Raw genomic sequence first — 57,671 nt, 5'->3', positions numbered from 1 at the left:
GAGTTGAGCTGCACCTCTAATGCCACCAAGGGGATTTTTTATCTCATGAGCTAAACCACGAACTAAAAGCTTTGAGCTTTCTTGCTTGGCGAGAATGGATTCCTCTTTGGAGATACGCAGTAAGCGGTCTTTAGGAAATAGCTCAACAAGCAGTGTACTGGTATCCGTCAAGGCACTAGGGTCAGTGATGGGGGTAATGGTGTAGTCCAGAATCAGCTGTTGTCCATTAAAGAGTGTGAGTTTGGCCTCTCGTTTGGTGAGTGGGTGAGCGCTGCTTAAGGTTTGTAGAAGATTCGCTTGAAACTCATCAGCATTTCGGAACAGATCTTCTAAAGCTTTATGCTGAATACGTTGCCCACTGACCGCTAACAGCACTTCTGCGGCATGGTTGATGTAACTGAGTTGTAATTGGTGGTCAATTACTACCACTGCAGTCGTTAAATTATTAAGAATTGTTAGGTTATCCAAGGTGATTTGTTGTATTGCTAATAGGTTAATGGGCACTTCATATTTAAAGGTTCAAAGCCAACCAAAATTTGCCCGTTAGTAACGCAAAATTGGGGCCAAAAAGGTTATTAAGAGATAAATACTTATAACAAATTTTATTTTCTGGTTGCAGTAGTTGGTGAACTTCATGCGTTTCTAAGTACTAAGTGGTTTAGCAGCAATGATACGCAGTTGTAATGATAAGCTGATTGGACAAAGGCAGGCTGTCAGTGCTGAAATCATCCTTGCACTATTTTAGTGCAAGGATGCATTTTTGCGAATGGTTTCGATAGATTATCTTGCTTGATATTAGCTACCACTATTATTGCTGGGGGCTGGGGCCGGAGTTGGGGTGGGCTTAGGTTTATTTTGGGGGTGGTTAGGGTTTTGAATGCTTGTGCGCTTAACATGTACTGTGGTGCTGGCAGATTGAATCTCATTACCTTTGCTATCAAAAAGCTTTACTTCAATAGTATGCGTTCCTCTTTCAACATTACTTATTGAAAAGCTGAGTAGTTTTTGTTTTGCGCCCTTGGATGCGCCATCCAGAAAAACCTGTGCCTTATGACCCCGCTTGAGGCGAGGAGAGGTTTTTGCTGTTACTTTGAAATTGCCCGGGTCACGGATGGTTTCATTATTTTTAGGTGAAGTAATGGTAAATGAGTCATAGGTAAAGCTTTCGCTGTCATCTTGTGATGTATCTTTTGAGCTTGCAGCTGGTTTGGGGAGAGAGATAGTTGTTACAGGCTTGACGTCAATTTTTTCAGGGTTTTTGGTTTTAGGCTCATCCGTAAAAATAATATTGCCTTGTTCATCAGTTTCTTTATAAATCTTGTCTGCACCTGTCAGTAACAAGAGGCAACAGCTTAGAAAAGCGATTGTTTGTAGCCCTTTGCTCACCACTTTATTTATGTTGTACATAAGCGTTCTGTCCTAGATGGGGATTTACCAGTAATTATAACGATGAACCATATCAAGGACGTGTCAAGGAAGAAGAGGAGAGCTGAACAGAAGATAAGCTGTATCGTATAAAAAGGGCTACATGATAGTAGCCCTTTTGCAGCATTGTTTCTAAAAGCTGAATTACACGCTGTAGTACATATCAAACTCAAGAGGGTGAGTGGTTTGAGCTAAACGCTCACACTCAGACCGTTTAAGGTCAATGTAGCCATCAATCAGGTCATCACTGAACACACCACCTTCTTTTAGGAACTCACGGTCTCTGTCTAAAGCAATCAATGCTTCTTCAAGACTTGTTGCAACGGTTGGGTATTCTGCCGCCTCTTCTGGAGGTAAATCATACAAGTCTTTATCTGCAGCATCCCCAGGGTGAATTTTGTTACGGATACCATCAAGACCAGCCATTAGCATTGCAGAGAATGCTAAATATGGGTTTGCAGCAGGATCAGGAAAACGAATTTCAACACGGCGTGCTTTTGGACTATTCACGTAAGGAATACGGATAGAAGCAGAGCGGTTACGTGCAGAGTAGGCAAGCATAACAGGCGCTTCAAATCCTGGTACTAAGCGCTTATAGGAGTTAGTAGCAGGGTTAGTGAAAGCATTGAGTGCTTTCGCATGCTTGATAATGCCGCCAATGTAGTAAAGGGCTGTTTCAGAAAGGCCAGCATAGCCATCTCCTGCAAAAATATTTTCGCCTTGCTTGGAGATTGATTGGTGACAGTGCATGCCACTACCATTATCGCCTACTAATGGTTTCGGCATAAAAGTAGCGGTTTTACCATAGGCATGCGCAACATTATGTACGCAATATTTGAGGATTTGCACTTCGTCAGCTTTGCGTACCAGTGTATTAAATTTAACGCCTATTTCATTTTGGCCTGCAGTACCTACTTCGTGGTGATGAACTTCAACGGCAAGTCCCATTGCTTCCATTGCAGAACACATGGCTGTCCGTAGGTCATGACAAGAGTCAACCGGTGGTACAGGGAAATAACCACCTTTTACTTTGGGACGGTGACCAATATTACCGCCTTCAAAGACTTCAGATGACGCCCAGTGTGCTTCTTCTGAGTTGATGTGGTAGTTACAGCCAGAGATATCGACTTTCCATTTCACATCATCAAACACAAAAAACTCAGGCTCTGGGCCAAAGAATGCTGTGTCACCAATGCCGGTAGACTTCAGATACTCTTCGGCACGCTTGGCAACAGAGCGCGGGTCACGATTGTAACCTTGCATGGTGGCTGGCTCGATGATGTCGCAGCGAACGATTAAGGTTGTTTCATCAGTGAAAGGGTCAAGTACAGAACTGCTGTCATCAGGCAACAGAATCATGTCTGATTCATTGATTCCCTTCCAGCCAGCAATGGATGATCCATCAAACATCTTACCTGATTCAAAGAACTCATCATCAATTTCACTCACAGGCATTGAGACGTGTTGCTCTTTACCATGTGTATCGGTAAAGCGAAGATCTATCCACTTAACTTCGTGTTCCTTGATAAGGTTCAGCGTATGCTCTGACATTGCAATTCCTCCAGAGGGGTATACCCAGCGGGACACTGCTATTGTTATTTTGCAGAGTTGCCCGTAATGATTTTGGCTACTCAGTTTAAGTAAAACGCGAACAGCCCCCATAAAAAGATGTTTACCTTGACAGCAATTAGTGTGCCATTCAGATAAACACCCTTATTTGGTGAGTAAATGCACCAGAATTGGGGGTGAGTCGATTCACTATATGCACAAACTTAGTGCAATATATTGATTTATGCACTTAAAAAGTGCTTTTTTAAACCAATTGGCTATTTAATGATTCACGGATGATCCATTCCTTGGCCGAGAGTGAGCGTTATCAGAGCACTCAATGCTCGAACATACAATGAGTAGCATGTGTCTTCGGTGTTAATGAAAAAATACAAGATAGATTAACGGTGCTGATAATAGCCAGATTTTGTATAATGTTTTGCTACATTTTTATTGACCATCCATGAATTTTGCCCATGAATTTTGTTGTAAAGATCTTTCCAGAGATAACCATTAAAAGTAAGCCGGTTCGGCAGCGCTTTGTTAAGCAGCTAAGACGTAATATCCGAACCTTATTACGGCCTATTGATCCTGGTATCGATGTGACGGGTACATGGGACAAAATCATTATATCTACTGAACAGCAAGACAAGCAGGTATGTCGACAAATTAGAGAGCAGCTCCAACATACCCCCGGCATTTGTCATATTTTGGAAGTCGTTGATTTTCCTTTGGTTGATCTAGATGACATTACTGAAAAAGCTTTTCAAGTAATGGGTGAAGCCATACGAGGCAAAACATTCTGCGTTCGTTGCCAGCGTAATGGACATCATGAATTTTCATCAATTGAGGTCGAGCGTTATGTCGGTGGTGGGCTATTGCAGCGTGTGCAAGATTGCTCTGTTAAACTCAAAAACCCTGACGTTACTGTACGTATCGAAATTCATCATAAACAGCTGTATATCGTTCGTGAAAGGCACCTTGGCATTGGTGGCTACCCATTAGGTACGCAGGATGCTGTCTTGTCTCTGATTTCAGGTGGGTTTGATTCAACCGTTTCTAGCTTTTTGACAATGAAGCGAGGTGTCCTCACCCACTTTTGCTTCTTTAATTTAGGCGGTCATGCTCACGAAATAGGCGTTAAGGAAGTTGCTTATTATCTTTGGAGCAAATATGGTGCATCCCACCGTGTGAAATTTATTACCGTGCCTTTTGAGGGGGTGGTGGAAGAAATACTCACCAAAGTAGATAACTCCTACATGGGCGTTTTGCTCAAGCGAATGATGTTGCGTGCTGCTGATAAAGTCGCTGAGAATCTGGATGTTCATGCACTGGTAACAGGGGAGGCTATTTCTCAAGTCTCCAGTCAAACCTTACCTAATCTGGGGGTTATTAATCAGGCTACGGATCGGCTGGTGCTGAGACCTTTGATTACAATGGATAAGCAGGACATCATTGATACTGCCGCCAGAATAGGTACAGAAGAGTTTGCGAAGCATATGCCTGAGTACTGTGGAGTGATTTCGGTTAACCCTACAACTCGGGCTAAACCCGAAAAAGTTTCAAGAGAAGAGCAGGTATTTGATTTTGCTGTGCTTGAGCAGGCAATTAATAGTGCAAGTGCGGTGAATATTCATGAAGTCATGCAGGATGACCGGCAGATTCATGAAGTGCAAATTGATGAAGTGCTACCTGAGCAGGCTATCGTGATAGATATTCGCCACCCTGATGAAGAGGAAAATAAACCGCTTGAACTGGATCATGAAGTGAAAACGGTACCTTTTTATCAGCTGAGTCGTGTATTTGCAGAGCTGGATCGTAATCAGCACTATTATCTCTACTGTGAAAAAGGGGTTATGAGCCAATTACATGCACTGCATTTGCTCGATGAGGGCTATAAAAATGTTAAAGTGTATCGTCCTGCTAAATAACTCACGCTGTTTGTCAAATATGCCCACTACGATGGGCATTATTATAAATTTTTAATGCTTTTTAGTTGAAGGTGACATATCTGCGGTTAAGATATGGCACATTTTATTTGCCGGTTGAAATGTCACATATTCTTTCATCAGAAGGGAGTGTGAAGGGTAAAAACGTATCGCTACTTAGTCGTTATGTTAGTAATGAGCTTATACTTTACGCAGAACTCTTGGGTATAAAGCTAAGCGTTTGTCTGTTGGTTTGTTCATTGCAGTCCAGTAAGACCGGGTAATCCTTATTGAGGCACTGTCTTGTGATTGAGAAGTTACGGAATATAGCCATTATTGCGCATGTTGACCATGGTAAAACTACGCTGGTGGATAGATTGTTGCAGCAGTCTGGTACGCTGCAGCGCAAAGATATGGGTACAGAGCGGATCATGGATTCCAATGATCAGGAAAAAGAGCGTGGAATCACTATCTTAGCCAAAAATACCGCGATAGAGTGGCAAGATCACCATATCAATATTGTAGATACACCAGGACACGCTGACTTTGGTGGTGAGGTAGAGCGTGTACTATCCATGGTGGACTCTGTACTCTTACTGGTTGACGCGGTTGATGGCCCGATGCCTCAAACACGCTTTGTTACACAAAAAGCATTTGAGCAAGGATTACATCCTATTGTGGTGGTAAATAAAGTCGATCGTCCAGGTGCTCGTCCTGAGTGGGTAGTGGGTGAAGTACTGGACTTGTTTGACCGCCTGGGGGCTACTGAAGAGCAGCTGGACTTTCCTGTAATGTATGCCTCTGCCATTCAAGGAAAAGCAGGCTTAGAGCCTGACCAGCTGGCTGATGATATGACACCACTGTTTGAGATGATCGTAAACAATGTGCCTACACCGGATGTTAATGTGGAGGGTCCCTTCCAAATGCAGATTTCTGCGTTGGACTATAACAGCTATGTAGGTGTTATTGGGATTGGTCGAATTACCCGCGGTAAATTAACGCCTAATATGCCTGTCAAACTGGTTTCCAGTGAAGGTCAGCAGCGTAATGCCAAGGTATTGAATGTAATGGGATATCTTGGTTTGGAACGTGTTGATACAGCTGAAGCATCTGCAGGTGATATTGTCTGTATTACCGGTATTGATGGCTTGAATATCTCTGATACGCTCTGTCATCCTGACCACCCTGAAGCGTTACCAGCGTTAACAGTAGATGAGCCTACTGTGAGCATGACCTTTCAAGTCAATGACTCGCCTTTTGCGGGGCGTGATGGTAAATACGTCACCAGCCGTAATATCAAAGAGCGTTTAGAGCGAGAGTTAATCCATAACGTTGCACTGCGTGTTGAGCAAGGCGATAGCGCTGATAAGTTTATCGTTTCTGGACGGGGGGAGTTGCACCTATCTGTGTTGATTGAAACGATGCGCCGTGAAGGTTATGAAATTGGTGTCTCTCGTCCAGAGGTTATCACCCGAGAGGTGGATGGTGAGCATCAGGAGCCTTATGAACATGTCATGATTGACATCGAAGAGAATCATCAAGGCGGCATCATGGAAGAGCTGGGTAATCGCAAAGCCGAGCTTAAAAATATGGTTCCTGATGGCCGTGGACGTATTCGGTTAGAGTACATTATGCCTGCGCGAGGCTTAATTGGTTTCCGCTCTCAATTTTTAACCATGACTTCAGGTAGCGGTATTCTGACGCACGTCTTTGATCACTATGGCCCTGTTAAAATCGGAGAAGTGGCGAGCCGGACAAATGGTGCCTTGGTGTCAATGGTATCTGGTAAGGCATTAGGTTATGCCCTTTATAATCTTCAGGATCGTGGTCGTTTATTTATTGGTCCAAATGTTGAAGTGTATGAAGGAATGGTAGTTGGTATCCATAGTCGTGAAAATGATTTGGTGGTTAACCCAACAAAAGCGAAACAACTAACTAATATTCGTGCATCAGGTTCTGATGAGAATATTATTTTAACACCGCCAATTAAACACTCTTTAGAACAAGCACTTGAGTTTATTGAAGATGATGAGCTGGTTGAAGTCACACCAACATCAATTCGAATTCGCAAAAAGTTCTTAAAAGAGAATGATCGGCGGAAGGCGGCGCGTGCTAAAAAATAAAGTACTCACAAAAAATTGAGTATTATATTGAGTTAAAAAAAGCCTGTTGTTATGCAGGCTTTTTTTATGTGAGCCTAAATATGGTGAGTATATTTAAAATGGTATTACTATGGAAGCAATGAGCAAGTATAAGTATTTTTTAATTATTGATTTAGAAGCGACCTGCTGTGATCAAAAAACGATAGCACGAAATCAAATGGAAATTATTGAAGTCGGTGCGGTCCTGACTGAGGCAAAGACACTCGCCATCGTAGACGAATTTCAAACATTTATTCGTCCAGTCAGAAATCCAGCATTAACTCCTTTTTGTACTGAGCTGACAAGTATTACACAAAAGAATGTAGATAATGCTCCAGGTTTTGCTGAAGCAATAGAACATTTAAAACAGTGGTTACAGTCTTATAGTAGCTATATTTTCTGTTCATGGGGTGATTATGATAAAAAACAGTTTGAACAAGACTGTCAATTTCATCAAGTAGCTTATCCTTTAACTAATGGACATATCAATATTAAAAAAGCCTTTTCAGAGGCTCAAGGTCTTAAGCGCAAGTACGGTATGAGTACAGCTTTAAATTTGATTGGTGCTCAGCTTGAAGGTACACACCATCGTGGTATTGATGATGCGAGGAATATGGTTAAACTGATGCCGTTTGTTTTAGGGCGCAAGAAATTAAGTCGTTTATAAACTTGACGAGTTATGGTTGATCATAAAAGCTTGTAGTGAGTGTTATTGGTTATGTGGGTGAACCTTAGGCAAGTGGTTAGTTTATGGAAATTTTTGCTATAGGTGTAATTATAATCGCTGTTATTTTTTTTGTTATTAATCATAAGGTGAAGAAAGTTCAACAGCTAAATTATATTGAGCGCTACCGATTTCAAAATGCGCTTAAAATGAAAGTAAGTAAAAAGTACCCTCAACTGGATAGAGAGCAATTAAAACTCGTTTTTGAAGGGTTGAGGGATTATTTTTGGATGTGCCATAAAGCTAATAGTCAAATGGTTGCCATGCCTTCACAAGTGGTTGATGATGCTTGGCATGAGTTTATTTTATTTACGCGAGCGTACAGTCAATTTTGCAAAATGGCCATTGGTCAGTTTCTTCATCATACCCCAACAGAAGCAATGAAATCTTCAACAGATGCCACTGAAGGTATCAAACGTGCTTGGCGCTTAGCATGCGCAAGAGAGGAAATAAACCCTAAATATCCAGCTCAGTTACCCTTGATCTTTGCTATAGATACCATGCTCGATATTCCTAATGGGTTTAGGTATGTACTGGACTGCAAAGAAAACAAATTTGGTGATGGCTATTGTGCCAGTCACATTGGATGCTCTTCGGGATGTGCTGGAAGTTCTGGTGCATCAAGTTGTAGTTCTGATAGTGGTGGTTCAAATTGTGGAAGTAGTTGTGGTGGTGGCTGTGGAGGAGGTGATTGAGTGTATAGGCGCTTATAAGGTTGACCTACTAAGTTAAGGTAGTAGGTCCTGGAATGAATAAAACACGTTAAGCTTTGATTGGTTAAGGTCCAGGAAATATTGTTGTTACCTGGTTAACTACAGAGTTATATAACATACTTCCTTTTTTTGTTGCTGAACAATTATTGCTGGCAAGGTTACCTAAATCATTTGTGAGTGTAGCTGAGCCTAATATTCTTCCTCCACGAAGAGGTGTTTCTGAGCAACTGGTGTCAGCAATGAGTGCATTACAAAGATCTATCATGGTTTGTTTTGATGCGCAGTGTGCACTATCAAACGCACTGTTGGTATTAGCAACGCAGGGATTATTACAATAAGTATTTTGTATATAAGTCCATGTGGCATCGCTGAAGTTTGTGCAGTTAATATTTGGACAGGCTGCCTGGACATTAAAAGGTAATAAAGATGATAACAAAATTGCTGAAAAAAATTTAAAGTACTGAGTAAAGGGGCGTTTAAGCGTATCCATTATATTAGCCTCCCTGTTAGAGTAATCCTTCTTGGTGCTTATTAGTAATTTATAGTAGTTTAGTAGTTGATATTTTTCTCTTATTGAATATAAACCATGAATGATGATTTAGGGCTAACTTGTGCTATAAAAGTTCATTACAGCGGGAGTCATAAAAAAGCCTACCAATAATTAGGTAGGCTTAAAATATTATATGCTTAAAACGAAGTTTATACTTTTCTTTGTATTATGCGTAAAGCTTCCAGTAGTATTCAATATAATAGTGGCCACCATGACCATAAAAATGACTACGACGGATGCCCGAGGTGGTTGAGCCCCAAACGCCATTAATTGTCCAGCGAGCACCAAAAGAGGGAACAGTACAACTGACTGTTTTGGGGGGGAAGATATCATCATTCCAAGCATCGATAAACCAGTCAACAATTTTGGCAACCGCATAACCTACAGCTGCACCAATGAGGGTGCCTAGTGGACCGAAGCTGGAGCCAATTAAACCACCAACATAGGCAGCAACAGCATCCTTAACTTGAGACTCTACTTTTTCCCATAGTTTTTGTAAGAAAGCGGCTAAACCACCATTATCTTTTTCTGCAAGAATCATCGTAATGTAATAGGATTTTGGCCAGCTGTCACCTTCACGCATACTAAACCAGTGGAAACGCCAATGAGGGTTATACCAACGGCTATCACCGTCATCAAAACCTCCACCAACAAAGTGCTCATTTATTTTTTTGGTATCACCTGTTTCATCTACAGATGTTCCAGCAACAGATACTTCATCGGAACCCCACCACTCTGGATTTGTTTCATCAACACACTTCACACGACGTACATAAAGTGCGAGTTTGTCTGTAACAGCTTGAGGTTCAAAATCATCATGATCAAATTCAGCTTGTAAATCAGTAAATACACGACCACCACCTAACAAGGCATCTGAGGTTAAAATATTATGACTATTTAGGATTTGAGGTTGTGTTGAGCGCATACGTTCTATTTCTGGCTGACTGATATCAGATACAGGGGAAGGCGTCCAAATACCCAGTAGACGAGGATCAATTTTTAGCTTAGGCAGTTTTGTCACTTCATGTTCAACACTTTCCATTGCTTTAACATCTATTGCACCTAGATCACCGTATAATCTAGTTCTAATGGCTTTATCTGCAGTGTAAATGGGCTTTAGATTTCGCCTAATGGTTTCTTTCTTTTCCTTAGAGTACTCGTCAAAGCGTGATTTGAAAATGTCCTCAAAGCTACGTTCTAATGGATGAAAGCTTTCCTCAACGGCAACTTTTTCAGCAGCAATTTTTGCACTATTTATTACACGCTCAACGATTTTTTTTATTTCACTGTTGGCGAGTGTAATGTTGTCGTTAATAATAGGTTCCTGTTTCATGTAGTCCTCACTTTCCTTATGTTAGTAAATTCCCTACAAATCAATTTATAGGGTTATTCTTTCTGATTGATAAAATCAGTTCTGCAAGAGTGCTTGTTAGTGTTTAGGAATGACTTTAGGGTAGGTTAAGTCACAAGATTTATTAGATTTACTGAAACGGTTTGCCTTAGTTTTAGCACTAAAGATGAAAAGTGCAAAAAAAATTATTTTTTTAAATAATTATGAACTGTCAACCCTGCGGCAATGACACAGGCTTGGGAACTTCCTGAGTGGGTATGCCAACGTGTTAAACCCGTTGACTCAATGTTTTCTCCTGGTGCTAAGTAATAATGACTTTCTGCCTGGTAACATTCTGGCAGCGCTTTTCCTTGATTATTACAAGCAGAGATAGCAAAAACCTCTGGAAGTATTGCAGGAAATAAAAGCGTATCACGACCATAGTTGCCCGCTGCTGCAAATATGGGAATATGTTGTTGACTTAATTGTTTAACAATATGTGCTATTGTTGGGTGGTTTCCCATTGAGCCTAACGGCATAATGATAAGTCCAGCATGTTTGGCACACCATGTTAATGCCCTCGATATAGCATTAACTTTTTTTTGTTTGGATAAGTGCTTACCTATGACTTTGGCTATGACTAGAGGGGAGTTGGGTATTAAACCACAAAAACCGGAAACATCACGACCTACTAAAATACCCGCACTATGAGTACCATGTCCTATTTCATCATGACAGTTACCCTGTGGATAAGTGAAGTCTTTTAAGGTGAGCCGACTGTTATTAAAGGCAGGATGGCTTACATTAATACCTGTATCCAGTAAAACAATATGGTGCTTGCTATGCAATCTCTCTTGCTGGTTTGTAGATAGTTTGGGTAATAAACAGTAGTTTTTATTTATTTGCTCATTGATGGGTGGTATGAACATTGGGTATATAGAGTTCATTTAGTACTTACTAAATTAAAATAGATACCCATAACGAAGCTTTTTTAGGAGAGATTACCATAAACCCTAAAAATGATTTGTGAAGGGTATAGATCTTGAGGATTGATATTTAGTCCTTTATTTCCATATAAGATAATAACCATTGGTCGTCAACTTTTTTCCAGCGGCCTTTGACTTGATATATTTTGCCAGACTCAGGTATCCATCCAGCTTGTCCAGTCACTAGAACAGTAGCCTCTGTATCAGCTTCATTAGGGTGTTGCTTATTTATTTCAGTGTCTGATTTTGTAATTAGAATCGTGATATTTTTATGACGAAAAAAATAAAGCGCCATGATGCGTTTTGCCCAGGTTTTATCCTGGTTCTTATTCGTCACAAAGTCATCACTAAGCGTATTAAGGACTAATTTGCTATTCTTGGTTTCCAGTCCCTCTTGTATGCTGTTGATAGCTTCTGCAATAAGTTCTTCATCAGGAGAGGAGTTGCATGCACTTAAAAGAATACTGATGGTTAATGCGAGTAATGCTTTTATTAGTTGCGAAAAAAAGGTACTTTTTCTATTCATAGCGATTTAGTTATACTCAAAGCGAATTTTAGTAGGAGTGTCAGCAAACAACCTGAGGTAAGCGTATATTGAGTGCGTGTGTACCCAAAATGTGGGTATAAATTAGGTTAAACGAGTTTGTGCGTAAGTCCATGTAAATACATGCTTAGCCATTGATTACATTGGCCACATCTTTTCATAAAGACGTTTCGTGAAGGGTATATCATATAGGGGTCAGGCCTGGGTAAAGGAAAAACTATGTATACGCTCTATCCTGCAATTAAGCCTTATGCTCGTCATACATTGCAAGTAGATGAACCACATCAACTCTATCTTGAAGAAAGTGGCAATGCTGATGGTATCCCGGTTTTGTACTTACATGGTGGCCCAGGGGCTGCATGTGATAAACATAGTCGACGTTTTTTTGATCCTCAAACCTACCGCATTATTTTATTTGATCAGCGGGGATGTGGACGATCTACGCCTCATGCTGAGTTGAGAGCAAATAATACACAAGCGTTGATTGAAGATATTGAAGCAATACGAAAGTTTTTAAATATTGACCGGTGGGTGCTTTTTGGAGGTTCCTGGGGTTCTACACTTGGACTACTTTATGCGCAACAGTATCCGTCTAATGTGATGGCAATGGTGTTGCGAGGTGTTTTCTTGTGTCGAGAGACAGATATTCGCTGGCTTTATCAAGAGGGTGCAAACCGTATTTTTCCTGATTACTGGCAGCACTTTGTTGCACCTATTCCTCCTGATGAGCGAGAGAATTTATTAGGTGCTTACTATCGTAAATTAACAGGAAATGATGAGCTAGCCCGTATGTTTGCAGCAAAAGCCTGGTCTGTCTGGGAAGGTCACTGTGCTACGCTACGGCCTAATCAAGAAGTACTTGATTCCTTTTCAGAGCCACATCGAGCAACATCCCTAGCAACCATTGAATGCCATTATTTTACTAATAATGGTTTTCTAGAGCCTGACCAAATCATGCGAGATATTGATAAAATTGCCAATATTCCCGGCATTATTGTACATGGTCGCTATGATATGATTTGTCCGCTGGATAATGCATTGCTTCTACAGGAAGCATGGCCTGCTGCCGAATTACACATTGTGCGTGATGCTGGACACTCTGCGGCTGAGCCGAGTATTGCAGATGCATTAATTCGTGCAACAGATGAAATTGGTAAACGCCTGAAGCATGAGTGGGGTGAAGACTGATTCGTCAGACTCCGTCAGTGGTGACTGTTGAGTATTAGTTTGGGTATATCAATCAACGAAGTAAATTAGTTATGAAAGCATTGTTGCAGCGTGTTTCTCAGGCTCAGGTAGAAGTAAAAAAACAAATTGTTGGTGCTATTGATCATGGGCTTTTAGTGTTATTAGGCGTTGAACCGCAGGACACTTCAGCCGTTGCAGAAAAGCTGGCAGAAAAAGTACTTCATTATCGCTTGTTCAGTGATGATGCAGGGAAAATGAATTTAAATGTTCAGCAAGTCAATGGGGGAATACTCGTTGTTTCGCAATTTACCTTAGTTGCAGATACCAAGAAAGGTTTACGTCCTAGCTTTAGTGCTGGGGCTTCTCCAGAGCATGGTGAAGCAATGTATGATTACTTCGTAAATTATTTGCGCCAGCGTTACCCCCAAATTGCCACTGGTACATATGCTGCTGATATGCAGGTATCACTGACCAATGATGGACCAGTGACATTTATGTTGGAGTTTTAATGTACTAGTGCCTGTTAACAGGCACTAGAAAAAGGCCTGATAATAAGCCCTAAAAAAAGTATTATGTTAGATTAAACATGCGGCCGACCAGTGTTGGAATGGCCGTTTCAACTCTTAAAATACGCTCACCTAACCTAATAGGTTCGAACCCCCTTTCAGCTAACATCTCTACTTCGTACTCAATAAATCCACCTTCAGGGCCAACAGCAACAATGCTGGGCGTGGTCAGGTTGGTTGGTGGTGTAGAGATAGCTGCAGGATGGGCGATATAGCATTGGTTACCTGCACAAAGTGAAGGGAGCTGATCTTCGACAAAAGGCTTAAAGCGCCTTGCGAGAATAACTTCAGGTAAAAGGGTATCTCGTGCTTGCTCTAGGCCTGCATGGAAAAAGGGCGCCATTTTTTCAGGTTTTAGCCATGGGCTTTGCCAGTAGCTTTTTTCAACGCGATAGCTGTTAATGAGTATTATCTTTTTTACTCCCAGTGTGGTTGCTGAAAATAAAATTCGCTTGAGCATTTTGGGACGCGGTAGCCCTAATAATAAGGTTAGAGGCAATGGCGGCGGTGGAGGAGACGTTAATTCAATGGCTAATTCAATTCCCTGATCATTAATTGCTGTGACAGTTCCTTGGCCGACATCTCCTCCCAATAGGCCAACAGTGACCTTATCACCAACCTGTTTGGTCAATATATTTTGAATATGCCATCGTCTTCGATCAGTGATGCGAACATGGCTTACACTGATAAAGTCTTCTTTGAACAGCAATATTAAATTCATTTTTTTATAATTATCATTCGGTGGTTATGTTGTGGCAGATGAACGCTGTGTAATCATTTTCCCAAACAATAGCCCGCTTTCAAATAACAACCACATGGGTATGGCAAGTAAACTTTGTGAAATAATATCTGGTGGTGTCAGTAGCATACCGACCACAAAGCAAATAACAATAATATAAGGGCGTTTTGCTTTTAAACTATCAACAGATGCAATTCCAGACCAAATAAGTAAGACAGTAGCAATAGGTATTTCAAACGCAGTACCAAATGCCAAAAATAGTTTTAGCACAAAATCAAGATACTTGTTGATATCGGTCATAATTGCTACATCGGTAGGGCCTATTTTAGTAAAAAAATCGAATAATAAAGGGAATACAACAAAATACGCAAAGGCCACACCGAGATAAAATAACAGCACACTAGAGGCAAGTAATGGAACGGCTAACCGGCGTTCATGCCGGTATAAGCCTGGAGCAATGAAACTCCATGCTTGATGAAGTATATAAGGGATAGTTAAAAAAATGGATGCAATAATGGTGAGTTTAAAAGGTGCTAATAAAGGAGAGGCTACTTCGGTAGCAATCATTGTGCTGCCTTCTGGAAGAAGCTCCCTTAAAGGCAAAGAAATAAACTCATAAATAACATTAGCAAAGGGTATTAGGATCACAAATGCTACCCCAATTGCCATAAAAACTCTTAATAAGCGATTTCGTAGTTCCGTTAAGTGCTCAATAAAAGGTTGTTCTTTATCTTTGTTATGGATCTCTTCAGTACTTGAGTTTTGCGAGCTCATGGGTTTTCACAACTTATATCGTACGGTTAGGAATCAGATTGATGAGCTGACTTTTCTGCCGGCACTTCGCTTTTGCCTGTTTCAGGTGCAGACTGAGAAACAGTATAAGGTTTAATTGTCGGTGGTGCTTTTGAGTCAGTTGCAGCTGGTTGCACTGATGATGAAGAGGGCTCGGAAAGTGTGGGATGAATAGAGTTATCCAAGCCGTGTTTTACATCCTCAACATTTTCTTGCAAGCTTCGCTGTGCTTGTTTTAACTCATCCATGATCCGCTCATTATGAAGTTGGCGCTTAATTTCATCCGCGCCAATTTCACGCTCGATTTCGGATTTCATTGCTGTAAAACCACGACGAATTCTGCCAACCCAGAGAGTTACAGTACGAATAGCATGGGGGAGTCGCTCAGGACCTAATATGATCAGGCCAATAATGGCAATAAGCAGAAGCTCTGCAAAGCCTATATCAAACACGTTGTATCCTCAAAGTAAAACCCCAAAACTACTGCTTATTTACAGTGTTGTGTTCTTTGGTTGTTTCTTGTTTGGTTTCTGAAGAGGTATTGTCCTGCTGCTGATTTTGTTGCTCTAGCTTTTGAGGTGGAGCATCTTTGTTCGCATCTGAATCAGAATCCATGGCTTTTTTAAAACCCTTGATCGCAGAACCTAGGTCACCCCCTAAGTTGCGTAATCGCTTACCACCAAATAACAGTAAGACAATCACCAGTACAATTAACAGCTGAACCCAACCAATATTACCCATGTGTTACTCCTTTTAACGAATTTCCACAGCAAAAGCGATGCTGTATTATAGGGGATTTAATGGCCCACCACCTAGTATATGAAAGTGCAGATGGAAAACCTCCTGGCCACCGCCTTCACCTGTATTGGTTACCGTTCTAAAGCCATTATCTAGATTTTGCGCTTTGGCAATCATTGGAATGGTTTTGATGAGGTGGGTTAGCAAGTGATCATGTTCAGGTTTTATATCATAAAGGTTACAAATATGTTGGCGAGGGATCACTAATAAATGAGTGGCAGCCTTTGGGTTAATATCCTTAAAGGCAATACAGTGCTCATCTTCATGAACAATGTCTGCTTTAATATCTCCAGCCACAATTTTACAGAATAAACAGTCTGTCATTATTTGTTACCTGTTCGTGAAGCTTTTTCGTCTAAGCCAGAAATTGAAAAACGTCTGGCTAACTCTTGTAATATTTCTTCCGGCTTTATATTCAAGTGAGCCAACATGACAAGCGTGTGAAACCAAAGATCGGCTGTTTCGTAGACAACATCCGCTTTTGACTGGGCTTGTTCTGCATCTTTAGCTGCAATGATAACTTCTGTTGCCTCTTCGCCGACTTTTTCCAATATTTTATTGAGCCCTTTGCCATAAAGACTCGCAACGTAGGAACTATCAGCGCTTGCGTTTTTTCTTTCTTCTAATATGTTGCCTAATGCAATTAGCACATCACTCATAGATTGGACCTTGGTAAACAGGTTTTAGCTGAAAGATATTTCATCATAGGCTCTGATAATTTTTTTTAGCGCCGATAAAGTTTTGTTGGCAAACTATCTACTTTTTCGAGTAGATGACTTCTGGATCTTGTAAAACAGGAGCAACGGTCTGCCACTGAGGTGCTTTTTGGCTGGTGTCTAGCTGACGATAGAAACAGCTTAGCCGGCCAGTATGGCAAGCAATACCTCCTTGTTGAGTCACTTTTAGAATGATAACGTCACTATCACAGTCCAAAAAAATACTATGGACTTGTTGAGTATGGCCAGACTGTTCACCTTTATGCCATAACTTCTGACGTGATCGAGACCAGTAGACAGCCTCACCCATTTCAACTGTTTGCTGGAGGGCCGCTTTGTTCATCCAGGCCATCATGAGAATTTGGTCAGTGCTGGCATCCTGAGCAATGGCAGGTATCAGTCCATTTGCATCCCACTTGATAGTGCTTAACCAATCATCGTGATTTCTATTTGCATTTGTCATGCTGCATTTAGTCCTGCTTAACCAGTAATACTACACCCAGTGCTACAAGTAATAAGTGGGCTTCACTTGCATTTAGTATGACGTTATACCAGTCTGGAATCCACAAACCAATCAGGCCCACTGCCAGGGTAGCACAGCCAACCCACTGTTGAATTCTGCGGCGCTGTCGCTTATGACGTGCTTCTTCAAGCTGCTGCTGGTAATGATGCTGGTGAGAAACATAGCCCTCGACGGCTTTAACCACTGTTTGTGAGAGTAGTGGTGCTTGCTCAAGTAAGTCGGGGGCTTTGGTGTGTAGTGATTTTAGAAGACCCATAGGGCCAATGCGCTTCTTCATCCACTGCTCAAGAAAAGGCTTAGCCGTTGACCATAGGTCCAACTCGGGATAAAGCTGCCGGCCTAGACCTTCGATGTTGAGCAGTGTTTTTTGTAAAAGTACCAGCTGAGGTTGGACCTCCATATTGAAACGGCGAGCCGTCTGGAATAAACGAAGCAACACTTGCCCAAACGAAATATCCTTCAGTGGTTTTTGAAAAACCGGCTCGCATACTGTACGAATAGCGGCTTCTAGCTCATTTACTCGGGTATTTTTGGGTACCCAGCCTGAATCAATATGCAGCTGGGCAACCATACGATAGTCCTGTTTAAAGAAAGCAATCAGGTTGCGAGCCAGATAGCTTTGATCTTCCGGAGTCAGCGAGCCACATATCCCACAATCTATGGCAATGTAACAAGGGTTACTTGGATCTTCTGTGGCAACGAAGATATTTCCTGGGTGCATATCTGCGTGAAAGAAGCTATCTCGAAAGACTTGAGTAAAGAAAATTTCTACACCTCGCTCAGCAAGCTTACGCATATTGGTTCCTTGGGCCAACAAGGCTTCGACATTAGCGACAGGGATTCCATGAATCCGCTCCATCACCATAACTTGAGTCGAAGTAAAGTCCCAATAAACTTGAGGCACATAGAGTTTGTCTGAATCCGCAAAGTTACGGCGAAGCTGGGAAGCATTTGCGGCTTCACGCTGCAGATCTAACTCATCAAAAATCGTATTTTCATAATCTTGAACAACTTCAAGAGGGCGAAGTCGCCGGCCTTCGCGAGAGATTAAAACGATGATTCTTGCTAATAAGTAGAGTAAGGCAATATCCTGGCGAATGACTTTTTGGATACCTGGTCGAATGACTTTGACCACAACTTGCTGGCCATCAGGCAATTCTGCGGCATGTACTTGAGCCACTGAAGCAGATGCCATCGGCGTTGCTGAGAATGAAGTAAACACCTCTGTAACCGACTGCTGGAGGCTTGCTTCGATAATTTTGATAGCCTCTTCACTGGCAAAGGGGGGGACTTGATCTTGGAGCTTTTGCAGTTCTTGGGCAACGTCATCAGGAAGCAGGTCTCGACGTGTAGAAAGTAGCTGGCCGAACTTAACAAAAATTGGGCCTAGCTCCTCCAAAGCCAAACGAAGTCGCTCTGCACGCGGGCGTTGATTACGGACAAACCAACGCCATGGTAAGCACCAAAAAGCCAACCTTAAGTAAAAGGGTAGTGGGGCATCGTCGATGAGGTTATCTAAGCGATACTTAGCAGTAACATAAATGATTTTTAGCAGGCGAGGAATCTGAACCACGGCTAGTCCTGTTGCGGGGCGTTTTTAAAGTGTTTCTGAAGGCGAGCAAGCCGGTCTTCAAGTTGGTCTGTATCAGACTGAAGTTGCATCAGGTCTTCTTGAAATATTTCTACCGCATTGCGCGGAGGAAGTTCTTTCAGCTCTTCTTGTAAATATTCAGTGATATTTTGCTGTAATGTTTGTTGGGTATATTGCAGCCAATGAAGGCCACTTCTTAAACCATTGGTAACTTTATGTGCTAAAAGTGGGCCTACTAACCTGGCAACTAGAGCCTCCCAGTCAAGCTCACTTTCTTGAATGATTTGGTGAACAGCCATGATAAAGTCGGTGTTGCCAGCAAGTTGTAAGTGCTCACTTAATGTACTATCTGCTGTGCTTTTACTAAGCAGGAGACGAAGCAAATCACTACCCTCACCAGTGAGGCAAGCGGTAAGGCTGCTTTCATGATGACTATGCAGGCTAATACCTTGCAATGTAAACGAGATATAAAAGGTGAGCTTGGGCTGTGTACTTTGGATACACAGAGTTTCACCACTAAACTGGGCAAGACGCTGTTGAGTCAGTGGGTCGAGTGCTAATAACTCATTAACCACCTTCTCCATGGCGGCTTGCAGGGCTGTATTCACAGTTATGCTCATACTTCTGACTCCCTTCTACTTCGCAACTTATTTGTTGTAAATATACTATTCAGGGTAATAGTGCTCGCTAGACAAATTCGTACTCATTAATTACAGAGCAATAGCTCTAGCTGTTTTTATTGATGGAAAAAGCACTTGTTGCTATGGTTTTGTTCCTTTATGCAACGCGACAATGCCTCCAGTCATGTTATGGTAGCTGGTACGGACAAACCCAGCCTCTTGCATCATTCGCTCTAATGTTTCTTGATCAGGGTGCATGCGAATAGATTCTGCAAGGTAACGATAGCTCTCACTGTCATTGGTAATTAATTTACCTAGTAACGGAAGTACCGTAAACGAGTATGCATCGTACATCTTACTCATAACTGGATTGTTGGTTTTAGAAAACTCAAGAATTAATAGGCGCCCACCAGGTTTTAACACCCTATGCATGGACTTTAGTGCTTCTTCTTTGTGAGTCACATTACGCAAGCCAAAAGCAATCGTAATACAGTCGAAAGTGTTATCGGCAAAGGGTAGCTTTTCAGCATCAGCTTGAACGTACTCAACATTACCGCAAATACCGCGGTCAATAAGTCGGTCACGGCCTACTTTTAGCATTGAGTCATTGATATCCGCGAGTACTACTTGGCCATCCATGCCCACAAGGTTGGCAAATTTTCGGGTGAGATCACCTGTACCGCCAGCTATATCTAATACTTTATTGCCAGCACGTACGCCACTTAGCTCAATAGTAAAACGTTTCCAGATACGATGAATGCCCATCGACATGAGATCATTCATCAAATCGTATTTCGGCGCTACAGAATGGAAAACATCAGCAACTAACTTAGCTTTTTCTGTCTCATTAACTTGCTTGTATCCAAAATGGGTCGTGTTCTGTTGGCCATCTGATGGCTTATTATTTCCAGACATACGCGCCTCTATTGATGGAAAAATAAAATAGTTTTTGAGTAAAGGTAAGGATTTTCCTATAAAGAAGAAAGCTTATCTATACCATGATGGGGATAAATAAGATGGAGACTAACGGCCTTTACTCAATAAATTTAACAACGCTAACATCTGGGTCTCTGCTGGCGCCAGCCTGATGGAGCTGTTGCAGGTATGTGTCCCAGTATTTTTGCTGATGACAACATAAGTCGTATAAATAGTCCCAGGTATACAGTCCACTATCATGGCCATCATCGAAGGTGATTTTTAGTGCATAATGACCAATAGGCTCAATTTGCTGTATGTTTACTAATCGCTTTCCTGTCTGTAATACAGCCTGGCCTTGACCATGACCACGCACTTCAGCTGAAGGGGATAATACTCTTAACAGTTCACACGATAATTCAAACTGCTCGCCACTGTCGTAGGAGAGACTTACTTTACGTGACTTTTTATGGAGTTTGATATCAATCAGCAAGGGTGTATTCATAATGTTGCTGGTAGTTGTGTTCATTTCAGATGATAGTCCGCGTTGATTGTAGACTACTCCTTAGCATATTGGGAGAGAGGCTTGAGTGAGTATGCTTATCAATGCAGTAATGAGGAAGCTTATTAAGAAAGGCTAGAATATTTTAAAAAACACCTGAATAAGCTCCAGTTTATAAAGCTCATTCAGGCAGGTCATGTTGTGCTTGCTTTCGTTAAGTCATTATAAAATGTAACGACTTAAATCTTCATCTTGAGCAAGCTTGCCTAGGTGCTCATCAACATATTTAGCATCAATGGCAAGAGGCTTATCACTGTATTCGGTACTCAAGTCTGCAGCACTGAAGGAAACCTCTTCTAATAATCGCTCCATTACGGTATGTAGACGGCGAGCACCAATGTTCTCGGTACTTTCATTGACGTGCCATGCTACTTCCGCAATACGAGTGATAGCATCTTTGGTAAATTCAACATTCAGGCTTTCAGTTGCAATAAGTGCTTGATACTGCTCTGTTAGTGAAGCATCAGGCTCTGTCAAAATACGCTCAAAGTCTTGAACTGTCAGCGCGTTAAGTTCAACTCGAATGGGCAGACGACCTTGCAATTCAGGTATCAGGTCTGAAGGTTTGGACAAGTGGAAAGCACCTGATGCAATGAAAAGTATATGATCGGTTTTGATCATGCCAAACTTAGTGTTGATGGTGCAGCCTTCGATCAACGGCAGCAAGTCACGCTGTACACCTTCTCGAGATACGTCAGCATTGCTGCCGGCAGAACGTTTGGCGACTTTGTCAATTTCATCAAGAAAGACAATACCGTTTTGTTCCACAGACTCAATGGCACTTGCTTTAAGCTCGTCTTCATTGACCAGTTTGGCAGCTTCTTCATCCTGCACTAACTTGAAGGCATCTTTAATCTTAAGTTTGCGCGCTTTTTTTCGGCCAGAAGACATATTTGAAAAAATATTTTGCAGTTGGCTTGTCATTTCTTCCATACCTGGAGGAGCCATAATCTCAACACCTACAGGGGAATCTTTGACTTCAATTTCGATCTCTTTGTCATCCAACTCGCCTTCTCGTAATTTTTTCCGAAAGACTTGCCTTGTGCTTGAGCTTTCACGCTCTTTAGCGCTGTCTTCAAAGCTGCGGGCTGGAGGTAGCAAGGCATCAAGAATGCGCTCTTCAGCAGCATCCAGTGCACGATGTTTTACCCGTTCCATTTCCTGTTCACGCTTCATCTTAATGGCAGCGTCTACCAGGTCACGAATGATCGACTCTACGTCGCGCCCCACATAGCCTACTTCTGTAAACTTGGTTGCTTCGACTTTAATAAAGGGGGCGTTAGCTAGCTTGGCTAGACGACGTGCAATTTCGGTTTTACCCACCCCAGTTGGACCAATCATTAAAATATTTTTAGGGGTAATTTCATTGCGTAGCTCAGCACTGACTTGCATTCTACGCCAACGGTTACGTAGGGCGATGGCTACAGCTCGTTTGGCTTCAGCCTGGCCAATAATATGTTTGTCCAGCTCGTGAACAATTTCCCGTGGAGTCATATTAGACATGGTAAACCTGTAATATCTAAAAAAGGTAAATCTTACTCACAATACGACGTGTCGTGCTTTTGTGTCCTGGTCTAGCGCTTACTCACAATCAAGCTCTTCGATGGTGCGATTGTGGTTAGTGTAGATACAAATATCTCCAGCGATCTCCAGGCCTTTTTCAACAATATCGCGAGCGGATAATTCTGAGCTTTCCAACAGAGCACGAGCGGCAGACTGGGCAAATGGACCTCCTGAGCCAATGGCGATTAACCCATTTTCAGGCTCAACGACATCACCATTACCTGTGATAATGAGTGAGGCTTTAGCATCTGCAACCGCTAACAAGGCTTCTAAGCGTCTTAGTGCTCGGTCTGTACGCCAGTCTTTAGCAAGTTCGACAGCTGCTCGTACTAAGTGTCCTTGATGCTTTTCGAGTTGCGCTTCAAAACGTTCAAATAACGTGAAGGCATCTGCGGTTCCGCCTGCGAAACCTGCAATCACGTTGCCATTGTATAACCGTCTTACCTTGCGAGCATTTCCCTTTAAGACGGTATTGCCCAGTGTCACTTGGCCATCACCACCGATAACGACTTTACCGTTACGACGTACAGACAGGATGGTAGTGCCTCGATACTGTTCCAATGTGAACTCCTCTGATCTTGCATGGGTATAACGCTACCTGAACATTTTCGTGTTGCCTGAAAACTGTCAAAACCCTAGCTTGTGATTGGGGCGTAAGACTGGCACGGGCAAAGATACATTTCTCTTTATGTAAGAAAGCTGCTGACTTCGGCTGTTTCAGTGCGTCATCATCGAGCCTGATCGCAGGCTCGGGTATGTTTTCAATATGGGGTAATTAAAGAATAATTCAAGGACAACAGACGAGGGGGTGGTTGTTACTTTAGCTGGAGTGCAATAGAGTCAATATTCTGCTGGGCTAAATTGCCTTTAACACTCACCATTTGTTGCTTGTTTGCAAATGGTCCTACTTGGACTCGATACCAGGTTTCCCCGTTGCGAATGTTAACGGGTTGGGTCTGAGCCGTTAGTCCAAGCAATATAAGTTCTGCACGTCGGCGGTCTGCATCTTGCCGGTTTCTAAATGATCCAGCCTGAAGAGCATATTGAGTCTGGGCAGCCTTTTCTGGAGGGTTAGGGGCTGGTGCTTGTTGTTCCGGCTGAGTTAATTTTGCAGGTAACACTTCATTGTCTTCTACATTTTGTACAACTGTTTCAGACTCTGTGAGTAGTGTATAAAAGTCAAAGACAGCCTTAGATGGGCTATCTGACTGCTGCTCTGAGTTGGACTTGTTGCTGCTAGTGACAGTCTTGCGGATATCACTTGCATTAGGCACAAGCTTGATCAGAAAAGCTAAAAAGAGTCCAACAACAACACCTGTGACTAACCAAGGGAGTCCAGAGGGGCGTGCTTGCTGGGTTTGTTTGGGTTTACGACTAGCACCGCGTTTTGTCATAGTTTTTCGTTTCTTACTTACCTATGTGAAAAGATTATCAAAAAATTGAAAAAAGTCTTCCCTCGTTTACGAATTGAATGCCATATACAGAATCTACCATTTACTTGAGGTATATATAGTTTGTTAGCTTAATAGACTACATTTGTTGCAGCTGTATTCAGTTTGATTATTAAATTTTGAGGTATGTTATTCAGATAAGGCACTTGAGATGTATTCTAAAGGCAACAACTAGTGTGCATTATGCCAAAGCTTATTTGAATAATCAGTAGCCGAGCACTAAAGTTGTTTTGGTGCCAAGATTCGGCTAGTATGCACGCGCTATGAAATATATTTTTGGTAAGACAATACAGAATTTTTATGGAGATGTTACGCCCATAGTTTATTACTGGGGGACATCTGCATTGCTGCCATTCCGACGAGGCTTTTCATTACTGCAGTTATGATGGCAAGCCTGTCGGTCTGTGCTCGTGGTATGTAACACAAGCCCGATTAGCATTGCTAATCGGGCTTTTTGCTTATGCATCTGGTAATAGCAAACAAAGGAAATCTGATGAACATTCGCCAGTTTTTAGAATCCGAAGTTAGCCGGGCGTTAGTTGCCGCTGGGGCACCAGAGGGGACTCAAGCAATGGTACGAACCAGCTCGCGATCCAGTTTCGGTGACTATCAGGCTAATGGGGTAATGGGTGCAGCTAAAAAGCTTGGCAAGAATCCTCGTGAACTGGCTGAAGATGTGATTCGACAACTCAGTTTGGCTGATGTAGCTGAAAAGATAGAAATTGCTGGTCCTGGCTTTATTAATATCTTTCTAAAGCCTGAATGGATGCAGCAGCAGCTTCAACAGTGGATCGCAGATCCTAGAGTCGGTGTGCCTAAAGCAGATAAGTCAAAGACGATTGTCATTGACTACTCTTCGCCTAACTTAGCGAAAGAAATGCACGTTGGTCATTTACGTAGCACAATCATTGGTGATGCGGTAACACGAGCCTTTGAATTTTTAGGTCATAAAGTCGTTCGACAAAATCACGTGGGTGACTGGGGTACCCAATTTGGAATGTTGATCGCCTATATGGAACGGCTTGCAGCAGAAAATCCTGATGCAGTTTCTATGGAGCTATCTGACCTGGAAACATTTTACCGGGATGCGAAAAAGTCCTTCGATGAAGATCCTGAGTTTGCTGAAGTGGCGCGTGAGTATGTTGTTAAGCTGCAAAGTGGTGATGAACACTGTAAAAAACTTTGGGAAAAATTCATTGATATCTCACTGAACCACAGTGAAGAAATATATCATCGACTTAATGTGTCGTTGACTCGTGATGATGTTATGGCAGAAAGCGCCTATAACGATGATTTGCCTAATGTCATTAAGTTGCTTGAAGAGAAAGGCCTGCTGACAGATGACCAAGGGGCTAAAGTTGTCTTTTTGGAAGAGTTTAAAACCAAAGATGGCGAGCCTATGGGAGTCATTATTCAGAAGAAAGATGGTGGCTTTTTATATTCAACAACGGATTTGGCCGCAATCCGTTATCGTTGTCATACCCTGCATGCTGACCGCGTTCTGTATTATGTGGATGCTCGCCAGGCACAGCATTTTGAACAGGTTTTCACAATTTGTAAGAAGGCTGGGTTTTCAACAGCACGCTGCTCACTTGAGCACCATGCGTTTGGCATGATGCTGGGGGATGATGGTAAGCCCTTTAAAACCAGAGCGGGTGGTGTTGTAAAGCTTGCCGAGTTACTCGATGAAGCGGAAGACCGTGCAGCTACACTGATAGCTCAGAAAAGCCCTAACTTAGACGAAGAACAAAAAGTAGACGTTATTCGTGCTGTGGCAATGGGAGCAATTAAGTACGCTGACCTTTCTAAGAACCGTACCAGTGATTACATTTTTAACTGGGACAATATGCTGGCGTTTGATGGTAATACAGCACCTTATATTTTGTATGCATATACTCGTGTGAAAAGTATCTTCCGTAAAGCGGGTGTTCAACTGGAAGAGTTATCTGGTGAATTAGCTGTTTTAGCACCAGAAGAGCGCACTTTAGCTATGAAGCTTATGCAGTTTCATGAAACCCTTGATGTCATGGTAGCTGAAGGTCAGCCACACTTGTTGTGTGGTTACCTATATGATGTAGCGGGTACCTTTATGACGTTTTATGAAGCTTGCCCAGTTAATAAGCCAGGTGTGGAAGAAGCAACTAAGCAGAGCCGCTTACTGCTTTGTGCGCTGGTAGCTAATACCCTTAAAGCAGGGCTTGACGTGCTGGGGATTGATACTGTGGAGCAAATGTAAGGTTTTTTACCACTATATTTAGTCGTTAAAAAAGGGCCTAAAAAGGCCCTTTTTCTATTTTGCTTACATCATATCTTGTGGATCAATATCTACTGACCAGCGCAGTTTACGGGCAAGCTTAACCAGCATTTGGTTTCCACCCTCCAGTTGATGAACAGCAAAAGCAATGGCTGTATGCAGTGGTTGTCGAGCAGGGCTGCTAACGAGCATCTGCCATCGATACCAATTTTGTCGCTTTTCCATAGGGGCTGGTAGAGGCCCAAGCAACGTAACACCGAGTGGGCCATTTAAGTTATTGTGCTGCAAAAATTGGTTAATTAATTCTCGTAGTTGCAGCAGGAGCTGTTCTCCTTCTTCATGTTTTTTACACTCCACTCTAAATAATCCTATATAGCCATACGGTGGTAAACCGAGCTTTTCTCGCTCTGCAAGCAATGTATTAGCAAAAGTGTCATAGCCTTCAGTAACTAAGCTATTTAAAATTGGGCTTTCGGGGTGATGGGTCTGTATGACTACTTCGCCTGCTAATGTGCCTCTTCCTGCTCGGCCTGCTACCTGGGTGATAAGCTGTCCCAGGCGCTCTAACCCCCGAAAATCACTACTGAATAGCCCTGAATCAGCATCTAGAATGGCAACCAATGTTACTTTGGGGAAATGGTGGCCCTTTGCCAGCATCTGTGTGCCCACCAAAATAGCAGGTTCACCTTGGTGAATGTCCTTAAATAGTTGCTGTAAGCGGCTTTTCCCTCGAGTACTGTCACGGTCTATGCGAATAACAGGAGTAGGATCAAACTGTTCTATGAGAAAGTCTTCAATTCGCTCTGTGCCAGCACCAACAGGGAATAAGCTGGCAGTATTGCAGCGCCCACAGCGTTCTGGAATAGGCTGTTGATAGTCACAGTGGTGGCAGTGTAAATGGGCAGGCTGACGATGAATAGTTAGGTGGGCATCGCAGTCAGGGCAGTCTGCAGCCCAGCCACATTCATGACAGAGTAGCGTGGGTGCGTAGCCTCGACGATTAATGAAAATGAGTACTTGCTGATCTTTTTCTAAGTGCTGTGTTATTTTTTGTTGTAATGCAGAAGATAATCCTGCCTGTAAAGTCTCTCCTCTGATGTTAAGCAATTCTATGCTGGGTGGTTTGGCCATACCTGCCCGCCGAGTCAGCCATAAATGCTGGTAGCGGTGAGCCTTTGCATTATGAATGGTTTCTAAAGAGGGGGTGGCACTTCCCAATACAATCGGGATGTTAGCTTGTCTGGCTCGGTAAATGGCAATATCTCTGGCTGAGTAGCGTAAGCTGTCTTGCTGTTTATAAGAGGCGTCATGTTCTTCATCAATGATGATTAAGCCAGGTTTCGCGAGCGGGGTGAATACAGCAGAGCGAGTGCCAATAATAATGCCGGCGCGATAATCAATGGCCTTCTGCCAGGCAAGAAAGCGTTCACTGTCGTTTAGCCCTGAGTGAATAACGACAATGGGAACAGCAAAGCGCTGCTCAAAGCGGTGTAAGGTTTGTGGCGTTAAGCCAATTTCGGGGATAAGTACCAGTGCTTGCCTACCCGCTTTTAACGTATGCTCGATAAGTTGTAAATAGACTTCGGTTTTGCCACTGCCAGTGATCCCTTGCAGTAAAAAGGTTTGAAACTGTTGTGCGGCTTGCAGTATCTGTTGTACAACATGTGCTTGTTCGGGGTTAAGCGTTAAGGGTGCTTCATGCAGTATGCTTTGAGGCATAGTATGCAGTGTTGGCAGCTCTTCAAGAATACACTCAACCTCTCCTTTTTTTTCCAACGCTGAAAGTGTTTGGTTACTGACACCTAAACTTTTCAGCATAGGCTCATGTAATCCCTTTAAGTGCTGTTTTAATAATTGCCAGGCGGCTAATTGTAGTTTGGCATTGCGCGCAATGTTGCTTGGTACCTCAGCGGCAGGATAGGTAAGACGCCATAACTTTCGAGTTTGTTGGGCTACTGGCTTACCTTGGCGCAGTGCGACGGGGATAGCAGTGCTCAGTGTTTCTCCTAGACTGTGATGGTAGTAATGGGCTACCCACCGGCAAAGGTCCAGCAAGTCTCTAGGGATTATCGGCTGCTCATCCAGCACGTGTTCTGCATGCTTCAGGCTGCTTGGTGGTATATCTGTCTTAGTGGTAATCGCGATAAGGATGCCAATGAGTTTTCGAGGCCCAAAGGGCACTTTGAGTCGTATGCCTGGGGATAAAGCATCAATACCAGATTTTGGAGGGAGGTAGTCAAATACTCTGCGTAAAGGGGTTGGCAAGGCAACCTGAAGATAGTGCGTTGACTCTGTCTTGGCGTAATTGCCCATAAGTATATGATCAGTAAAGGTTTAAGAAGGCCGCTACAAAAAGTACATCATAACAGGCAAATTCTGTAAAAATGTAGTGCTATCGCTTTTGATGGTGGGTTACTTTGCAGAATAAATAGTGAACAATGATGGTTGAAGGTTGCCAATACTTTACTTTCTGGTAAGATGCCCGGTCAGTTTTATTTAGGTGGTGTTGTATTTGTGCTGCCACCCTCTAGCATGCTTTAAGTGCTGATATATTATTTATAGTAAGTGCGGTGCCTGGCAACGAGTTTGTGCAAATGGTTCGGGTAGCGGCACACGATACAAGAGGAAACGTCATGAAAGCAGAAATCCATCCAACTTATGAGGCGGTTGACATCACTTGTAGCTGTGGCAATGTCATTAAAACTAAGTCCACTGTCTGCAAAGATTTTAGCATTGAAGTATGCTCTGCTTGTCACCCGTTCTACACTGGTAAGCAAAAGATTCTTGATACTGGTGGTCGTGTTGAACGCTTCAAGAAACGTTTTGGTATGCGTACTACTCGCAAAGCATAATACCAACGCGCTAAGATTTTCAAAGAAGGTGCTGGTTATCAGCGCCTTTTTTGTATCAGCTGTTTTCTCTCTATCACCAGCCCTTGCTTCAACGCTTCCTGCGTTTCAGGCTTCTTCCTCTGCATCAGCATCATACGTATCAGCCGCTCGGCTCAACTGTAAACCCAAAGGTAAGCAGCAGGCTCTCCACCAGCCGAAAGTGATTGATGGTGATACGTTGTATGGAAATGGTCAAAAAATTCGGCTAATAGGTATTAATACACCTGAGTTAGGATATGATAACTCTCCGTCAGAGCCTTTTGCTCTAGCAGCAAAGCAAGCAGCTAAACGCTGGCTAGAACAATACTCAAAACATCTCTTCTTCGTTAAAGGTAAGCAGCAACGTGATCGTTATGGAAGAGTGCTGGCTTATATCGTTAATGAGCAAGGAGAGCTGCTTTCCAAGCATTTGTTGCTCAAAGGATTGGGTTTTTACATTGCGGTTCCACCTAATACTGAATTATTGCCATGCTTTATAGCGTCAGAGAAGAGGGCTAGAAATAACAGGCAAAATATTTGGCGTGAGCTGTTACCAACAACTACTGGTAATGTAAGCCAGTCTGGCTTTCAGCTTGTACTTGGTAAAGTAACAAGTGTCATTATCACAGATAATCATTGGTGGGTCATACTGGGCAATGATGTTGCGCTAAAGATACAGAAAGCAGACCAGCCTTTCTTCAATGTCGAGTGGGTCAAAAAACTGAAAAATACAACATTAGAAGTGCGTGGCTGGTTAATTGATCGACAGCATAAACGGCGTAAACTGCCAAAACACTATGCTCGCTGGCTAATGCTGGTAAGGCACCCTGCAGTGATACAACTAAAAAAGCCATCAAATAGAGTATATTAGTACTCTTGGACTCATACCTGGCAACGTTTTTAAACGATTGTGAATGCTCATGAAACATCTTAGTTTTTCATTGTCACCTTATAAGGGAACAGTTTTAATCCTGCTGATAGTGAGTTGCTTTAGTTTTTCGGGGTGTGTTGTAAACCCTGCAACAGGCGACTATGACTTTGTATTGATGAGTGAGCAGGAGGAGTTGAATGTTGGGAGCAAAAATAATCTAAAGGTTCGTAATCAGCTTGCCATATTAGATACTCAAACGTTGCAGCGCTATGTCCAAGAAGTTGGGCTTAAGGTTGCTCGTGTTAGTCATCGCCCTTCACTACCTTACCAATTTACAGTGATTGATTCTCCAGAAGTTAATGCCTTTGCTTTGCCTGGCGGTTATATCTATGTCTATCGTGGGTTGCTAGCTTATTTAAACTCTGAGGCTGAGCTGGCAGCAGTATTAGCACACGAAGTTGCTCATGTAACTGCAAGGCATAGTGTACAGCAGCATGGTATGAGTACAGCCAGTAATGTCTTTGGTCAAGTGGTTGCAGCCTATACGGGAGTTGGTATTGCAGGAGATTTAACCAGTATTCTGGGTACTGCTGTGGTAAGAGGGTATGGTAGGGAGCATGAACTTGAAGCCGATGGTTTGGGTGCTTCTTATCTTGCTAAAGCAGGCTATAACCCGCAAGCCATGATTAATGTAGTGAAAGTACTAAAAAATCACGAAGTGTGGGCTACCAAGAAGGCTGAGGCAGAAGGTAAAGAGGCGAGCACTTACCATGGTATTTTTTCAACACATCCCGATAATGACAAACGACTACAAGAAGTGGTAGCTAATGTACCAACTAAATCCCAAGGAAAAGTATTTTCAAAAAGGTACTTAGAGAAAATAAATGGGCTGGCATTTGGCGAAAGTAGTAGTACTGGTGTGACGATAAATAATCAGTTTTTACATAAGCCGATGAATTTTAAAGTGCACTTTCCCCAACATTGGAAAATTATTAATACACCTGCTCGTCTGATTGCTCACCCTATTGAAAAGTCCGCCATTTTTGTAATGGAACAAGGCCCCATCAAAAATGGCTTTAGGCCTGATGCATATTTGAAATCCCTTGTAGATCAACGTTATCGACTGCGAGGAGGACAGTCAATTCATATAGGTAATACTATTGGCTACACCGCGATAGTCCAGCCGAAACTGGGGGGGAGCTTTATTCGTTTGGCGGTTTTCTTTCATGAAGGAAAAGTATTTATATTACAAGGGCAAGTTAAACTGAGTTCAACATTTGCCAGTTATGATGTTGAGTTCTTGCAAATCATAAATAGTTTTCAGTCGTTACCCCCGCAAGATTACCAACGAGCAGAAGGAAATAAAATTAAACTTATCAAAGCTTCACCAGGGATGACATTTTCTGCATTGGCTAAGAGAAGTCCAATACGAGAGCAAGCTGAGCTTCAGTTACGTTTAATTAATGATATGTACCCTAAAGGGGAGCCCAAAGTAGGACAGTGGCTAAAGGTTATTGAATAAAACAAATATCTTCTAATAAAAGGATTTTATGTACAAATCTAGTAACACGTTGACACATGATTACGTAAAATTGACTATTAAACTTTGTAAATGTTTATGCAACATTGCTTGCTTGAGGGAGTAATGCCTTTTCTTTAAGCTGTTTAATTTAACAACAAATAATTGGAAAACAACGCCATGTCCGAGGACTTGAGAACCGCTGCACTGGAGTATCACGCTAATCCTAAACCAGGAAAAATCAGTATTGAGCTTACAAAACCTGCCGAAACTGCACGACACTTAGCGCTTGCCTATAGCCCAGGTGTTGCTGAGCCCGTTCGTGAAATTGCGAAAGACCCAGAAAATGCTTACAAATACACTGCTAAAGGTAACTTAGTTGCAGTTATTAGTAATGGCTCGGCTATTTTAGGCTTAGGTAATTTGGGGGCTTTGCCTAGTAAGCCCGTAATGGAAGGAAAAAGCTTATTGTTTAAGCGCTTTGCAGGCATAAACTCCATCGACATTGAGGTTGACTCTGAAAGCCCACAAGCGTTTATCGACACAGTAAAGCGAATTGCTATTAGTTTTGGAGGCATTAACTTAGAAGATATCAAGGCCCCAGAGTGTTTTGATATTGAGCGTGAGTTAATCGAACTTTGCTCTATTCCGGTGTTTCATGATGATCAGCATGGAACAGCTATTGTTACAGCAGCAGGCATGTTGAATGCACTGGAGCTAGCTGGTAAGTCTATAAGTGATGTATCTATGGTTTGCTTAGGGGCAGGAGCTGCAGCGATTGCTTGTTGCAAGCTTCTTATTTCTTGTGGCATGAAGCCTGAGAATATTTACATGCTTGACCGAAAAGGCGTTATTCACAGTGGCCGGCATGATCTAAACCAGTATAAAGCTGCTTTTGCTAATGAAACGTCGAAACGTACACTTGATGATGCTATTGAAGGTGCTGATGTCTTTTTGGGGCTTTCTGGGCCTAACTTATTATCGCCTGAGCAACTGAAAAAAATGGCGCCTAACCCCATTGTGTTTGCCTGCTCAAACCCTGACCCAGAAATCAAGCCTGAACTTGCACTCTCTGTTCGTGATGATGTCATTATGGCTACAGGGCGCTCTGATTACCCTAACCAGGTAAACAATGTATTAGGGTTTCCCTTTATTTTCCGTGGTGCGCTGGATGTTAGAGCGACAGTGATCAATGAAGAGATGAAGCTGGCGGCTGTTCATGCCTTGAAAGATCTGGCGAAAGAACCTGTTCCCGAGGATGTTATTAATGCTTATGGTGGCAAGTCGCTCAGCTTTGGCCGTGATTATATTATTCCAAAGCCTATGGATGTCAGGCTGCTTGGAGTAGTATCTGCCGCTGTTGCCAAAGCAGCTGTAGACAGTGGGGCAGCCAAACTTGCATACCCGGATCACTATCCTCTTCAGGCTATTGAAGATATTAAGTAACTTTCATCTCAAGTCGCTTTCATTGATGTAATTACACAAATCTAACTAGCTGAAGCAAATAAATAAAAAAGGCACCATATGGTGCCTTTTTTATTTTTTACATTGTAGTGAGGGTTGATTTAAGCAAGGGCCAAGATGACACCTTTCACTAGAAAATTTCCTCTGTTTTGAGTGCATCATCATTAATACTTGGCATCGCTACAGATGGGTCATACTCAGGTGCATTTTCTTTTAAGAATATTTCGAACATAGCTCCAGGTGTTCCTGCCGCTACAGCCATACCTGTTTCTGGGTCAACACGAACACGCACTAAACCATCAGGTTGTGGCAGAGGGTGTTCAGGCTTGCCGGCCAATGCTTCCCCCATAAAACGTATCCAGACGGGCAGTGCAGCTGTACCACCGTATTCTCTTCTACCAAGGGTTTTAGGTTGATCAAACCCAACCCAAACAGAGGTTGCAACATCGGCGTTAAACCCGGAGAACCAGGCATCTTTCTGGTCATTCGTGGTACCTGTTTTTCCTCCCAGATCACTACGTTTTAATGCGAGTGCTCGGCGCCCTGTGCCATGCTTTATGACGTCTTGCAAAATGGTATACATAATGTAATTAGCTCTTGGGTCCATAATTTGCTGTGCGGGATAGAAGCTAGAGCCATCATCATCTGTTACCAAAAGTTCTGCTTCATCTGTTACCTTTGAAGGGTCTGGTGAGGGCTGGCAAGTCTTACAGACTTTATAGGGAGTTGCCTGGTACACTGTTTCATCTAGGTGATCAATACGACTGATAAAGTAAGGCTTTACTTGATAACCACCATTAGCAAGGGCTGCATAGCCTGTTGCAAGTTCCATTGGGGTAAAGTCAGCAGCCCCTAATGCTAACGACAGATTGGGGACCAGCTTTTTCTCATCAAAGCCAAAACGAGTTACATAACTAATGGCTTTGTCAACGCCCATAGCTTGCAAGAGCCTGATAGACACAAGATTACGAGATAAGTAAAGTGCTTTTCGTAGTCGTGTTGGACCAAAGAATTTACCCCCCGCATTTTCCGGACGCCAAACTTTCAAATTAGCATCAGGCATGACGATTGGAGCATCATTAATGGTTGTTGCAGCAGTAAAGCCATTTTCTAAACCAGCACTGTAAATAAATGGCTTGAAGTTGGAGCCCACTTGTCGTGCAGCTTGCGCTGCTCGGTTGAACTTGCTGTGACTATAATCAAACCCTCCAACAACAGCTATAACAGCACCATCTTTGGGGTTAAGAGATACCAAAGCGCCTTGAACTTTAGGTATATGTCCAAGCTCATAAGTATCTTTTCCTTTGGGTTTAAATAGTCTGATCAGGTCGCCAACATTCACTACCTCGGCGGGTGATTTAGGCTGTGGCCCTAAAGAATTGACACTACGATAGCGGCGTGCCCATTTCAGTCCTTCCCAGCTCACACTGGCTGGTCCATGTTTCATCATTACGTCAATCGCATCTGGACCAACATGGGTTACTATGGCTGGCTCTAAATTACCAACAATAGACGTTTGTTTAAGCTCTTTTTGCCATGCTTCTTCGTCAAACTCCGTGGGAGGTAGTTGTTTCTCAGGTCCTCTATAGCCATGGCGCTGTTCATACTCTAATAAACCCAGATGAATGGCTTCCTGTGCTGCATTTTGTAGCTTACTGGATACGGTAGTGTAAACCGTGTAGCCATCAGTATAAGCATTTGGCCCAAAGCGCTCGACCATTTCCTGGCGAACCATTTCTGCCAAGTAGGGAGCATCTAACTCAATTTTCAAGCCATGGTAGCTGGCAGTGATAGGTTCTGCGACAGCTGAGTCATACTCATCTTGGCTTATAAAACTGAGGTAATGCATACGGCCTAAAATCCAGTTACGGCGCTCAAGTGCTCGTTCTGGATTAACTATAGGGTTATATGCAGAAGGTGCCTTAGGTAAACCTGCAATCATTGCAAATTGAGCTAAACTGAGTTGATCAATGGGTTTGCCATAATAAACTTGAGCCGCGGCGGCAATACCATAAGCTCGGTTACCCAGGTAGATCTTATTCATGTAAAGCTCAATGATATCGCCTTTGCTGAGTTCTTTTTCGATTTGAAGGGCAAGCAGGATTTCATTGAACTTACGGGAGAACACCCGTTCCCGACTAAGGAAGAAGTTACGGGCAACCTGCATGGTGATGGTACTACCACCTGACTGGATGGCGCCGCTTTTTAGAAGCTGAGCAACGGCTCGACCAAGGCCTTTGGGGTCAACACCGTTGTGTGAAAAGAAGCGGTTGTCCTCTGCGGCGACAAACGCATTGATCATTTGTTTGGGGGTATCTTCAAAAGCAATAGGTGCACGCCGTTGCTCGCCAAACTCGCCAATCAGTTTGTTGTCGCTTGAGTATATCCGTAATGGGGTTTGCAAATTAATGTCACGTAAACTTTCAACTGATGGCAATGCTGGGCTAAGGTATAGGTATACACTCGTCAAAATGAGGAATGTGCCACATATTAAGAGAAAAGTGGTCCAAATAAAAAATCTGATCAGTGTCACAGTATTCCTCGTTTTTTTCTAGACATATTAAGGAGTTAGCGAAGTGGTTAATCAATTTTGCATTGTTTTAGTATCGATTATAAGGACTTTTTTTGCATTTCACATAATTGCGCGAATGTAAAGTCTGGTATTTAATGTAAATAATGAGCTTTTAACTGTAAGTGGCCGTCTTGATAGGGAATTATCCGTGTTAGGGTTCCTCAATAAGAAATCAAAGCCCGTTTTGGGGGTAGACATTAGCTCCACATCTGTCAAGTTGTTAGAGCTAAGTCGTAGTGGTAACCGTTTTAAGGTAGAGGCATACGGTGTAGAGCCTTTACCGGAGAACTCGGTTGTTGAAAAAAACATCAATGACGTTGATGCTGTTGGTGAAGCTATTGCCAAAGCACTCAAAAAGTCGCGTAGTAGCTGTAAAGACTCTTCGGTAGCGGTTGCAGGCTCTGCAGTCATTACCAAGCACATCGAAATGGATGCCTCGCTTTCTGAAGATGAAATGGAAAACCAAATTTCCGTAGAGGCTGATCAGTATATCCCTTATCCACTTGATGAAGTAGCCATAGATTTTGAAGTTCAAGGTGTTTCACAGCGAAACTCTGAAATGGTTGACGTGCTGCTAGCGGCATGTCGGCGGGAAAATGTAGAGATGCGTGAGGCTGTGCTTGAACATGCAGGGCTGGTTGCAAAAGTTGTGGACGTTGAAGCGTATGCAATGGAGCGAGCATTCGAGCAAATAGCCAAGCAATTAAATCTGGATGATGAGCATCAGACTGTAGCCATTGTGGACATTGGCGCCACCATGACTACTTTAAGTGTGCTTAATGAAGGGAAAACTATATATACCCGTGAACAGTTATTTGGTGGACGACAGTTAACGGAAGAAATTCAGCGCAGGTATGGTTTATCGTTTGAGGATGCCGGACTTGCTAAAAAGCAAGGTGGTTTACCAGATGACTATGAGTCGGAGGTGTTGATTCCTTTCAAAGATGCTGTTGTACAACAAGTGTCTCGGTCATTGCAATTTTTCTACTCATCAAGTCAATTTAATGATGTTGACTATATTGTTCTTGCTGGAGGCACATCATGTTTGAGTGACCTTGATAAGTTGGTTCAGGAAAAAATAGGTAACTCTACAACAATAGCTAACCCATTCGCGGAAATGGCAGTAGCTAGCCGAGTTAACGCGACGGCTTTGAGCAATGATGCGCCAGCAATGATGATTGCCTGTGGTTTGGCCATGAGGAGTTTTGACTGATGGCAAAAATTAACCTTCTTCCATGGCGGGAAAAGCGAAGAGAAGAACGGAAAAAACACTTTGTCACAGCATTAGCAATAACGGTTGCAGTGGCTGCAGGGCTTGTATTTTTAGGGGACCGACAGATCAATGGTGCTATTTCAAACCAGCAGGGACGTAATGAGTTTCTAAAAAAAGAAATTGCTGCACTGGATACTAAAATAGCTGAAATTAAAGAGCTGAAAAAAAGGCGAGAACAGCTACTTGAACGGATGAATGTAATCAAGCGTCTGCAAGGTGACCGACCGATTATTGTTCGGGTATTTGATGAGCTTGTACGAGTAATACCCGATGGCGTGTTTTTTAATCACTTAGTACTTGCGGGTGATAGACTCTCGATTACTGGGGTTGCCGAGTCTAATAATCGTGTTTCAACCCTGATGCGTCAGTTTGATAGCTCTAAATGGTTTAAAGAGCCTAATTTAGCCTCTGTAAAAAGAAATCCAGCGAATCAGTCTATGAACAACTTTGTAATGGCGGTGTTGAAGACAACACCTGAAGCTGACAAAAAAGATAAGGAGGAGTAACTATGAGTGTTGCTGATTCCTTTAAAAATATAAATGAACTTGATCTTGAAAATGTTGGGGCGTGGCCTGCTCCAATAAAAATTGTTGTAGCAATTATTCTGTTTGGCGCGGTGCTGTTTTTAGGCTATAAATTTCATCTAGAAGAATTAAATAATCAATACGAAACGGTTCAAAAAGAAGAAGATCAATTAAAAGAACAGTTTAAAATAAAGGCCTTTCAGGCAGCAAACCTAGATGCTTATAAAGAACAAATGGTTGAAATGGAGCGCACATTAGGGGATTTGGTTAAACAGTTGCCTACAGATACAGAAGTGCCTGGTCTTTTAGAAGACATTAGCCGTGCAGGTTTAAGAAGTGGTCTATACTTTAACTCAATTGACTTGCAAGCGGAAATTACCAAAGAGTTTTATATTGAACTGCCGATTCAAATAAATGTTCAGGGTAATTATCACGATTTAGGTAATTTTGTGAGTGCTGTTGCTAGTTTATCAAGAATTGTTACATTGCATAACTTTGATATTAAGCCACAGTCAAATAATGCTGAAATTCTAACGATGAATATAACTGCTAAGACTTATCGTTATAATGATAAGACTGAAGAAAACTAGGGGCTGGGTATGAGCGGTTACACAAAAGTTTCCCTGGTAGCGTTATTGAGCGGTGTTGTATTACTGGCAGGCTGTACGAGTAGGGAGTATGAAGATTTACAATCTTTTATGGATGAAGTAAGAGCAAGACCAAAAGGAAGTATACCCCCTATTCCAATTGTTAAACCCTATGAAGCATTTACTTATAGTGCTTCAGGGTTACGAAGCCCTTTCATTGCCCCTATTGAGGTAGTTGAAAAGGAAGATCAACAGGATTCGTCAGTCAAACCAGATTTTAACCGCCCAAAACAGTATTTGGAAAATTTTGGTATAGAAACGTTCCAGATGGTTGGTAGTATAAGTAATGATGATGGTTTTTGGGCTTTGATTCGAGGGGGGGGAGGTGTCCACCGAGTTAAAGAGGGAGATTACTTAGGACGAAATCACGGCAAAATTATTTCAATTTCGGAGACTGAAATAAAAGTGACTGAAATCGTTCCAAGTGGTAAAGATAAGTGGGTAGAACGCCCTAGAACAATTGCATTAAATGAAGGGTAGGCCATTAAAGCACATCTGTGGGGGAAGTCTGTTTTATTCAATTCGCTGCTTCCAGTGCTGGCTGCGCTAACTTTACACAGTAATGTGTAAGGCATGGAATCGCCCGCCTTTAAGGACTGGCTTATAAACATTAATGCATATTTTTAATTAAAAATATGCTGGCGATGGTGGAATGAATTCGCTTGTTTATTAATGTTGAGCTGCTCTGGTTAAGGCTATTCAAGACTCAGTGATAATCGTGGTATTCAATAACATTGGTGGGTAAGTATGAACACCATACGCTTAAAAAAAGCTGGTTTGGCAATAGCCACTGTTTTGGCTTTCAACTCCTGGCAGGTGTTGGCATCAGTCATTACAGATTTGGATGTAGCATCTCTTCCGGGGGAAAAAGTTGAATTAAAACTGCAATTTGATGGTGCAGTACCAACACCAAAAGGCTACACGGTAGAACGGCCTGCACGAATTTCTATTGACTTACCTGGCACACAAAGTGCGCTAGCAAAGAAATTTAATGAAATTGGTTTTGGTAATACAAAAAGTATTACGGTTTTAGAGACAAAAGACAAAACACGTCTAGTCGTTAATTTAAACCAGCCGGCTAAATATGCGACGCGAATTGACGGGAATAATTTATATATTTTAATAGGAACGGATGGCCAGGATCTAGCTGCGGCGCAGCAGACCTCGCGATCAGCTTCTCAAGCAACATATACGCAGACTCCACCTGCTGTTAGTAATAAGCAGGCTCGAAAAAAACTATATAACAGGAATGTCAAAGCAATTAGTAGCATAGACTTTGAGCGGGGTACAGAAGGTGAAGGCAATGTAATTATTCAATTATCAAACCCTAATGTGTCTTTGGATATGGACGAGCAGGGTGGTCGAATTCGCTTAGAGTTTCCTGAAACAAAAATTCCAACGAATTTACGTAACCGGTTAGATGTAGTTGATTTTGCAACACCAGTACACTACATAGATGCTACTGTAGAGCGTGGTAATGCTGTTATTACTATTGAGCCTGAGGGAGAATATGACTACTTAGCATATCAAACAGATAATACGCTTACTATTAGTGTTAAGTCCTTAACTGCTAAAGAAATTGAGCAGTTAAAACAGAATCGAGCGCTTTATACAGGTGAAAAATTATCTTTAAATTTCCAAAATATTGATGTGCGTTCAGTACTTCAGTTAATAGCTGATTTTACTGATTTAAACTTAGTAGCAAGTGATACTGTTGGAGGTGATATTACACTACGCCTGCAAAATGTTCCCTGGGACCAAGCGCTTGATCTGGTATTGAAAGCGAAAGGCCTGGATAAACGACAAGTGGGGAATGTGTTAATGGTTGCCCCTGCGGAAGAAATAGCTGCCCGTGAAAAACAAGAGCTGGAAAATAGTAAGCAAATTGAAGAGCTAGCACCAACATTTACAGAGTTAATACAAATAAAATATGCAGATGCAATAGAAATTGCTGCGTTAATTAAGTTTTCTGGGACCTCTAAGGACGGTGCTTCTGGGATAAGGCTGCTTTCAGAAAGAGGTACCATACAAGTTGTAAACCGCACTAATAGTATCTTGGTGCATGATACTCAAGCAAAGCTAGATAGTATTCGTGACTTGCTGACCAAGATTGATATTCCTGTAAAACAAGTTATGATTGAGGCCCGTATTGTTACAGCAGATATTGATGTTTCTAGTGACTTAGGAATTGAGTGGAGTGGTGGTAAGATAAAGAAAGGTGGGAAGTGGCGTTTGGGTGGTAGTGGAGACGATAATACCACAGGTTCAACAACTCCAGGCAATGCAAGCTTGGTTAATTTACCCCTTTCTCCTGCTACAAGTACATTTAGTATTGGTTTTGTGTCTAATAGTGCCATATTGAATTTAGAGCTGAGTGCTATTGAGTCTGAAAATAAAGGAGAGCTGATTTCTCAACCTAAAGTTTTAACTCAAGATAAGCAGACGGCCAGGATAGAAACAGGCCAAGAAGTTCCCTATCAGGAGGCAAGTTCTAGTGGTGCGACATCAACCTCCTTCAAAAAAGCTGTGTTATCGTTAGAGGTAACTCCTCAAATAACAGCTGATGGGCATGTATCTCTTAAAGTTGCTGTTACAAAAGATGCTGTTGCTGAGACTGAGTTTAATGGCGCTCCTGCTATTGATACCAATGAAGTAAATACAACAGTATTGGTGCCTGATGGTGAAACCTTAGTGTTAGGTGGAGTGTTTGAAGAAACAAATAGGCAAGTAAATAGCAAAGTACCTTTTTTAGGGGATTTGCCTGCAATAGGTCGGCTTTTCCGCAGAACTACGGATAATAATAAGAAAGAAGAACTACTGATTTTCATTACACCTAAAATTGTTGATAATGCGTTAACCCAACGTTAATTGACATGTAGGCCATGATTAAAACGAGTATCTTTTTGGTTGGCCCGATGGGTGCTGGTAAAAGCACCATCGGGCGTTTGCTTTCTAAAGCACTTGATGTGGAATTCAAAGACTCTGATCGAGAAATAGAAGCACGAACAGGTGCTGATATTCCTTGGATTTTTGATGTAGAAGGTGAAGAAGGCTTTCGTGAGCGAGAATCTGCGATGCTGGCAGAACTGACTCACGAAAATGGAATTATTTTAGCCACAGGGGGCGGTGCTGTTTTACGGGAAAAGAACCGTAGAATGCTACTGCAAAGTACAGGGACGGTTATTTATTTGTATACAAGTGTTGAGCAACAGCTTGCACGTACCTTTCGAGATAAGCGGCGCCCACTGTTACAAAATGAAAATCCTCAAGCCGTCTTAGCGAACTTAATGAAAATTCGTGATCCATTTTATAGGGAAGTGTCTGATTATATTATTACCACGGATAACAAAATTCCTCGGACAGTGGTTAATGAAATTTGTCGTGTTATTCAACACTAGATGTGAATGTAACTACTTAGGGTGTAATGGTTGATAGGCTACTGAGTTTATGAGTAGCCTTTTTAGTTTTACTATAACTGATGTATTTCTGCTTTTTCGTATAGTTTATGTCTACTCACAAGCAACTTGTCTTACAATAGTTGCAGTCTATATTTTAAACTGGTATACAAGCACTGTACTTGCTGGTCATGGTCTAGCTTGGTGGAAACACCGGAGCGGTGATGCGCCGTTCTTGCTTATTGCTATGCACTGTACACAAGGAAGGCTATTTCAGGCTCGCTTTGCCACTATATACCGTTATGGTAACCAGCGACCTGAGCCAACCACGCAATCGCGGTTACGCTAGTTACCATAACGGTATATAGTGGCGCGATCCAGTGAGCCTTCCATGTCCCAAGTCATGAAGTAGATACGCAGCAAGTAGAACCTAACAATTTGACTGATAGTGTATTGCTTTAAGTAAAGCTTTGAGTCAAGTTGTTAGGTTTAATTTTATCTCCACATAATGATTGAGCGTTAGATTATTCTCACAAGTATTAGTGAGCGTTTTTGTACTGCTAAATAACAGCCTTCGTATAGTGGCTAAGCAAGTGATAAAAACTAAAATGGACAAGCCCGTAGTATTATAAAGGTGTTACCTTGTCAGCATTATTATCGTTGAGCACACTTCAACAAGCCCTCCGTTCAAAAGACCCTCAATTTTCTACATTTCTTAGTCAATATATTGCGCAACAACAAACTGTAGAGCCGCTCTCAAGTGAGCACCAACGTACAGAGTTAATGTCAGTTGAGCAGTTTGTTATACATTTACGTTCCCCTAGTTATCTACAGCTTACAGTCGAGCAACAACAGCAGTTTCGTGAAAACTATTTTCAGCAAGTGACTAAATTGCCAGATACTCATGGACGCTTGTTGATATATAAATTAGTGTTGCCTCTTTGGCAAAGTAAGTGTGTGCTAGATAGACAAATATTATTACAGGTTTTAGCTGAGTTACCTTTTGCTTACGGTGTATGGCGGGCTATTAAACTTATCTTTAAGTTGGCTGAGTTAGAGCAAGATTACGTAGTCTACGGATTGCTAGCAGCTCGTGTTGATATGGCTTTGGCTAGCCAAGGCCATTTTGATGAGGTAAGTAATAAAACATTAGCTTATCTTGCACGACGGGTTTGGCGTACATTAAGGAATATTGGCAAGCGTTGGCCATCACTTTATCCTGTTGTGGCAGGGCAAGTATTAATTCATTATCGAGATGATACTCCTTGGGCAGCAACTTGGATTGCTAATCATATTTTTTACCATGAAAGTAAAAAGTATTCACGAAATCAATTTCGTCATATCCGTGACCGACAAAATGTCATTAAACACTGTGCTTTTTCTGAGGCTTGGCAATTACACTTAAAACCTCTTATCAAGATACTGTCATTATCAAATGCAGAACTGGTAAGGCGTTTTGCTATTGAACTGTTACAAAAGTACTTTATAACTGGATTACGGTGTTTACCTTGTGAATGGCTGAAATCTTTGCCAACAGGTCAAAGTAGAGAAATTGATAAGTTTGTCATTTGGTTAATACACCATGCACCCGCTTATGAACAAAAATCACTACTAAAACTTGGGCTGTTTGACTTAATGTGGGGGTTGCTTAACTCTCAAGTCACAGACGCACGACAGTTTGCAATTGATTTCTTTCAAGTTAATCACAAAGAACTAACCTGTGACCAGCTTCTTGAGTTACTACAGTCACAGCACAAAAATACCCGTGCATTTGCTGAGACTTTGGTTCAGCTGTTTAATCTTCGTAAGCACGTTTCACTTTCAACTTGGGGTGCATTACTTGCGGATAAGTATGCCCATGAGTTTGCAGCTACGCAGATTAAAAAATTGTATACGTGTAAAGAAATTACTTTAGCTTGGTTAAAGCAACAACTGCTATCAAATAATTATGAAGCCTTTAATTTTGCAGTTAATTATTTAGTTGATAATTACAGCTTATCTGAAATTACACTGAATTTCTTCTTGGAGTTATTACTTAACAATACTGACGAAGAGCAGCCGTTAGGTGCCTATGTTGCTGATTTTGCATTATCGAACATCAAAAACTTTGAATTATCTGGGTTAACACAAGATTACTTACAGCAGCTTTTACTCCATCCTTTAGCCACTGAAACCATTATCGACTGGATAAATGAGGGTAAATTAAAAGCAGCAACATTAGGTGCTGCATTTTGCCAATCACTGGTTTATGAACCAGACTGGCAGCAAGCTGAGTGGCGTGCACAGCTTATAAACCAAGATAAAAAGTGGCCTGCAGTGACTCAGTTTATGGAAGAGTTAGCAGAAGAGGTTCGCGACTGGCTCAAGGATGTACGACAGTTTTCTGCGAAAACACTAGGTTTAGATTGGCTACTTACATTAGCATCATCAACTAACCAGGAATACCACCTGTTTGCGGTTGATATACTCACAATTAATTTCTTGCCGGCTGACTTTGCCAGTAACACTTCAGCTCAAGCTACAGCTTTATCTGAGGCCAAATCTGTTGTAACAACACAAGCGGATGAGTCAGTAAATTTTGAAGGTCAACGCTTCTTATTTACGGGCAAGCTGGCAACAATGACAAGAAGTGAAGCACAAGCATTGGTTAAAAAGCTGGGAGGTACAGTTGCTAGTGCAGTTAATGGAAAATTAAATTACTTAGTTATTGGTGATGAAGGTTCGCCGTTGTATGGTAATGGCAAAAAAGGTAGCAAGCAGGTTAAAGCTGAGCAACTACAGGCTCAAGGTGCAGAAATAGCCATTATTTCTGAAACTGCGTTTTTGAAAAAAACATCAGGACAGGAAGTTGAGTCTTCAGCTGAAGATATAATGGCTGGGTGTGAGGTATTATGGCAGTGGGCAACCGCATCTAAAGTTGAACAGCAAAGCTTAGCCGAATTTGCTCGCCATTATTTAATACATCATCACCAACAGCTTTGTTTAATTGAAACTGATCGCCCCGTTGATCCTGGTGCAGAAATTCCTGCTGAGTTTTTAACATTACAGCGCTTTTTTCCTTTGTTTAAACACAGTGACCGAAAGTTAAGAGCTTTTGCCTTACGGTTTGCTGAACAAGAGTGGCAAGCATGGCAGCCCACTACCAAAACTTTGGTTCAATTACTTGAGCAAAATCACAATGAAGTAAATGTCTTTATTCAGGACAGCATAGTAAATCAGCCAGCCATCCTGCAAGCTTGCCATTTGGATTTAAGTCACTATAAGGTTGTTGATTGGTTAGTGTTATGTGAGTCAAACCATAAAGTATCAAGAACGCTTGGCCTGTATGCTTTGCAACAACTCGGGCAGTTATCCGCAAATGTGCTTTTATTATTACTTGATAGCCCAGATCGACAATTGCGCTATTTTGCAATACATCAATTATGGCTTCACTACCGAAAAGGTAATGGCGCTCGTTCAGTTGATTTTCCTTTAGATGATTGGCAACAGTTAGTTTGTAATGAATTATTTACCATTCCTCCTACCCGTATGAATAAAAAGAAAGAGGCCTTTTATACGGCATTTTCCTCTATAAAAAGTAAGTGTGCGTTGATTGCAACTATTCAGGAATTTGCTGAGCGTGATTTGCCATTTGCCCAAGCTATTTGGTCATTATTACAAGGTTTTAGTCGCTCTTTAAGTAAAATGGAACGAGAGGCGTGTTTGGTTGCTTTGACTCGAATACGCCTAGCTCATCCAACGCAGTTTGCCTAATTAAAAAAGAGCAGGAAGAAGTTATGAGCCAGACGCTTTATTTACCCTATCGAGGTGCTATTCGTGCTCTGTTAGGTCATGATAATCAGTTGTATTGGGTGACTGAGCATAGTGAAGGGCAACCAACAGGGCTATATTACTACAACGTAAAAACTAAGCAGTTTAAAAGAGATGCTTTAGCAACCGGTGCTAAGCATATAGCAATTGATGAAGGTATTTTATGGTTGATGGATAGCCAACATCAGCTGTGGAAAAAATCACTTGCTGACGATGTACTGACACCAGTGCCATTTTCTCCGGCTGAATCAATAGAGATTGATACGATTGTTATCGCCGACAAGCAATTAGCTGTTTTACAGCAGCAGTATATATGGTTGCTTGGTACAAAAAATGGTGAGTTACAGCAACAGCTGACGCTTATGGAACCAGGTGTAAAACTGGCTGTTGATAAAACAGGAAAATATATTGCTGTGGGTAGCATACAAGGTTTACTCACTATTTATGCTTTTACTGAAGAAAAAGGGTGGCAGCTATATCTCCAACAGGAAGTACATAAACAGGCTTTTACTGCGTTAGCTTTTAGTGAGACGGATGGGCGTTTATACAGTTGTGGCCAAGATAAAACATTTTATTGCATTGATATTCATACTGGGCATGATGACATTGCGTTGCTGGATCGAGGACAAAACGCAATGCATAAGCAAGCGATTAAAGAATTATTCATTACTGAAAATCGCCTGTTTACAGCAGCCAGTGATAAAACACTAAAAAGCTGGCCAATGACGAAAGGACAACCAGTGACTTATACAGGTAAGATTCCAGTGCCTGTAGATTTGGCTTATGTGCAAGATTCAGAACAAGGTTGGTTAGCTGTTGCGGGTGAAGATCATACCATTCAATTAATAGCCCTGACAGCTGAACATCGTTTTGGTCAGTCTCAAAAAGTCATTAATGACGCTATAGCTGAAGCAAAGTTTAATCTTTCTGCAAGTGATATAAAGCATCGACAGCAAGGTATTGAGCAGCTGGCCCAACACTTTGATCAACAATCACTTCGTTTATTGGCAGACGTTGTTGAGCGTGAGCGGGACGTTGAGCTTAGGCGGTTAGCAGCAAAATACCTTACTGAAGCACGTCACCCTAGCTGTTTGAACTTATGGTTAAAACAGCTTAAGCATAGTGATGATGACGTTAGGCTTAAGGCATTTACGGCACTACAGTCTATTACTCAACGTGGTGATATTCGTTTAGCGCAAAAGGCATTACAAACGGAGTATGAAAATATTGGTTTTGCCGCATTAGCACTATTGACTGAGTGGGTGAATGCCAATGAAGAAGGACAGTCACAAAGTGTTTTAATGGAAGCATTAAATCACAATAACAATCGAATACGACATTATGCATTGCACTGTCTTGAACAAGTAACAAGTGAAACAATTGAAATTTATTTACATGCATTAAATACACAGTTTTCTGATATTCGAAGGGCAGCGCTTATTCGTTGCTATCAACAGCAGCAATTAATGAACTCAGCTGTAAATATTGCTGTAAGGCAGCGCTTAAGTGATCAGGACAATGATGTTCGAAATACGGCTTTTTGGGTTATGGTTCTCAGTCGTAAAGCGCTTGCTGCTTTTTTATATCAAGCAGATGAATATATTGCACGGCAATTAACTGATATAAATGATTTTTCTCTGCATGGTCAAAATAATCATAAGTCGCTTGAAAAACAGTTTGCGAATGTACCTTTACTTACACAGCATGATATAGATATTTTGCTGCCTGCCACGGTTTCTCATTATACCGATATTGTTTTATTAGCAGCTCGCTGTTTAGCGCATCAGCAGCATCCCTGTGCACTTCCTGTATTGTTGCAATTGGTTAATCATCAGGCGCAGTCTACACGTCTGGATGTATGTTATGCCCTGTCATTACTTAAAGATCAGCATGCACTCTCACATCTCCAGCGGTTGCTGAATGATAAAGATGGTGGTGTACGTATGGCTGCGTTCAGTGCCATTGAACAGCTGTTAATGGATGAACCTTATCAAGTGATTGCATTGGCATGGCAATCAACCGCAGAAGATGTGCATCTACAAGGATTACAGCGCTTGTTAGCTATGCTTGAAGATGTAGAGCCGTCTTATCGTAAGCATTGGTTATTGCAAGGTATCAACAGCCCTCATCAGCGAGTAAGACAAGAGGCCGCTAAGGCATGTTTAAATACAGCCTGGTCAGAAGGTAAAGCTGAAGGTGTAGCTTTATTATTGGATAGTCACTTTGAAGACTGCCATCTTATTGCCTTACATGAATTGTTAGCACATAAAAGGAGTGTTTGGCAGCCAGCTCTGTTGATCCAGTTGTTTAATGATGGCTTTTATGAGGTTCGTTCACAGGCATTTGCTGCAGCTCAAAAGCAATTTGAAGATCAGCCAATAAAACCCTTACAGCATGCGGCAGAATCATTGCATAGGGATTTGCGTCAGCAGGCATTAAAGCAGCTAATTGATTTAAACTCTGATGCGGCACAATTACTGCTTGTGTCGTTTATTGCAGATGAAGATCCCGAGCTACGTCATCAGGCAATTGACTCTCTCATTATTGCTCAAGCTTGGGATGAAGTTGCAGTTGCATTAAGCTCAACCCATAAAGACTGTGTTATAGCTGCAGCAAAAGCCTTGGCGATGGTTGGTGATGAGCGCGCACAACAGGCTTTATGTCAGTTACTGGCTGAAAAAGCACCTGAAAGTAAAGAGCACAAAATAATATGGCAGAACCGTCAAATAGAAGTACTTGAGGCACTTGCTGAACTTGGTTCTGCAGACGCTGTACCCTATATTCAACCTTATTTACAAGATAAGCATCAGCCACTAGCCACCACAGCAACCTATGCATTAAGTTGGTGTGCAACGCCAGCTGAGCAAGGTTTGTTACAACGCTTATTGCAAGTCGATAATACTTTGCAGCAAGCCTATGCGGCTTTGGGTTTGGTGTTGTTGGGTCAGCATGAGGTTGCTGGCATTCTTGAACAGAAAAACTCAGCCTTGACTTCGTGGCAGCAATTGGCGGTTTTTCTGTGTCTAAATAAAACAGTTGCAGGACATAGTGAGCCATTAACAGTCCGAAATACATTACCTGATGTCATTCAGAACCAGCCGCTACTTGGTTTTTTATTGGGGGTTTTACCCCATACCTGTCCACAAGCCGTAGACCCGACTCCATTATTAGACTTATTAAATCAGCGTGATTTACAGCTACACCTTTATGTTGCTCAAGCATTAGCTGTATTTAATGATAAGCCTGCACTACAGAAAACTATTGAGCAAAGTGTTGTATGTTGGCTACAGCAAGAGAGTAGCGAACTGTCTGGGTCTTCTACTAAAAAAATGGGTGATGATCAGGCTACTTTGTCAACAGATGTAACAACTGAAACACTGCTAACGCTGGATGATTTTAACATCATGGCAGCTATTCTTTTGGCTGATAATCTGCCATTGAAAGCACGCTTTGCTTACCAGTTATTTTCATGGGTGTCAGAAGAACCAAAACGTGCACGATTAATTTGGTTGCGATTCAAACAGCGTTATCAGGAAGATATTCAGCAGTTGTTGCTTAATGCTGATACACAGTCTCAACAAAATATACCTCCAACAAGTGAACAATGCCTACAACAGTGGGCACTTGGTATTTTGTATGGCTTATTGAGTCATCAACAATTGCTGTCATCACAAGGAGTTGCTTTACGGCTAAGTACTTTACAAACCATCATCAAATTAACAGATCAATTTGGCGTATGGTGGCAACAAGCTGAACCCATGTTAATTCAGTGTTTACATGATAAATATTCAGATGTTCGCCAGCGTGCGTGGGCATTACTGTCTTCCCGTACTCAGCAAAAGTCATTGCTGATAGGGGAAGCCCTACAGAGCCAGTACTTAGATATTGCTAAAGCAGGTCTTCAACTGATCGCTGCAGAAAGGGTAAGTGATGCAGAAGTTGCTGTGTTAAAGCAGTGTTTACAAGAACGTACGGATGGTTTGGAGTTTGAGGCGTTTACTTTATACGCTCAGTTTAAAGGTGAAGTACAAGCTGCTGTGCTAGGTACAAAAGCCAGCTCAGCTCAGCTTCGATCAAATGCTGTTCAATGGTTACTTAAAAGTTATGAAGAAGGCAAATCTGAATTATTTGCCATTTTAGTCGAAGCGATGCAGGGAGCTTGGCGGGATACAGCCTTGCAGGTGGCTATTGCACTTTATCAGCAGCAAGGATTACTGTCATCCCAACAAGATGCTCATTTACAAGCGGGTAATATGCTTGTTCCACAAGGGCAGTCGCAGGCAATGGTGGTGCTACTAAACTTATTAGCCAATAGCCAGCAGCAAAGGGAAGCCCGCCTAATTGTGAATGCCTTACGGCAGGTTAATCAGCCTGAAATTGTTGGGCCAGTCATGCAAATGATTGAAAGTAATCGCTCAAAGTCACTGCCTGTTGAGGATTTACTGACCATCGTTGCTAAATATCGACAGGTAACGTTAGCACCACAACTACTTAAGCTTTTAAATAAGCACCAGCATACGCGAGCAGTAACGGATGCTTTGACCACTATCAGTGGTTATGACCAAGCCTTAAAAATTACACCTACTCAGCAACTGCAAGCTACGAAATATCCATTATGTGATGAGTTACTTGTGCAGCTGGTGCAAACGCTAGTCAATTTAGGTCACTTTGAGCGTTTAGAGAAACTCTTAAAGCCTTTAAAGTTTGCTGAGTCTGCTGATATTAATTCCCTGCTCGCGAATATTATGCCGTGTTTGCCTGATGCGATGTTTTATCGCTTACTTGAACACTATACATGGCGTGTAAGATACCGTGGGGCAAGTGCCCAATTATTACAGCAATTACTTGCACACCGACAAGCACAAGTGCGTTTTATTGCTGCAGAAGGCTTGGCAATGGTGGGTGATCGGGCGGGTAAGCGTATTTTGTTAGCGGCCATTGATATGGACCCGGCGTATGAAAATCGCCAACGTGCAGTCATTGCTTTAGGTCGTCTTGGTGATGCAGATACAGTTGACTTATTACTGGATCTTGCGACCAATGAAGAACATGCGCTACAAGACGATGCGATAGAAGCAGTAGGTTACCTCAAGCATACAGACCAAGCTGATAAAGTACTCAGCTTACTAACCAAAATAGTGAAGCAAGGCGAAAGTAATTACGCATCACAAATTGATCGCGCAATTAAAGCATTAAGATGGTTTGATTCTCCCAAGTCTTGGGCTGCTCTGGTAGCGTGTATTCAAAATAAAGCATTTTTACCTCGGTATCGTGTTGAGGCGCTAAGGCAAATGCGATTTGCTCAAGATTCACAACACTTGAGAGTTTTATTTAACTTGGTTGAGCTGGACGATAATAGGCGTATTGTCAGTGTAGCAATGGAAGTGGCGGAGCATATCTGGCCTGTTACTGACAACCAGGTACGTGAAATTGATTATGTGGTACTTAAAAATCAAGCAAACTATTGGGATGAAAAATTATTAATTCGTGTTGCTCGTTATGGGGATGGATTAAAGCGTTTACTGCTGTTAGCAGAGTGTAGCGCTAAAACCAAACAACTATTGAGTCAAGGGTTTTTAGCTAATCCCATTTATGACGAGTCCCTATTATTACAGGGTATTACTCACGAGCATCCTGATGTGAATGGTATGGCTGCTAGGTTGATAGGACGTTTGAGTGACCCTTCAAGTACGGCACTGGCAGCAGTGGAAGCAATGTGTCAGCGGCAATTAACATACTTCCGGCGTTCAGTGCTACCACTCCACGTTGTTGAAGCAGACCAGAAAAACTTTGATCAAAAACAACTAAAGAACTGTTTGCGGGATGGTGTCTGGTGTTTAATTAAACACCAAGCTGCGGATATTGTGCTTACTACGGTCTACCAGTTACCTGCAAAGTATTTAGCTGTTCAGTCGTTAATGGCTCGAGTAATACAGCTTCAGCTGCAACAGTCGTATACCATGAGTGAACCGTTAATTGAGTTGCTGGAGTCACTCAAAAATCATGTTCAAGGCAGTTTGCAGCAACAAGTATTTACATTATTGAGTAAGGTACAAAATGAACCTATAGCTGACAGCACCGCTAATGCTTTTGACGCTTTGGCAGAAAATTGGTTAGGACAGCCTTCGCTGGAGTCACTGCAAAGATTGGAAGAAGACACGCAGCAACCCTTATTAGCATTGGCGGGCAAACAACAACACTCTATTGAGTCACTGTTGGCACTTATAAACAATGAGCAGCTAATTACACAGCAGCGTGCTGATGCACTCCTGGCATTAGGTTACTTACAAGCTGAAGATGCGGAGTTTGCATTGGAAAAACTCATTAAAGCCAAGTCACTATCACCCTCTCTGCAAAAAACAGCATATCGTGCATTACGTAGTAGCCAGCGTGCTCGCCAACGTAAGAAAACTGAGCTGAGTGTAGCGGATGTGTTAGGCAATGATGGGAGTGATAAGTCACTGGAAATAGGAGATCAGTATGAGTGACAAGGCACAGCAGTCATTATCTCCACTAAATAGCCAAAATGCTGAAGTGATGGAAATAAGTACGACAGCTGTTGAGTTGACCTATAGTCAGGTCAGTAGTGTTCATACCTCGGAAAAGCTGCAACAGTTATCACTATTCAGTACTCTGACTCGACAGCCTGTTAAGCTTCATGCGCGACTGATGCGCTCGACAGTCATGAGAAGTGGTTTATCTGCTTTATATCAGGTAGTCAGTAGTGATTTACGCTACAAACCAAAAGATCGTGCTCAATATTTAGCGTTTAAAGAATTACAGCGTACTAATCAACGTCGTCATATTTTATCTGCACAACAAGCGTATTTTGACTGGCTGGCTGAAAATGATCCGCTCGCTTATTGCGTATTAGACCCTGTGGTGAGTGTCCATCCTGATTACACGACTTTTGAAGTATTTAGTAAAGATGAGAGTTGCTATGCTCAGTTAAGTATTGCTCATAGCCAGTTGGAGTTATTGTCACCAATAAGTTGTGGTACCACCAATGTTGATTTTTCAGCACATTTTTTTCAGGGTGTTCAACAGTTACGGCAATATAAAACCACTGAAATCCATATAGGCCAGCAAGCCATTGGGCTGGAAACAGCGCAGCAAGGACAAGTATTAGCAAAGCAAACGCACTTGCCTGATAGTTGGTTACGAGGATTATTGCAGATTCAATCAGCCATGCAATTGCCAGGTGACAGCTTTAAGCTGGCCCCCATTGATCTTTATAACGTGCTGCATTTTTTACGTTTAAATCGTGATGTTAAAGGTAAAAAACGTGGAATTAAAATTGAGCTGGTGCCAAATCAATACCCAAAACTGGTCTTAGAACCTTGGGAAAAAGTCATTGAGTCTTCTGCAGAACCCTGGACAGGCTCAGAACCTAAGGTTATTCGAATATGGGGACGTCGTCGGTTACAGCATTTACAGTCATTTTTGTCTCATACTAAACACATCTCTGTTCATTTATTAGGTAGTGGTTTACCCAGTATTTGGCAAGCTCAAGGTGAAGGGGTTGGATTAACCTTGGTATTAAGTGGTTTTACTGCAGCAAACTGGTCTCAAGCTGCACGCTTTGACTTATTGTTACCAAGACATCAAACCATAAATGTTGAACAATTCGATGCATTGTTATCATGTCTACAAAAACAACCACATCGTTTGGATGCGCTGGCCAATGAATTAAGCCTATCTGCACCAGATACACTTGCATTGACGCAACATGGCATTCAGCATGGTTTAATTAGTTTTAACATGCTGCAACAGTGTTTTTATTATCGGCCTTTATTGGATCAAATACCGGACAGCCACCAGCTTCGTTATCGTGATGATGTGTCTGCTGATGCTATGAATTTACTAGATACGAGAGCTGTTTCTGATGTTAAACAGCATTGGTTACCAGGCGATACTATTGAGTTAACGGCGACATTAAATGCTGACAGTAAATCACCCATCAGTACAATGATTCAGGTAACTGAGGAAGGTCATGTCAGTAAAGCTGAGTGCAGTTGTTTCACATTCGTTAAACAAGGGATGAGCCAGGGACCATGTGCACATATTGTTGCCTTGCGGATGGCACACTTTCAACAACAACAGCAGCCTGAAAGTGACCCTATTTATGAGCGCCATTATTTTACCCGTCGTGTTGCGGAGAGCGAGCATGTTTACTTGGTTCAACGTCACCAGCAACGGGTAACACTGCGTTGGGGAAAAGCAGGTACTTCATTACGAATGCAGCAGTGGGTATTTAATACTCAGCAAGCAGCGCAGTCGGCCGTTAATGAGCAAAAGCAACGTCTATTAGCTCGTGGCTTTATTGATGCAACAGCAAGGTAGTATGACCAATGACTGACTTTCAGCAACTTTGGCAGGATATACAGCACGCAGGTAGTATTGACGCGTATGTAAACAAGCAGCTGCAGAAAAAAGGTTATTTGGTTAAGCGGTTGGATGCAAAACAACTGTCGGCTAAAGAGCTTGCTCGGTATAAACAGCAGCTTAAACAAGAAGCAGAAGCAAAACAAAAGCTGAACCAAGAGGCTTGGCAGGTTTATAAACAAAATAACATTGTTTATTTAGGTGATCAGGTTTATTGGCATGATAATGACGACTGGGATAAGTATGACCGAGAAAATGCAGATAAAGCATTGGTGGGTTATCAATTGCCCGTTATTCATACTCCAGCTGAGCTTGCTGAACAGTTACAACTAACGATAAAAGAACTGCGTTGGTTTACTTACCACCGTAACGCTGCTGAGTATAGTCATTATCAACAGTTTTCTATACCCAAGCGAAGTGGAGGAGAACGATCCATTTGGGCTCCTAAGCCAAAGTTAAAAGCAGCACAACGTTGGATATTATTAAACATTGTTGAGCGTATGTTGATTCATGGCGCTGCTCACGGTTTTGTGGGTGGCCGTTCTATTCTGACGAATGCACAACAGCATACACAAAGCGAACTTGTAGTTAAATTTGATCTTGCAGACTTTTTCCCTTCTATTTCTTGGCGGCGTGTTAAAGGTATATTCCGTAAAGCAGGTTATAAAGAGCAAGTAGCAACACTATTAGCATTATTATGTACAGAAGCGCCTCGTGAACGTATTGAGCATGAGAATAAAACTTATTTTATTGCTTTAGCAGATCGTTGTTTGCCGCAGGGGGCACCGACAAGTCCATCATTGACCAATATATTATGTAAAAGCATGGATCGTCGCTTAACAGCATTTGCTGAAAAAAATGGTTGGCGATATAGTCGTTATGCTGATGATTTAACATTTAGTTGTTCAGGTTCTCAGAGTGAGCCAAATATAAAACAGCTAATAGGTATTGTGCATCAGGTTGTTAAAGACGAAGGGTTGAATATTAATAGTAAAAAAACACGTATTCTACGGCCAGGAAGTTGTCAGCAAATTACAGGATTAGTGGTTAATGAGCACGCTCAGCCTCGTGTACCTAGAGCAACAAAACGAGAAGTACGTGCAATGCTACATAATCTGTCAAAAGGGAAGTCGCTTCATGAGGATGAAACCCTGTCCCAACTCCAAGGGAAAATTAATTTTATCCGCATGGTTGAGCCAGAATTAGGTGCAAGCTTTTTAACGCAGTTTCAGCAAATTGTTCAATCCGCGTAACTGTTCTATTGTTCGACAGAACAGTCAACCTTAGTTATTTGCTATAAACCATATAAAATTAACTTCTCTTCCCCCTATTTAGCTGAGTGGTGCGATCTCGTAGATCCAGCACCTCTATAGCTACCGCTTATTTTTTATAGTGAACGAACTGAGCTTCCAATTTCAGTCATCGCAGCAGTAATTACCTTGGGGCCATGAGAGTAACTTTTGTTGATGTGCGAAAAGCTATATGGGTTAAAAGTATATTTTGAAGAATATTTAGACCATTGCGACAGCCTGCCCTGGGGTGGGAATGAGTATTGATATATTTCGGGTATTTAGTTATCATGATAACTAAATTTTATAGAGGGGCCAGTTATGTCAGATCAACTATTCATACTTGCCAAAATAACCCCGAAAGCCGAGTTTTTCGAAGATGCAAAGACTGCTATTTTGAAAATCATAACGCCTACTCTGAAAGAGAAAGGTTGTAGACAATTCATCGTTCATGAAGGTGATATTTCACTGTATCTATATGAAGAATGGGACGATCAAGCTGCATTGGATAACCACTACTCAATGCCTTATGTTGTGCCGGTATTCGAATCATACAAAGAGTGGCTGGCAAAGCCTGTAGAAATTACCAAACTATCTAAGCTGGGATAGGCAATATCATGTTTTTTCTAAAGGAATTGCCAACAAGACAAATGATTCAGGGATATGCTAAGCAGCACTCTATGGAAATCGTAGATTCTGTTGAAACTGCTCTACTGATGATGCGTCAAGCCAGTCTGTTAGTCCGTCAAATAGAAGCATATTTCTCCGACCATGATACTTCTCAGCTAAGATTTCTTATTCTAATCGTTATTGACCGCGAACCAGAAAGAGATAGTTTACTTGTAAGTGAAATTTCAGACCGTATCGATGTATCTCGCCCTGTAATGACCCGAACCTTGCAAAGTATGGTGGATGAAAAGTTAATTGTCATGAAAGCTGATCAATCAGACCGTCGAGCAAAACAAGTATCTTTAACCGAAAAGGGATGTAAGTTTTTAGAGTCAGTTCTTCCTGGTTACTTTGATGTAATCTGTAAGTTTATGATGGATTTGAAGAAATGAATAAACAACTGTTACACGTCTTTTGTATATGGGCATTTGTCTATCCAATAGTAACGACTTTTCTATTTGTCATACAGAGATTAGATTTATCTTTTTCACTTGGATTAAAGTCACTAATAATGACTTTAATCCTTGTACCCTTGATGTTTTTTTATATTGTTCCTTTAGTTAACCGATTGCTTTCTAACTATGGTGATTAACTTACCTGATGAATACCAGAGTAGTCGCATATAAAGCGAGTTTGTGATGATGACGCAAGACATACTTATTAATCTTGAAAATTAAATAAGGTGTATTATTAATTTATTTGGAAAAATTTTTCTTTTTATTTGAAAAGGTAATTGAATGCCAAGTGATACTTGCTTGCCTTGTATATTTTAAAATGTAAATTAGACTTTAGTCTATTCTTCATCACTAAATAGACTAAATGTTAACTGACTCTGTTGTGTGTAATACTAATAGATGAAAGCATGTGTATATTTATAAATATATATCTTTTTATATATTAAGTATCAGAGTGAAAATTAAAACCTAAATATATTGTTGTTCGTCTTGCATATAAAACAAATGCTGTGATACTCTTTTTAATAATAAACCCATAAGGGCTTTGGGGCTTTCTTAATAAATACCTTATGTATTATGGGTGTATGATGGATCAGTGAAGGTTACATTTATTAGTAGTCACCATGCAGAATAAGTTTGAATGTGTGACATGTAGAGAGGGTAACTCTACCGTGGTCATTTACTAATTTAGCTCCGAGAACTCATCATTTGATGCATCATTAACACTTTTAAAGCATCAGCTGTTGTATTAATTAGCCTTAAAAAAATAGGCTTGCGATACTGAAAAGTCATTTTTTTAAATATGCTTTTTGTGTCTTAATTAGTTAGCATAATTATGAGGCTGATATTAAGTTATTTATATGCTGGTTGATAAGCTTATTTAATTTTAATGATAGAGCGCCAAAAATATATTATGCGATATTTTGCTGGTTTGTTTAAAAAAAAGTAACTGAATAGTATTCGTTAAATAAAATCCCATTGAGTTATATATTATAGTGCATATTATTTTGTGGGAATATGCATTGTTGTTGAGATGTAAATATACCCTTCGCGAATCAATTTTAGGGTTTGTTGTCATCGCTCTTGACAACCAAGGATGGTGGGAATGCAGTTTATGCATAATGACATGGATGTCATATAGTAGAGCAATGCAGGAGCTATTGCCGAGGAGCATTTAACTGCCACCCCAGTCACTTATTAATATAAGCTCTGGGGGCTTCATCGCTTGACGGCCGCTCCTAAAAATCCTTCACTGTGGGTATAATTGTTTAGATATACTTAAGATGTAATTGCTTAAAAAGTATTCCTGTTATTTATTGGTATGATTAAAAAAAAATTTGCTATTCTTTGGCCGTACTTGTAACAGCGCGCCGAGTTTCTTAGCAAGAAGGAAGGGGGAGATTACCTCCCTATATTAAGGTAGTAAAATTACGGAGTAGCTATGCATAAAAAACTATCAAAGCTAGGTATTATTTCCACATTACTTATGTCTTCAGTGGCTCTATCAGATACTTATGGGCTTTATAAAAATTTTGAATATCAATCAAGAAATAACAGAGCGATACCTCCGAGTAGTAATAGTGGTCAGTCGGTATTCGTCCCTTTAGGTACCTCTTATGACATATGGTACGGCCTGACTTTTCTAGACAGTTTCTAGGTTTTGAAAATACGCTGCTTCAGCGTTTGCTGGTGAGCACCTGTCATTGTGTGTGTGACGCCGTATTGGATTATAAAACATTTCAATATAATGGAATATTATCT

The 57,671-nt window shown here is 41.7% G+C and carries 47 protein-coding genes (1 of these 47 running past the window's edge); 24 read left to right on the top strand and 23 right to left on the bottom strand.

Features of this window, described 5'->3' with window-relative positions:
• The 3 genes from glnL to glnA form a co-directional block, all read right to left on the bottom strand.
• Positions 1–468: the 5' end (the start) of a nitrogen regulation protein NR(II) gene (glnL, locus tag KHS79_RS22005; RefSeq protein ID WP_233468550.1), read on the bottom strand. 627 nt of this gene lie to the left of the window's left edge; the window shows 468 of its 1,095 coding nt (coding positions 1–468); it begins with the start codon at positions 466–468; the stop codon falls past the left edge of the window.
• 327 nt (positions 469–795) lie between these two features.
• On the bottom strand, positions 796–1,407 hold the full coding sequence (locus KHS79_RS22000; RefSeq protein ID WP_212722145.1) for a DUF4124 domain-containing protein: 612 nt from the start codon (positions 1,405–1,407) through the stop codon (positions 796–798).
• A gap of 162 nt (positions 1,408–1,569) precedes the next feature.
• Positions 1,570–2,976, bottom strand: coding sequence for a glutamate--ammonia ligase (glnA, locus tag KHS79_RS21995; RefSeq protein WP_094789501.1), 1,407 nt, complete (start codon positions 2,974–2,976; stop codon positions 1,570–1,572).
• 473 nt (positions 2,977–3,449) lie between these two features.
• Between glnA and thiI the strand changes: the two genes are divergently transcribed.
• The 4 genes from thiI to KHS79_RS21975 all read left to right on the top strand — a co-directional run bounded on the left by thiI (position 3,450) and on the right by KHS79_RS21975 (position 8,461).
• A complete protein-coding gene (thiI, locus tag KHS79_RS21990) occupies positions 3,450–4,904 on the top strand; it encodes a tRNA uracil 4-sulfurtransferase ThiI (protein WP_212722143.1) in 1,455 nt (484 codons plus the stop codon).
• A 302-nt stretch (positions 4,905–5,206) separates the two neighbouring features.
• Complete coding sequence (gene typA / locus KHS79_RS21985) at positions 5,207–7,024, top strand: translational GTPase TypA (protein ID WP_027707027.1); 1,818 nt, start codon at positions 5,207–5,209, stop codon at positions 7,022–7,024.
• A gap of 109 nt (positions 7,025–7,133) precedes the next feature.
• Positions 7,134–7,709, top strand: coding sequence for a 3'-5' exonuclease (locus KHS79_RS21980; RefSeq protein ID WP_212722141.1), 576 nt, complete (start codon positions 7,134–7,136; stop codon positions 7,707–7,709).
• Between the two features lie 83 nt (positions 7,710–7,792).
• Entirely contained in the window at positions 7,793–8,461 is a 669-nt protein-coding gene (locus tag KHS79_RS21975; RefSeq protein WP_212722140.1) for a glycine-rich domain-containing protein, read from the top strand.
• Between the two features lie 82 nt (positions 8,462–8,543).
• Here the strand turns inward: KHS79_RS21975 and KHS79_RS21970 are convergent, their stop codons facing one another.
• The 4 genes from KHS79_RS21970 to KHS79_RS21955 form a co-directional block, all read right to left on the bottom strand.
• Positions 8,544–8,969, bottom strand: coding sequence for a hypothetical protein (locus tag KHS79_RS21970; RefSeq protein WP_212722139.1), 426 nt, complete (start codon positions 8,967–8,969; stop codon positions 8,544–8,546).
• Positions 8,970–9,195: 226 nt separating this feature from the next.
• Positions 9,196–10,362 (bottom strand): hypothetical protein, encoded by a 1,167-nt coding sequence (locus tag KHS79_RS21965; protein ID WP_212722138.1) that lies wholly within the window; start codon positions 10,360–10,362, stop codon positions 9,196–9,198.
• A gap of 203 nt (positions 10,363–10,565) precedes the next feature.
• A complete protein-coding gene (locus KHS79_RS21960) occupies positions 10,566–11,306 on the bottom strand; it encodes a S8 family peptidase (protein WP_212722137.1) in 741 nt (246 codons plus the stop codon).
• A gap of 109 nt (positions 11,307–11,415) precedes the next feature.
• Entirely contained in the window at positions 11,416–11,871 is a 456-nt protein-coding gene (locus KHS79_RS21955) for a hypothetical protein (RefSeq protein WP_212722136.1), read from the bottom strand.
• Between the two features lie 237 nt (positions 11,872–12,108).
• Between KHS79_RS21955 and pip the strand changes: the two genes are divergently transcribed.
• Both pip and dtd read left to right on the top strand, forming a co-directional pair.
• Positions 12,109–13,077: a prolyl aminopeptidase gene (pip, locus tag KHS79_RS21950; protein ID WP_027707034.1), complete on the top strand. Its 969-nt coding sequence runs from the start codon at positions 12,109–12,111 to the stop codon at positions 13,075–13,077.
• 71 nt (positions 13,078–13,148) lie between these two features.
• Positions 13,149–13,586 carry a D-aminoacyl-tRNA deacylase gene (dtd, locus tag KHS79_RS21945; protein WP_094789040.1) on the top strand — a complete coding sequence of 146 codons (438 nt, stop codon included), beginning with the start codon at positions 13,149–13,151 and terminating at the stop codon, positions 13,584–13,586.
• Positions 13,587–13,647: 61 nt separating this feature from the next.
• Here the strand turns inward: dtd and KHS79_RS21940 are convergent, their stop codons facing one another.
• The 14 genes from KHS79_RS21940 to KHS79_RS21875 all read right to left on the bottom strand — a co-directional run bounded on the left by KHS79_RS21940 (position 13,648) and on the right by KHS79_RS21875 (position 23,856).
• Positions 13,648–14,364 (bottom strand): 16S rRNA (uracil(1498)-N(3))-methyltransferase, encoded by a 717-nt coding sequence (locus tag KHS79_RS21940; protein WP_094789041.1) that lies wholly within the window; start codon positions 14,362–14,364, stop codon positions 13,648–13,650.
• Positions 14,365–14,388: 24 nt separating this feature from the next.
• The gene (tatC, locus tag KHS79_RS21935; RefSeq protein WP_051310852.1) at positions 14,389–15,156 is read right to left on the bottom strand and encodes a twin-arginine translocase subunit TatC; all 768 of its coding nucleotides are present in this window, start codon (positions 15,154–15,156) and stop codon (positions 14,389–14,391) included.
• Between the two features lie 26 nt (positions 15,157–15,182).
• On the bottom strand, positions 15,183–15,626 hold the full coding sequence (tatB, locus tag KHS79_RS21930; protein ID WP_094789042.1) for a Sec-independent protein translocase protein TatB: 444 nt from the start codon (positions 15,624–15,626) through the stop codon (positions 15,183–15,185).
• A gap of 28 nt (positions 15,627–15,654) precedes the next feature.
• Positions 15,655–15,915: a twin-arginine translocase TatA/TatE family subunit gene (gene tatA, locus KHS79_RS21925; RefSeq protein ID WP_094789043.1), complete on the bottom strand. Its 261-nt coding sequence runs from the start codon at positions 15,913–15,915 to the stop codon at positions 15,655–15,657.
• Between the two features lie 45 nt (positions 15,916–15,960).
• On the bottom strand, positions 15,961–16,296 hold the full coding sequence (locus tag KHS79_RS21920; protein WP_094789044.1) for a histidine triad nucleotide-binding protein: 336 nt from the start codon (positions 16,294–16,296) through the stop codon (positions 15,961–15,963).
• The gene (locus tag KHS79_RS21915; RefSeq protein WP_027707040.1) at positions 16,296–16,631 is read right to left on the bottom strand and encodes a phosphoribosyl-ATP diphosphatase; all 336 of its coding nucleotides are present in this window, start codon (positions 16,629–16,631) and stop codon (positions 16,296–16,298) included. The genes KHS79_RS21920 and KHS79_RS21915 overlap by 1 nt, the downstream gene beginning before the upstream one ends.
• A gap of 97 nt (positions 16,632–16,728) precedes the next feature.
• Complete coding sequence (hisI, locus tag KHS79_RS21910) at positions 16,729–17,151, bottom strand: phosphoribosyl-AMP cyclohydrolase (protein ID WP_212722135.1); 423 nt, start codon at positions 17,149–17,151, stop codon at positions 16,729–16,731.
• Between the two features lie 7 nt (positions 17,152–17,158).
• Complete coding sequence (gene ubiB, locus KHS79_RS21905; protein ID WP_094789047.1) at positions 17,159–18,784, bottom strand: ubiquinone biosynthesis regulatory protein kinase UbiB; 1,626 nt, start codon at positions 18,782–18,784, stop codon at positions 17,159–17,161.
• A gap of 2 nt (positions 18,785–18,786) precedes the next feature.
• The gene (locus KHS79_RS21900; RefSeq protein WP_212722134.1) at positions 18,787–19,422 is read right to left on the bottom strand and encodes a ubiquinone biosynthesis accessory factor UbiJ; all 636 of its coding nucleotides are present in this window, start codon (positions 19,420–19,422) and stop codon (positions 18,787–18,789) included.
• Between the two features lie 141 nt (positions 19,423–19,563).
• Entirely contained in the window at positions 19,564–20,337 is a 774-nt protein-coding gene (gene ubiE, locus KHS79_RS21895) for a bifunctional demethylmenaquinone methyltransferase/2-methoxy-6-polyprenyl-1,4-benzoquinol methylase UbiE (protein WP_212722132.1), read from the bottom strand.
• Positions 20,338–20,455: 118 nt separating this feature from the next.
• Positions 20,456–20,842, bottom strand: coding sequence for a gamma-butyrobetaine hydroxylase-like domain-containing protein (locus KHS79_RS21890; RefSeq protein ID WP_212722130.1), 387 nt, complete (start codon positions 20,840–20,842; stop codon positions 20,456–20,458).
• A gap of 219 nt (positions 20,843–21,061) precedes the next feature.
• The gene (hslU, locus tag KHS79_RS21885) at positions 21,062–22,402 is read right to left on the bottom strand and encodes an ATP-dependent protease ATPase subunit HslU (protein WP_094789051.1); all 1,341 of its coding nucleotides are present in this window, start codon (positions 22,400–22,402) and stop codon (positions 21,062–21,064) included.
• 78 nt (positions 22,403–22,480) lie between these two features.
• Positions 22,481–23,023 (bottom strand): ATP-dependent protease subunit HslV, encoded by a 543-nt coding sequence (gene hslV, locus KHS79_RS21880; RefSeq protein ID WP_027707047.1) that lies wholly within the window; start codon positions 23,021–23,023, stop codon positions 22,481–22,483.
• 254 nt (positions 23,024–23,277) lie between these two features.
• A complete protein-coding gene (locus KHS79_RS21875) occupies positions 23,278–23,856 on the bottom strand; it encodes an SPOR domain-containing protein (protein WP_212722128.1) in 579 nt (192 codons plus the stop codon).
• A 550-nt stretch (positions 23,857–24,406) separates the two neighbouring features.
• Between KHS79_RS21875 and argS the strand changes: the two genes are divergently transcribed.
• Positions 24,407–26,149 carry an arginine--tRNA ligase gene (gene argS, locus KHS79_RS21870; protein WP_212722126.1) on the top strand — a complete coding sequence of 581 codons (1,743 nt, stop codon included), beginning with the start codon at positions 24,407–24,409 and terminating at the stop codon, positions 26,147–26,149.
• 63 nt (positions 26,150–26,212) lie between these two features.
• On the opposite strand, the gene KHS79_RS21865 is transcribed toward argS, so the two are convergent.
• Positions 26,213–28,480, bottom strand: coding sequence for a primosomal protein N' (locus KHS79_RS21865; protein WP_212722124.1), 2,268 nt, complete (start codon positions 28,478–28,480; stop codon positions 26,213–26,215).
• Between the two features lie 320 nt (positions 28,481–28,800).
• On the opposite strand from KHS79_RS21865, the gene rpmE reads away from it, so the two are divergent.
• From rpmE to KHS79_RS21845, 4 genes are all read left to right on the top strand, one after another.
• Positions 28,801–29,019 (top strand): 50S ribosomal protein L31, encoded by a 219-nt coding sequence (gene rpmE, locus KHS79_RS21860; protein ID WP_027707051.1) that lies wholly within the window; start codon positions 28,801–28,803, stop codon positions 29,017–29,019.
• A gap of 28 nt (positions 29,020–29,047) precedes the next feature.
• On the top strand, positions 29,048–29,908 hold the full coding sequence (locus KHS79_RS21855) for a thermonuclease family protein (protein WP_212722122.1): 861 nt from the start codon (positions 29,048–29,050) through the stop codon (positions 29,906–29,908).
• A 49-nt stretch (positions 29,909–29,957) separates the two neighbouring features.
• Complete coding sequence (locus tag KHS79_RS21850) at positions 29,958–31,430, top strand: M48 family metalloprotease (RefSeq protein ID WP_212722120.1); 1,473 nt, start codon at positions 29,958–29,960, stop codon at positions 31,428–31,430.
• 177 nt (positions 31,431–31,607) lie between these two features.
• On the top strand, positions 31,608–32,873 hold the full coding sequence (locus KHS79_RS21845) for a malic enzyme-like NAD(P)-binding protein (protein ID WP_212722118.1): 1,266 nt from the start codon (positions 31,608–31,610) through the stop codon (positions 32,871–32,873).
• Between the two features lie 148 nt (positions 32,874–33,021).
• On the opposite strand, the gene KHS79_RS21840 is transcribed toward KHS79_RS21845, so the two are convergent.
• Complete coding sequence (locus KHS79_RS21840; protein ID WP_233468548.1) at positions 33,022–35,361, bottom strand: penicillin-binding protein 1A; 2,340 nt, start codon at positions 35,359–35,361, stop codon at positions 33,022–33,024.
• 250 nt (positions 35,362–35,611) lie between these two features.
• Here KHS79_RS21840 and KHS79_RS21835 point away from each other — a divergent pair, with 250 nt between their 5' ends.
• The 13 genes from KHS79_RS21835 (at position 35,612) to KHS79_RS21775 (ending at position 55,847) form a co-directional block, all read left to right on the top strand.
• A complete protein-coding gene (locus tag KHS79_RS21835; protein WP_212722116.1) occupies positions 35,612–36,676 on the top strand; it encodes a pilus assembly protein PilM in 1,065 nt (354 codons plus the stop codon).
• Positions 36,676–37,242 (top strand): PilN domain-containing protein, encoded by a 567-nt coding sequence (locus KHS79_RS21830; RefSeq protein WP_027707055.1) that lies wholly within the window; start codon positions 36,676–36,678, stop codon positions 37,240–37,242. Before KHS79_RS21835 ends, KHS79_RS21830 begins: the two co-directional genes overlap by 1 nt.
• A 2-nt stretch (positions 37,243–37,244) precedes the next feature.
• Positions 37,245–37,850, top strand: coding sequence for a type IV pilus inner membrane component PilO (locus KHS79_RS21825; protein ID WP_212722115.1), 606 nt, complete (start codon positions 37,245–37,247; stop codon positions 37,848–37,850).
• A 9-nt stretch (positions 37,851–37,859) separates the two neighbouring features.
• The gene (locus KHS79_RS21820; protein WP_212722114.1) at positions 37,860–38,387 is read left to right on the top strand and encodes a pilus assembly protein PilP; all 528 of its coding nucleotides are present in this window, start codon (positions 37,860–37,862) and stop codon (positions 38,385–38,387) included.
• A 267-nt stretch (positions 38,388–38,654) separates the two neighbouring features.
• Positions 38,655–40,775 carry a type IV pilus secretin family protein gene (pilQ, locus tag KHS79_RS21815; RefSeq protein WP_212722113.1) on the top strand — a complete coding sequence of 707 codons (2,121 nt, stop codon included), beginning with the start codon at positions 38,655–38,657 and terminating at the stop codon, positions 40,773–40,775.
• A gap of 14 nt (positions 40,776–40,789) precedes the next feature.
• The gene (aroK, locus tag KHS79_RS21810) at positions 40,790–41,305 is read left to right on the top strand and encodes a shikimate kinase AroK (RefSeq protein ID WP_038289959.1); all 516 of its coding nucleotides are present in this window, start codon (positions 40,790–40,792) and stop codon (positions 41,303–41,305) included.
• A gap of 49 nt (positions 41,306–41,354) precedes the next feature.
• Positions 41,355–41,651: a hypothetical protein gene (locus KHS79_RS21805; RefSeq protein WP_212722112.1), complete on the top strand. Its 297-nt coding sequence runs from the start codon at positions 41,355–41,357 to the stop codon at positions 41,649–41,651.
• A gap of 293 nt (positions 41,652–41,944) precedes the next feature.
• Positions 41,945–45,055 carry a BRCT domain-containing protein gene (locus KHS79_RS21800; RefSeq protein WP_212722111.1) on the top strand — a complete coding sequence of 1,037 codons (3,111 nt, stop codon included), beginning with the start codon at positions 41,945–41,947 and terminating at the stop codon, positions 45,053–45,055.
• Between the two features lie 23 nt (positions 45,056–45,078).
• The gene (locus tag KHS79_RS21795; protein WP_212722110.1) at positions 45,079–51,600 is read left to right on the top strand and encodes a HEAT repeat domain-containing protein; all 6,522 of its coding nucleotides are present in this window, start codon (positions 45,079–45,081) and stop codon (positions 51,598–51,600) included.
• Complete coding sequence (locus KHS79_RS21790) at positions 51,593–53,455, top strand: SWIM zinc finger family protein (RefSeq protein WP_212722108.1); 1,863 nt, start codon at positions 51,593–51,595, stop codon at positions 53,453–53,455. The genes KHS79_RS21795 and KHS79_RS21790 overlap by 8 nt, the downstream gene beginning before the upstream one ends.
• Before the next feature lie 8 nt (positions 53,456–53,463).
• Positions 53,464–54,750 (top strand): retron St85 family RNA-directed DNA polymerase, encoded by a 1,287-nt coding sequence (locus tag KHS79_RS21785; RefSeq protein ID WP_212722106.1) that lies wholly within the window; start codon positions 53,464–53,466, stop codon positions 54,748–54,750.
• A 357-nt stretch (positions 54,751–55,107) separates the two neighbouring features.
• Complete coding sequence (locus KHS79_RS21780) at positions 55,108–55,395, top strand: putative quinol monooxygenase (protein ID WP_094789066.1); 288 nt, start codon at positions 55,108–55,110, stop codon at positions 55,393–55,395.
• A gap of 71 nt (positions 55,396–55,466) precedes the next feature.
• Entirely contained in the window at positions 55,467–55,847 is a 381-nt protein-coding gene (locus KHS79_RS21775) for a MarR family winged helix-turn-helix transcriptional regulator (protein ID WP_211233591.1), read from the top strand.
• Positions 55,848–57,671 lie beyond the last annotated feature (1,824 nt).

Source organism: Zooshikella ganghwensis, assembly GCF_018263875.1.
In the GTDB taxonomy this organism is placed as follows: domain Bacteria; phylum Pseudomonadota; class Gammaproteobacteria; order Pseudomonadales; family Zooshikellaceae; genus Zooshikella; species Zooshikella ganghwensis.
The sequence above is the reverse complement of the archived record's forward strand: the minus strand, read 5'-3'. Positions and strand labels throughout refer to the sequence as shown.

Bases quoted from the DNA above. Each gene is read 5' to 3' on its own strand.
- KHS79_RS22000 (WP_212722145.1), bottom strand. From the start codon at position 1,407: ATGTACAACATAAATAAAGTGGTGAGCAAAGGGCTACAAACAATCGCT.
- glnA (WP_094789501.1), bottom strand. From the start codon at position 2,976: ATGTCAGAGCATACGCTGAACCTTATCAAGGAACACGAAGTTAAGTGG.
- thiI (WP_212722143.1), top strand. From the start codon at position 3,450: ATGAATTTTGTTGTAAAGATCTTTCCAGAGATAACCATTAAAAGTAAG.
- KHS79_RS21980 (WP_212722141.1), top strand. From the start codon at position 7,134: ATGGAAGCAATGAGCAAGTATAAGTATTTTTTAATTATTGATTTAGAA.
- KHS79_RS21975 (WP_212722140.1), top strand. From the start codon at position 7,793: ATGGAAATTTTTGCTATAGGTGTAATTATAATCGCTGTTATTTTTTTT.
- KHS79_RS21970 (WP_212722139.1), bottom strand. From the start codon at position 8,969: ATGGATACGCTTAAACGCCCCTTTACTCAGTACTTTAAATTTTTTTCA.
- KHS79_RS21965 (WP_212722138.1), bottom strand. From the start codon at position 10,362: ATGAAACAGGAACCTATTATTAACGACAACATTACACTCGCCAACAGT.
- KHS79_RS21960 (WP_212722137.1), bottom strand. From the start codon at position 11,306: ATGAACTCTATATACCCAATGTTCATACCACCCATCAATGAGCAAATA.
- KHS79_RS21955 (WP_212722136.1), bottom strand. From the start codon at position 11,871: ATGAATAGAAAAAGTACCTTTTTTTCGCAACTAATAAAAGCATTACTC.
- pip (WP_027707034.1), top strand. From the start codon at position 12,109: ATGTATACGCTCTATCCTGCAATTAAGCCTTATGCTCGTCATACATTG.
- dtd (WP_094789040.1), top strand. From the start codon at position 13,149: ATGAAAGCATTGTTGCAGCGTGTTTCTCAGGCTCAGGTAGAAGTAAAA.
- KHS79_RS21940 (WP_094789041.1), bottom strand. From the start codon at position 14,364: ATGAATTTAATATTGCTGTTCAAAGAAGACTTTATCAGTGTAAGCCAT.
- tatC (WP_051310852.1), bottom strand. From the start codon at position 15,156: ATGAGCTCGCAAAACTCAAGTACTGAAGAGATCCATAACAAAGATAAA.
- tatA (WP_094789043.1), bottom strand. From the start codon at position 15,915: ATGGGTAATATTGGTTGGGTTCAGCTGTTAATTGTACTGGTGATTGTC.
- KHS79_RS21920 (WP_094789044.1), bottom strand. From the start codon at position 16,296: ATGACAGACTGTTTATTCTGTAAAATTGTGGCTGGAGATATTAAAGCA.
- KHS79_RS21915 (WP_027707040.1), bottom strand. From the start codon at position 16,631: ATGAGTGATGTGCTAATTGCATTAGGCAACATATTAGAAGAAAGAAAA.
- hisI (WP_212722135.1), bottom strand. From the start codon at position 17,151: ATGACAAATGCAAATAGAAATCACGATGATTGGTTAAGCACTATCAAG.
- KHS79_RS21900 (WP_212722134.1), bottom strand. From the start codon at position 19,422: ATGAGCATAACTGTGAATACAGCCCTGCAAGCCGCCATGGAGAAGGTG.
- ubiE (WP_212722132.1), bottom strand. From the start codon at position 20,337: ATGTCTGGAAATAATAAGCCATCAGATGGCCAACAGAACACGACCCAT.
- KHS79_RS21890 (WP_212722130.1), bottom strand. From the start codon at position 20,842: ATGAATACACCCTTGCTGATTGATATCAAACTCCATAAAAAGTCACGT.
- hslU (WP_094789051.1), bottom strand. From the start codon at position 22,402: ATGTCTAATATGACTCCACGGGAAATTGTTCACGAGCTGGACAAACAT.
- KHS79_RS21875 (WP_212722128.1), bottom strand. From the start codon at position 23,856: ATGACAAAACGCGGTGCTAGTCGTAAACCCAAACAAACCCAGCAAGCA.
- argS (WP_212722126.1), top strand. From the start codon at position 24,407: ATGAACATTCGCCAGTTTTTAGAATCCGAAGTTAGCCGGGCGTTAGTT.
- KHS79_RS21865 (WP_212722124.1), bottom strand. From the start codon at position 28,480: ATGGGCAATTACGCCAAGACAGAGTCAACGCACTATCTTCAGGTTGCC.
- rpmE (WP_027707051.1), top strand. From the start codon at position 28,801: ATGAAAGCAGAAATCCATCCAACTTATGAGGCGGTTGACATCACTTGT.
- KHS79_RS21850 (WP_212722120.1), top strand. From the start codon at position 29,958: ATGAAACATCTTAGTTTTTCATTGTCACCTTATAAGGGAACAGTTTTA.
- KHS79_RS21845 (WP_212722118.1), top strand. From the start codon at position 31,608: ATGTCCGAGGACTTGAGAACCGCTGCACTGGAGTATCACGCTAATCCT.
- KHS79_RS21830 (WP_027707055.1), top strand. From the start codon at position 36,676: ATGGCAAAAATTAACCTTCTTCCATGGCGGGAAAAGCGAAGAGAAGAA.
- KHS79_RS21825 (WP_212722115.1), top strand. From the start codon at position 37,245: ATGAGTGTTGCTGATTCCTTTAAAAATATAAATGAACTTGATCTTGAA.
- KHS79_RS21820 (WP_212722114.1), top strand. From the start codon at position 37,860: ATGAGCGGTTACACAAAAGTTTCCCTGGTAGCGTTATTGAGCGGTGTT.
- pilQ (WP_212722113.1), top strand. From the start codon at position 38,655: ATGAACACCATACGCTTAAAAAAAGCTGGTTTGGCAATAGCCACTGTT.
- aroK (WP_038289959.1), top strand. From the start codon at position 40,790: ATGATTAAAACGAGTATCTTTTTGGTTGGCCCGATGGGTGCTGGTAAA.
- KHS79_RS21805 (WP_212722112.1), top strand. From the start codon at position 41,355: ATGAGTAGCCTTTTTAGTTTTACTATAACTGATGTATTTCTGCTTTTT.
- KHS79_RS21795 (WP_212722110.1), top strand. From the start codon at position 45,079: ATGAGCCAGACGCTTTATTTACCCTATCGAGGTGCTATTCGTGCTCTG.
- KHS79_RS21790 (WP_212722108.1), top strand. From the start codon at position 51,593: ATGAGTGACAAGGCACAGCAGTCATTATCTCCACTAAATAGCCAAAAT.
- KHS79_RS21785 (WP_212722106.1), top strand. From the start codon at position 53,464: ATGACTGACTTTCAGCAACTTTGGCAGGATATACAGCACGCAGGTAGT.
- KHS79_RS21780 (WP_094789066.1), top strand. From the start codon at position 55,108: ATGTCAGATCAACTATTCATACTTGCCAAAATAACCCCGAAAGCCGAG.
- KHS79_RS21775 (WP_211233591.1), top strand. From the start codon at position 55,467: ATGGAAATCGTAGATTCTGTTGAAACTGCTCTACTGATGATGCGTCAA.